53 protein-coding genes and 3 tRNA genes (2 of these 56 running past the window's edge) are annotated in these 56061 nt (G+C 60.2%); 34 read left to right on the forward strand and 22 right to left on the reverse strand.

From position 1 onward, the window contains the following. A protein-coding gene (locus FP2506_RS06255) for a TRAP transporter large permease (protein WP_007066575.1) crosses the window boundary here: on the forward strand, window positions 1–135 show its 3' end. Its footprint begins 1863 nt before the window's first position; 135 of the gene's 1998 nt are visible here — the last part of the coding sequence; its start codon lies beyond the left edge, outside the window; the stop codon is at window positions 133–135. 51 nt (window positions 136–186) lie between these two features. Here the strand turns inward: FP2506_RS06255 and FP2506_RS06260 are convergent, their stop codons facing one another. Beyond that, complete coding sequence (locus FP2506_RS06260) at window positions 187–891, reverse strand: P-loop NTPase family protein (protein ID WP_007066576.1); 705 nt, start codon at window positions 889–891, stop codon at window positions 187–189. Between the two features lie 276 nt (window positions 892–1167). Between FP2506_RS06260 and FP2506_RS06265 the strand changes: the two genes are divergently transcribed. Genes FP2506_RS06265 through modC form a run of 5 tightly spaced genes read left to right on the forward strand, consistent with a single transcriptional unit; the run spans window position 1168 to window position 5094 of the window. Further along, complete coding sequence (locus FP2506_RS06265; protein WP_244404132.1) at window positions 1168–2094, forward strand: ribokinase; 927 nt, start codon at window positions 1168–1170, stop codon at window positions 2092–2094. Continuing rightward, window positions 2091–2471 carry a winged helix-turn-helix domain-containing protein gene (locus FP2506_RS06270; protein ID WP_007066578.1) on the forward strand — a complete coding sequence of 127 codons (381 nt, stop codon included), beginning with the start codon at window positions 2091–2093 and terminating at the stop codon, window positions 2469–2471. Before FP2506_RS06265 ends, FP2506_RS06270 begins: the two co-directional genes overlap by 4 nt. 59 nt (window positions 2472–2530) lie before the next feature. Further along, the gene (gene modA / locus FP2506_RS06275; protein WP_007066579.1) at window positions 2531–3295 is read left to right on the forward strand and encodes a molybdate ABC transporter substrate-binding protein; all 765 of its coding nucleotides are present in this window, start codon (window positions 2531–2533) and stop codon (window positions 3293–3295) included. A gap of 15 nt (window positions 3296–3310) precedes the next feature. Next, a complete protein-coding gene (gene modB / locus FP2506_RS06280) occupies window positions 3311–3982 on the forward strand; it encodes a molybdate ABC transporter permease subunit (protein WP_007066580.1) in 672 nt (223 codons plus the stop codon). Next, a complete protein-coding gene (gene modC, locus FP2506_RS06285; RefSeq protein ID WP_007066581.1) occupies window positions 3979–5094 on the forward strand; it encodes a molybdenum ABC transporter ATP-binding protein in 1116 nt (371 codons plus the stop codon). The genes modB and modC overlap by 4 nt, the downstream gene beginning before the upstream one ends. A 115-nt stretch (window positions 5095–5209) precedes the next feature. Here the strand turns inward: modC and FP2506_RS06290 are convergent, their stop codons facing one another. Next, entirely contained in the window at window positions 5210–6037 is an 828-nt protein-coding gene (locus FP2506_RS06290) for a hypothetical protein (RefSeq protein ID WP_148227483.1), read from the reverse strand. Window positions 6038–6278: 241 nt separating this feature from the next. Between FP2506_RS06290 and FP2506_RS06295 the strand changes: the two genes are divergently transcribed. Then, a complete protein-coding gene (locus FP2506_RS06295) occupies window positions 6279–8180 on the forward strand; it encodes a propionyl-CoA synthetase (RefSeq protein WP_007066583.1) in 1902 nt (633 codons plus the stop codon). A gap of 6 nt (window positions 8181–8186) precedes the next feature. On the opposite strand, the gene FP2506_RS06300 is transcribed toward FP2506_RS06295, so the two are convergent. Continuing rightward, a complete protein-coding gene (locus tag FP2506_RS06300) occupies window positions 8187–8789 on the reverse strand; it encodes a histidine phosphatase family protein (RefSeq protein WP_007066584.1) in 603 nt (200 codons plus the stop codon). A 203-nt stretch (window positions 8790–8992) separates the two neighbouring features. On the opposite strand from FP2506_RS06300, the gene argB reads away from it, so the two are divergent. Beyond that, entirely contained in the window at window positions 8993–9895 is a 903-nt protein-coding gene (gene argB, locus FP2506_RS06305) for an acetylglutamate kinase (protein WP_040488964.1), read from the forward strand. Between the two features lie 23 nt (window positions 9896–9918). Here argB and FP2506_RS06310 read toward each other — a convergent pair whose 3' ends face one another. Continuing rightward, complete coding sequence (locus FP2506_RS06310; RefSeq protein WP_007066586.1) at window positions 9919–10812, reverse strand: EamA family transporter; 894 nt, start codon at window positions 10810–10812, stop codon at window positions 9919–9921. 70 nt (window positions 10813–10882) lie between these two features. On the opposite strand from FP2506_RS06310, the gene FP2506_RS06315 reads away from it, so the two are divergent. Further along, complete coding sequence (locus FP2506_RS06315; RefSeq protein ID WP_007066587.1) at window positions 10883–11602, forward strand: pyrimidine 5'-nucleotidase; 720 nt, start codon at window positions 10883–10885, stop codon at window positions 11600–11602. Between the two features lie 64 nt (window positions 11603–11666). Here FP2506_RS06315 and FP2506_RS06320 read toward each other — a convergent pair whose 3' ends face one another. The 5 genes from FP2506_RS06320 to FP2506_RS06340 form a co-directional block, all read right to left on the reverse strand. Continuing rightward, window positions 11667–11975, reverse strand: a complete 309-nt coding sequence (locus FP2506_RS06320) for a hypothetical protein (RefSeq protein WP_007066588.1) — start codon at window positions 11973–11975, stop codon at window positions 11667–11669. A 170-nt stretch (window positions 11976–12145) separates the two neighbouring features. After that, window positions 12146–13642 carry a serine protease gene (locus FP2506_RS06325; protein ID WP_244404258.1) on the reverse strand — a complete coding sequence of 499 codons (1497 nt, stop codon included), beginning with the start codon at window positions 13640–13642 and terminating at the stop codon, window positions 12146–12148. 228 nt (window positions 13643–13870) lie between these two features. Further along, entirely contained in the window at window positions 13871–15013 is a 1143-nt protein-coding gene (locus FP2506_RS06330; protein ID WP_244404133.1) for a DNA recombination protein RmuC, read from the reverse strand. 60 nt (window positions 15014–15073) lie between these two features. Next, window positions 15074–15451 carry an I78 family peptidase inhibitor gene (locus FP2506_RS17925; protein WP_187289025.1) on the reverse strand — a complete coding sequence of 126 codons (378 nt, stop codon included), beginning with the start codon at window positions 15449–15451 and terminating at the stop codon, window positions 15074–15076. A 95-nt stretch (window positions 15452–15546) separates the two neighbouring features. Continuing rightward, a complete protein-coding gene (locus FP2506_RS06340) occupies window positions 15547–15954 on the reverse strand; it encodes an MAPEG family protein (RefSeq protein ID WP_007066592.1) in 408 nt (135 codons plus the stop codon). 187 nt (window positions 15955–16141) lie between these two features. On the opposite strand from FP2506_RS06340, the gene FP2506_RS06345 reads away from it, so the two are divergent. From FP2506_RS06345 to FP2506_RS06370, 6 genes are all read left to right on the forward strand, one after another. Then, window positions 16142–16717: an NnrU family protein gene (locus FP2506_RS06345; RefSeq protein ID WP_040489472.1), complete on the forward strand. Its 576-nt coding sequence runs from the start codon at window positions 16142–16144 to the stop codon at window positions 16715–16717. A gap of 108 nt (window positions 16718–16825) precedes the next feature. After that, the gene (locus FP2506_RS17930) at window positions 16826–17998 is read left to right on the forward strand and encodes a tetratricopeptide repeat protein (protein WP_007066594.1); all 1173 of its coding nucleotides are present in this window, start codon (window positions 16826–16828) and stop codon (window positions 17996–17998) included. 47 nt (window positions 17999–18045) lie between these two features. Further along, a complete protein-coding gene (gene der / locus FP2506_RS06355; RefSeq protein WP_007066595.1) occupies window positions 18046–19458 on the forward strand; it encodes a ribosome biogenesis GTPase Der in 1413 nt (470 codons plus the stop codon). Window positions 19459–19604: 146 nt separating this feature from the next. Continuing rightward, complete coding sequence (locus tag FP2506_RS06360; RefSeq protein WP_040488966.1) at window positions 19605–20732, forward strand: cell wall hydrolase; 1128 nt, start codon at window positions 19605–19607, stop codon at window positions 20730–20732. A gap of 181 nt (window positions 20733–20913) precedes the next feature. Further along, a complete protein-coding gene (eda, locus tag FP2506_RS06365; RefSeq protein WP_007066597.1) occupies window positions 20914–21552 on the forward strand; it encodes a bifunctional 4-hydroxy-2-oxoglutarate aldolase/2-dehydro-3-deoxy-phosphogluconate aldolase in 639 nt (212 codons plus the stop codon). A gap of 73 nt (window positions 21553–21625) precedes the next feature. Next, window positions 21626–21700, forward strand: a tRNA-Gly gene (locus FP2506_RS06370). A gap of 292 nt (window positions 21701–21992) precedes the next feature. Here the strand turns inward: FP2506_RS06370 and FP2506_RS06375 are convergent. Then, window positions 21993–22068, reverse strand: a tRNA-Phe gene (locus tag FP2506_RS06375). 322 nt (window positions 22069–22390) lie between these two features. Between FP2506_RS06375 and FP2506_RS06380 the strand changes: the two genes are divergently transcribed. Further along, on the forward strand, window positions 22391–22945 hold the full coding sequence (locus FP2506_RS06380) for a fasciclin domain-containing protein (RefSeq protein WP_007066598.1): 555 nt from the start codon (window positions 22391–22393) through the stop codon (window positions 22943–22945). Between the two features lie 91 nt (window positions 22946–23036). Here the strand turns inward: FP2506_RS06380 and gyrB are convergent, their stop codons facing one another. Further along, window positions 23037–25475 carry a DNA topoisomerase (ATP-hydrolyzing) subunit B gene (gyrB, locus tag FP2506_RS06385; RefSeq protein WP_007066599.1) on the reverse strand — a complete coding sequence of 813 codons (2439 nt, stop codon included), beginning with the start codon at window positions 25473–25475 and terminating at the stop codon, window positions 23037–23039. A 553-nt stretch (window positions 25476–26028) separates the two neighbouring features. On the opposite strand from gyrB, the gene FP2506_RS06390 reads away from it, so the two are divergent. From FP2506_RS06390 to rpsU, 4 genes are all read left to right on the forward strand, one after another. Continuing rightward, window positions 26029–27432, forward strand: a complete 1404-nt coding sequence (locus FP2506_RS06390) for a cytochrome P450 (RefSeq protein WP_007066600.1) — start codon at window positions 26029–26031, stop codon at window positions 27430–27432. Window positions 27433–27750: 318 nt separating this feature from the next. Further along, window positions 27751–27963 (forward strand): cold-shock protein, encoded by a 213-nt coding sequence (locus FP2506_RS06395; RefSeq protein ID WP_007066602.1) that lies wholly within the window; start codon window positions 27751–27753, stop codon window positions 27961–27963. 131 nt (window positions 27964–28094) lie between these two features. Continuing rightward, a complete protein-coding gene (locus tag FP2506_RS06400) occupies window positions 28095–28391 on the forward strand; it encodes a hypothetical protein (protein WP_007066603.1) in 297 nt (98 codons plus the stop codon). Between the two features lie 94 nt (window positions 28392–28485). After that, window positions 28486–28713: a 30S ribosomal protein S21 gene (gene rpsU, locus FP2506_RS06405; protein ID WP_040488968.1), complete on the forward strand. Its 228-nt coding sequence runs from the start codon at window positions 28486–28488 to the stop codon at window positions 28711–28713. Window positions 28714–28869: 156 nt separating this feature from the next. Here rpsU and glmS read toward each other — a convergent pair whose 3' ends face one another. The 3 genes from glmS to FP2506_RS06420 form a co-directional block, all read right to left on the reverse strand. Then, on the reverse strand, window positions 28870–30696 hold the full coding sequence (gene glmS, locus FP2506_RS06410) for a glutamine--fructose-6-phosphate transaminase (isomerizing) (RefSeq protein ID WP_007066605.1): 1827 nt from the start codon (window positions 30694–30696) through the stop codon (window positions 28870–28872). 153 nt (window positions 30697–30849) lie between these two features. Beyond that, a complete protein-coding gene (gene glmU / locus FP2506_RS06415) occupies window positions 30850–32211 on the reverse strand; it encodes a bifunctional UDP-N-acetylglucosamine diphosphorylase/glucosamine-1-phosphate N-acetyltransferase GlmU (protein ID WP_007066606.1) in 1362 nt (453 codons plus the stop codon). Between the two features lie 97 nt (window positions 32212–32308). After that, complete coding sequence (locus FP2506_RS06420; protein ID WP_007066607.1) at window positions 32309–33049, reverse strand: cytochrome c biogenesis CcdA family protein; 741 nt, start codon at window positions 33047–33049, stop codon at window positions 32309–32311. Window positions 33050–33308: 259 nt separating this feature from the next. Here FP2506_RS06420 and FP2506_RS06425 point away from each other — a divergent pair. Then, a tRNA-Lys gene (locus FP2506_RS06425) sits at window positions 33309–33384 on the forward strand. Window positions 33385–33642: 258 nt separating this feature from the next. Next, a complete protein-coding gene (locus FP2506_RS06430; protein ID WP_007066608.1) occupies window positions 33643–33900 on the forward strand; it encodes a hypothetical protein in 258 nt (85 codons plus the stop codon). A 284-nt stretch (window positions 33901–34184) separates the two neighbouring features. Here the strand turns inward: FP2506_RS06430 and glgX are convergent, their stop codons facing one another. The 3 genes from glgX to pcsA form a co-directional block, all read right to left on the reverse strand. Then, on the reverse strand, window positions 34185–36440 hold the full coding sequence (gene glgX / locus FP2506_RS06440; RefSeq protein ID WP_244404260.1) for a glycogen debranching protein GlgX: 2256 nt from the start codon (window positions 36438–36440) through the stop codon (window positions 34185–34187). A gap of 143 nt (window positions 36441–36583) precedes the next feature. Next, on the reverse strand, window positions 36584–37561 hold the full coding sequence (locus tag FP2506_RS06445; RefSeq protein WP_007066611.1) for a quinone oxidoreductase family protein: 978 nt from the start codon (window positions 37559–37561) through the stop codon (window positions 36584–36586). 19 nt (window positions 37562–37580) lie between these two features. Then, window positions 37581–38327, reverse strand: coding sequence for a phosphatidylcholine synthase (pcsA, locus tag FP2506_RS06450; RefSeq protein WP_040489476.1), 747 nt, complete (start codon window positions 38325–38327; stop codon window positions 37581–37583). 177 nt (window positions 38328–38504) lie between these two features. Here pcsA and FP2506_RS06455 point away from each other — a divergent pair, with 177 nt between their 5' ends. Then, window positions 38505–39728, forward strand: a complete 1224-nt coding sequence (locus FP2506_RS06455; protein WP_007066613.1) for a UbiH/UbiF family hydroxylase — start codon at window positions 38505–38507, stop codon at window positions 39726–39728. Here FP2506_RS06455 and FP2506_RS06460 read toward each other — a convergent pair. Then, window positions 39681–40643 (reverse strand): AEC family transporter, encoded by a 963-nt coding sequence (locus FP2506_RS06460; RefSeq protein ID WP_007066614.1) that lies wholly within the window; start codon window positions 40641–40643, stop codon window positions 39681–39683. The two genes, FP2506_RS06455 and FP2506_RS06460, sit on opposite strands and share 48 nt — an antisense overlap. A 119-nt stretch (window positions 40644–40762) precedes the next feature. Between FP2506_RS06460 and hspQ the strand changes: the two genes are divergently transcribed. Continuing rightward, entirely contained in the window at window positions 40763–41086 is a 324-nt protein-coding gene (gene hspQ / locus FP2506_RS06465) for a heat shock protein HspQ (protein WP_040489477.1), read from the forward strand. A gap of 154 nt (window positions 41087–41240) precedes the next feature. Next, a complete protein-coding gene (locus tag FP2506_RS06470) occupies window positions 41241–41828 on the forward strand; it encodes a PilZ domain-containing protein (RefSeq protein ID WP_007066616.1) in 588 nt (195 codons plus the stop codon). A 41-nt stretch (window positions 41829–41869) separates the two neighbouring features. On the opposite strand, the gene FP2506_RS06475 is transcribed toward FP2506_RS06470, so the two are convergent. From FP2506_RS06475 to FP2506_RS06490, 4 genes are all read right to left on the reverse strand, one after another. Continuing rightward, window positions 41870–42607, reverse strand: a complete 738-nt coding sequence (locus FP2506_RS06475) for an SDR family oxidoreductase (RefSeq protein WP_007066617.1) — start codon at window positions 42605–42607, stop codon at window positions 41870–41872. Between the two features lie 181 nt (window positions 42608–42788). Continuing rightward, entirely contained in the window at window positions 42789–43322 is a 534-nt protein-coding gene (locus FP2506_RS06480) for a DUF7282 domain-containing protein (RefSeq protein WP_007066618.1), read from the reverse strand. Between the two features lie 184 nt (window positions 43323–43506). Further along, the gene (locus FP2506_RS06485; protein WP_007066619.1) at window positions 43507–44121 is read right to left on the reverse strand and encodes an alpha-ketoglutarate-dependent dioxygenase AlkB family protein; all 615 of its coding nucleotides are present in this window, start codon (window positions 44119–44121) and stop codon (window positions 43507–43509) included. Continuing rightward, window positions 44118–44798: a helix-turn-helix transcriptional regulator gene (locus FP2506_RS06490; RefSeq protein ID WP_007066620.1), complete on the reverse strand. Its 681-nt coding sequence runs from the start codon at window positions 44796–44798 to the stop codon at window positions 44118–44120. Before FP2506_RS06490 ends, FP2506_RS06485 begins: the two co-directional genes overlap by 4 nt. Before the next feature lie 457 nt (window positions 44799–45255). On the opposite strand from FP2506_RS06490, the gene FP2506_RS06495 reads away from it, so the two are divergent. The 9 genes from FP2506_RS06495 to tsaE form a co-directional block, all read left to right on the forward strand. Next, entirely contained in the window at window positions 45256–45636 is a 381-nt protein-coding gene (locus tag FP2506_RS06495) for a septal ring lytic transglycosylase RlpA family protein (protein WP_007066622.1), read from the forward strand. A 469-nt stretch (window positions 45637–46105) separates the two neighbouring features. Next, window positions 46106–46816 carry a response regulator transcription factor gene (locus FP2506_RS06500; RefSeq protein ID WP_007066623.1) on the forward strand — a complete coding sequence of 237 codons (711 nt, stop codon included), beginning with the start codon at window positions 46106–46108 and terminating at the stop codon, window positions 46814–46816. Window positions 46817–46949: 133 nt separating this feature from the next. Next, complete coding sequence (locus FP2506_RS06505) at window positions 46950–48746, forward strand: sensor histidine kinase (protein ID WP_007066624.1); 1797 nt, start codon at window positions 46950–46952, stop codon at window positions 48744–48746. Between the two features lie 11 nt (window positions 48747–48757). Further along, a complete protein-coding gene (locus FP2506_RS17935; RefSeq protein WP_007066625.1) occupies window positions 48758–49213 on the forward strand; it encodes an HPr kinase/phosphorylase in 456 nt (151 codons plus the stop codon). A 169-nt stretch (window positions 49214–49382) separates the two neighbouring features. Beyond that, complete coding sequence (locus tag FP2506_RS06515; RefSeq protein WP_007066626.1) at window positions 49383–49784, forward strand: PTS sugar transporter subunit IIA; 402 nt, start codon at window positions 49383–49385, stop codon at window positions 49782–49784. A gap of 4 nt (window positions 49785–49788) precedes the next feature. Next, window positions 49789–50136, forward strand: coding sequence for an HPr family phosphocarrier protein (locus tag FP2506_RS06520; RefSeq protein WP_007066627.1), 348 nt, complete (start codon window positions 49789–49791; stop codon window positions 50134–50136). Between the two features lie 359 nt (window positions 50137–50495). Continuing rightward, window positions 50496–51896 carry an adenosylhomocysteinase gene (gene ahcY / locus FP2506_RS06525; RefSeq protein WP_007066628.1) on the forward strand — a complete coding sequence of 467 codons (1401 nt, stop codon included), beginning with the start codon at window positions 50496–50498 and terminating at the stop codon, window positions 51894–51896. Window positions 51897–52299: 403 nt separating this feature from the next. Further along, window positions 52300–54768, forward strand: a complete 2469-nt coding sequence (locus FP2506_RS06530; protein WP_007066629.1) for a sensor histidine kinase — start codon at window positions 52300–52302, stop codon at window positions 54766–54768. 80 nt (window positions 54769–54848) lie between these two features. Beyond that, a protein-coding gene (tsaE, locus tag FP2506_RS06535) for a tRNA (adenosine(37)-N6)-threonylcarbamoyltransferase complex ATPase subunit type 1 TsaE (protein ID WP_040489482.1) crosses the window boundary here: on the forward strand, window positions 54849–56061 show its 5' portion. The gene runs 320 nt beyond the window's last position; only the first 1213 of its 1533 coding nucleotides appear in the window; its start codon is at window positions 54849–54851; its stop codon lies beyond the right edge, outside the window.

Consider the following 56061-nt stretch of genomic DNA (forward strand, 5'->3'; position numbering starts at 1 on the left):
CTTCAACTTCAGCCGGATGCCAGTGCCGGGACGGGGCCGGTGAACGACGACGGTCCGGCAAGCCGAGGTCCATCCAGTGGATCGGATAGCGGTTCGACCACGCCCAATCTCTCCCAACCGCCGTCCTTCGATTGAGGCATGGTCAGAGGGGCGGGGTCGATCCGCGGCCGAGCCGCCCGAAGCCCCTCAAGCGGCGATCTTCGTATCCGTGCCGCGCGGCAGGTCGGTCGGCGCGGACGTCATGCGCAGGATGCCGACCTCGTAAGCGAGCATCGCTGCTTCCGCGCGGGCGCGGTCGAGGCTTGGAGCTTCGGCATCTTCCAGCGTGAAAAGCGTACCGCCAGAAAGGAACGGCGCTTCATAGGCTGCTCGCATCGAAAGCCCGACGGGCAGGCGTCGGGTCGTGCTCTTTTCGATCATCGTCTCCACCGCACGGGCAATCCGACTGTGGATCGGTGTGATGGCGCTCGCGACGAAAGCGCGTTCGCGACCCGGCCGTCCAGCCTCCGCCGTCGCATCGAAAAGCCGGTCGGTCGACAGCGCCGCGAATGCCGAGAGTGGCGAGAACCGGACCGGGATGAGGGTTCGGTCGGCCATGCGCTCGGCGAAGCGCAGGATCTTTCGGTCGCTACCGCAATCGATGATTACGCTCTCGCCACGCCGGCGCGCGCCGCGCAGGATTGATTCTATCGCATTCAGGTCGTTCTCGCGGATAACGCGGATCTTGCCCGGGCATCCGGGCTTCGCAGCCCAGTCAGCTAGATCGGCGTCTCTGGCGGCGTCGATCACGGTGACCGGAATATTCGCCGCCGCGGCGACCCCGGCAAGCGTCATCGCCAACGTCGTGGCGCCCGATGACTTCAACGATCCGATTGCGATGACGGGAACCATCTGAGAGCGATATCCTCTGGAATTCAAAGACTTGCTGCCGCCCAGCGGCCGATTTTTCTGAGGTCAGATTTCGTTCGGTAGGGTTAATAAAAGGTTAATTTTGAAGCTAAGCTGCCTGGGGCGATCGGGCCTGTTGCGCATCGGCCATTTCCAAAGGGCAGTTCTGAACCGCTTGACCTAACGACGATTTCGCCCGACCCCATAAGAGCGTGAACGGCGATTAGCGAAGGGGACGTCATGGCGGCGGATGGGAAAGAGACGCCCGGAAAAGTTCTCGTGTTCGGGTCCCTCAACATCGATCTTGTCTGCCGCGTCGAGCGGATCGCGCGTCCCGGCGAGACTGTTCTTGGTCCAAGCTACGAGCAGCTTTTCGGGGGCAAGGGCGCAAACCAGGCCGTAGCAGCTGCACGCTCGGCCGCGAGCGGCATAAGCGTCCGCATGATCGGTGCGGTCGGCCCGGACGATTTCGGCACCGCGATCATCGCGAACCTCGAAGCGAACGGAATCGACGCCGGTTCGATTCTGCGGACCCAGGAGCCGACCGGCGCGGCCTTCATCGCTATCGACAGCGGTGGCGAAAACGCGATCACTGTTGCGAGCGGTGCGAACCGGGTTCTCGGTGCAGACGCGCTTGTTGGCGCGCAATTAAGCGAGCGGACCATCCTCCTTCTGCAGATGGAAAGCCCCCTCGATGAGACCATCGCTGCCGCGCGACGCGCCCAAGAGGTCGGCGGTCGAACAATTCTCAATCTTGCTCCCGTCCCGGCCAATCTGACGGCGGAGAGTCTTCGAAAGCTGACAGAGGCGATCGAATGGCTCATCGTCAACGAACTGGAACTGGACGCTGCAGCAAGAGCTCTCGATCTGAAGGCGGGTTCCATCACCGATCTCGCCAGTACCGTCGGTCAAGCTCTTGATGTCAACGTGATCGCAACGCTGGGCGCCAACGGCGTCGTGACGATAACGAAAGACGGCGAAAGCTTCATCGAACCGGCCATGAGTGTTGCAATCGAGGACACGACCGGCGCGGGAGACACATTCTGCGGCGTATTCGCGGCCAGTCTCGCGGCAAAACTCGAAATCCATCTCGCCGTGCGCCGAGCTACCACTGCCGCTTCCCTCGCCTGCCGTCGCACGGGCGCCCAGACCGCCATGCCAACTTTCGAGGAAATTACCGCAGCTTTGAATGCGCCGCTACCGTGAGCCGGCCCGGTCTCTCCCTTCTTCGGGTTTCGCTTGGGCCCGTCAGCATCGGTCCTGGTAAGGCCGACCTCCTTGCCGCGATCGCCGAGACCGGATCGATCTCCGCTGCCGGTCGTAGCCTTCGCATGAGCTACAAGCGCGCGTGGTCGCTGACCGAGGATCTCAACGCCGCCTTCGCCGAGCCCGTAGTCGACACCGCGCGAGGTGGAGCCTCAGGAGGCGGTGCGCATTTAACAGCGACGGGTCGGCAGCTGCTGGAAGCCTATCGGAGGATGCAACAAGCGACATCGGATGCGATCGGCGCGGATGTCGAAGCCTTGACCGGGTTGTTGCGCGAACAGGACCAGCCTGCCGACGCTGGAAAGAGGAAGCGGTAATGATGGCTGGACGTATGCCTACGACTCGTTATGTTCGTTGAACTATAACGGAGATCTCCATGAGACATTTCTCTCGAGCCATTCTTGCCGCTCTCTCGTTCTTCTTCCCTGTGCTTGCAGACGCAAAAGCGGCCGAGACGATGGTAGCGGTGGCCGCGAACTTCGCTGAGCCGGCCCGCGAGATCGCCGATGACTTCGGGAAGGTGACCGGTCATACCGCTGTTCTCAGCTTCGGATCCACTGGGCAGCTCTTCACGCAGATCGAGCAGGGAGCCCCCTTCGACGTCTTCCTCGCGGCCGACACAGAGCGCCCGGCTCTGGCGGTCGAAGAAGCACTTGGTGTCGCGGGTAGCGTGTTCACCTATGCGATCGGTGCGATTGTGCTCTACAGCCCGGACAGCGATCTGGTTCGAGGGGAAGACACGCTAAGAAACGGCGACTTCGGCAAGCTCGCCATCGCCAATCCCGAAACGGCGCCCTATGGCGCTGCAGCCGTCGAAACGATGCGCAGGCTCGGCGTCTACGATGCCCTCGAAGCAAAACTCGTGCGCGGTAACAACATTGCGCAGGCGTACCAGTTCGTGCAGACGGGGAATGCGGAACTTGGCTTCGTCGCGAGTTCGCAGGTGGTCGACAGCGGCGGTTCGAAATGGTTCGTCCCAGCCAACCTCTACACACCGGTTCGTCAGGACGCCGTCCTTCTCATGCAAGGCGCAGACGACGACGCAGCTCGGGCGTTCGTCGAGTATCTTCAGAGCCCTGCAGCACGTGCGATCATCCGCCGCTACGGCTACGAGATCGACACCCCCGAGCCGCGGACCTGAGCCGATGGCGGCGTGATGGAGACCTCTTCGGCCCTCCTCGACCCGATCTTCCTGACTCTCAGGCTTGCCGGTGTGACGACATTGATCCTTCTCGTCGTCGGAACCCCCCTCGCTTGGTGGCTGGCGCACTCGAAAAGCCACTTCAAGGAGGTGGCCGGAACACTTGTCGCCCTGCCCCTCGTCCTGCCGCCGACCGTGCTTGGCTTTTACCTTCTTATTGCCCTTGGCCCGGACGGCTTGGGCGGTCTCTTCGGCGTCAGAACCTTCGCGTTTTCCTTCGAAGGGCTGGTGTTCGGGTCTGTGATCTACTCCTTGCCCTTTGTCGTCCAGCCGATCCGCAATGCGTTCGAAGCGATCGGCGCCCGACCGTTCGAGGTCGCGGCGACGCTACGGGCTTCCCCCGTTGACCGTTTCGTATCGGTGGCGCTGCCACTTGCAATGCCGGGCTTCCTTACCGGTGCAGTCCTTGGTTTCGCCCATACAGTCGGCGAGTTCGGGGTAGTGCTCATGATTGGTGGCAACATCCCTGGCGAGACGCGGGTCCTATCGGTCGCGATCTACGACTTCGTCGAGACATTAGATTTTGAGGCAGCCCATATTCTCTCAGCAGGCCTTCTAGTCTTCGCTTTCCTCATCCTGCTTTCGGTGACGCTAATCACCCGTTATCTCGGCAACGCGCGTCCATGAGCAAAAAGGCCGATATGGTGGAAGTGGCGTTGAAAGGCCGGTTGGGCGAGTTTTCGCTCGATGTCGCCTTCACGGCCGCTGGGGGCGGCGTTACCGCGATCTTCGGGCGATCGGGCTCTGGCAAGACCAGCGTCCTTCGGGCGATCGCAGGCCTCGAACGGTTCGAAGGTCGAGTCGTCGTAGCTGGCAAAGTCTGGCAAGACGAATCTCAATTCGTGCCACCCCATCGGCGGGCCGTCGGCTATGTCTTCCAGGAAGCGAGCCTCTTCGCGCATCTCTCCGTCCGCAAGAATCTGACCTTCGGTGCCCGGCGAACTCGAGATGGAGTCGATAAGGCCAATCTCGATCGGACGATCGATCTTCTTGGCCTCGGACCCCTTCTGCATCGGGATACCGGGAACCTCTCCGGCGGCGAACGCCAGCGAGTTGCTATGGGGCGAGCCATTCTCTCTCGCCCGAAGATCCTTCTGATGGATGAACCGCTCTCGGGTCTCGATCAGGCAGCGAAGAACGCGATCCTGCCTTTCGTTGAGGCATTGCATGCGAGCCTCGGTATCCCGGTGCTCTTCGTCAGCCACGACATGGGCGAAGTCGAGCGTCTCGCCGACGACATCGTGGTTCTGGAGAATGGCCATGTCGCGAGTGCCGGGCCGCTCAGAAAGGTTCTAGTCGATCGCTCTCTTGGCTTCGCTACAGAACGCGACGCAACGGCGATCCTGAGCGGGAATGTCATCGCCTATGATGAAAGCGACGGCATCGCCGAACTCGATCTTGGCGGACAGCGCATCTACATGGCTATGGACGAGACGCCGGAAATCGGCACGCGCCGCAGGCTTCGGATCGAAGCGAGCGATGTGAGCCTTACCCGCGCAACCGCAGCAGACTCGACCATACTCAACCGTCTAGACGTAACGATTCTTGGCATCGAAACCTCCGGCCGTGCCCATGTCGCCGTTCTCCTTGCACTGGGGACTGGTTCGGAGTCCGCTTTCGTCGCCAGCGTCTCGAAACGCTCGGCCTTGCGGTTGGAGCTTCGGGTGGGAGAACGGCTTACTGCCCAAGTGAAATCAGTCTCGCTCGCGACGAGCTATCGCCGTCCGAACCGCGCTTAGTGCGCTGGGCAAGGAACGTTGGTCCCAGTTTTTGGACCATTTCGCCGAACCGCCGTTGAAGCAAATGCGTCAGGCAATCGAGCTTTGCCGACTGACGCTGTAGCCCGACTCGCCATCAGAACCGATACCAGATGGCGGAAAACGCGCCTCGCTCTTTCAAGGCGTTGTGACCGACGACAGTCGCGAAACCACCTGCCTGCACCGACCATCGCTCTGAAAGATCGTAGACGACGGATCCTTGCGCCTTCTGATGGCCATATGATTCCTCTTCAGGCCGAACCGCAAAAGTCGAAAAGGTCTGCCCCAGAAGCATCGTCTTCTCGAAGACGCGCAGGCCGAGTGTCGTATCGATTACCATCTCGTCCGGTCCGTCACCGAGACGATAGCGGTAGCCGACCGAAACCTCTGAAAATGCCTGTTTGCCGAGAAGCTCGAAATTGGCACCGCCAGACCACCTGGCTTCCAGCAGCGGGGAATCCCACCCGTATGTGTCCACCAAAGCATCGGCTTCGCCGAAGACATCTTCCGTAAGGATGCCGATTTCCGCGCTCATTGCATACGTGTTCGATCGATAGAGTTTTGTGCGGGCGCCGAGGGAGGCGTGGGACAGGCCAGGCCGCTTGAACGGCAGGTCGTCAGAGGTCTCCGAGCCAAATTCGGCCGATCCTGTGATCGTCAGCCAGTCGACGAGGCCATAGTCGATGAGGAGTGAGCCGGTCCCCTTCTGGAAGTCAGCATCCTCTGTTACGTCATAACGCTCGGTGAATGCTTGATCCGCTTGGGAGAAAAGCCCGGTAACAATGGCCTGTCCGTCGCCCTCATCCTGTAGCCAGGCCGCAGACTTCGCAGGCACAACAACAGCGAATGCACCGACAAGTGAGCTCACGACCAGTAGAATGAGCGCACGGCACCTAGCAGCCGTTTGTAGTCCTACTTTGCTCATCCCCCGCCGCCTCAAACATGACGCCCTAATCTTTCCAGGAACAATGCTACCGTGAACATTTAAACGCTTCCTCTACGGATGCGGATCTTGATCTCTCGCGGTAGATCGTTGGGAGCAGCCGGCTCCTGACGCGTTCGCAATGCTTTCCGCGTCCGGCGTCGATACTATTCTTCAGGAATGTTGGCACGTTCGACCGGATGCGCCGCCTGCAGAGAACGGATGGTTTGGGAGGACTAGCTTTATGACCGGACGATACAGGGGTGTCTACGAAAGGTCTCGCAGCGACAGGGAAGGGTTCTGGCTCGAACAGGCCGAGGCGATCGATTGGTTCGAGAAGCCGACGAAAGCTTTTGACGAAACACTCGGCGTTTATGGTCGCTGGTTCCCTGATGCGATCTGCAACACCTGCCACAACGCCATTGATCGTCACGTCGAAGCCGGCCATGGCGAACGGGCCGCGGTCATCTACGACTCACCCGTGACCGGCGCCAAGCGGACGATCAGCTATTCCAACCTCCTGCGAGACGTGAAGGCGTTAGCCGCCGCGATGAGCGACCTCGGCGTCGAAAAGGGTGACCGCGTCATCGTCTATATGCCGATGATCCCTGAAACCCTGACCTCCATGCTGGCCTGCGCGCGCATCGGCGCGATCCATTCGGTCGTGTTCGGCGGCTTTGCGGCGAACGAACTCGCCAAACGGATCGACGATGCCGAGCCCAAGCTCATCCTTTCCGCGTCCTGCGGCATCGAGCCGACGCGGAAGGTCGAATACAAGCCGCTGATGGACAAGGCGATCGAGCTCGCCACGTCGAAACCCGAAGCCACCATCGTGCTTCAGCGTCCCGAACTGCCCTGCGAGCTGATGGACGGCCGCGACTATGACTGGGATTCTCTACGTGAGCGTTATCGCGCAGAGATCGAAGGCGGTCGGGACGTTCCATGCGAGCGCGTGAAAGCGACCGACCCGCTTTATATCCTGTATACGTCTGGGACGACCGGAAAACCGAAGGGTGTCGTCCGCGACAATGGCGGGCACATGGTGGCGCTCCACTGGTCGATGGGAGCGATCTACGGCATCGAAGAGGGCGACGTCTCCTTTACGGCTTCTGACTTCGGCTGGATCGTGGGCCACTCCTACATCTGCTACGGGCCGCTTTTGAAAGGCGCGACGACGATCGTCTTCGAGGGTAAGCCCGTCGGCACGCCCAATGCGGGCACCTTCTGGCGGATCATCGCCGAACACGGCGCGAAGACGCTCTTCACGGCGCCGACTGCTATTCGTGGCGTACGCAAGGAGGATCCGGACGGCGAGTTCATCGGCCAATATGATCTGTCGAAGTTCGAGGCTCTTTATCTCGCCGGCGAACGGGCCGATCCTGAAACCATCAAATGGGCTGAAGCCAAGCTCGACCGTCCCGTGATCGACCACTGGTGGCAGACGGAGACGAGCTGGACCATCGCCGGCAATCCGCGCGGAATAGAACTTTTGCCGATCAAACGCGGCAGCCCAAGTGTCGCCATGCCGGGCTACGAGCTCGCCATTCTCGACGAGGCAGCGAAAGAAGTACCTCCGGGCGAGATGGGGGCTATCGCAATTAAACTGCCGCTGGCACCCGGCAATCTGCCGACTTTATGGAACGCTGACGAGCGTTTCCGGGAGAGCTACCTCGCCGAATTCCCTGGCTACTACTCGACGGCCGATGCCGGCTACATGGACGAGGACGGCTACCTCTTCGTCATGGGCCGGACGGATGACGTGATCAACGTCGCCGGACACCGCCTATCGACCGGCGAGATGGAAGAGGTCGTCGCCAAGCATCCGGCCGTCGTCGAATGCGCCGTCATCGGCATGGAAGACGAGATGAAAGGCCAGATCCCTTGTGGGTTCGTCGTGCTGAAGGAGACAGATCAGGCAACGAAGGACAGCCTGGAGGCTGACGTCATCCGCATGGTTCGCGATGAGATCGGGCCGGTCGCGGCCTTCAAGCAGGTGGTCATCGTCGACAAGCTGCCGAAGACGCGGTCAGGGAAGGTTTTGCGGCGAACCATGAAGGCGATCGTTGACCGCACCGATTTCGATACTCCGGCGACGATTGAGGACGCCTCTGCGATCGAGGGTATCGAGAGGGCGATCCGCCTCTAACTCGGCTTAAGGATCGATCGAGCCGCGCACCTCGATCGATCCGTCCTCGCCAGCGGCAACGAGAACGATCTCTCCCGAAGAGGGAAACACATCTGTCAGCGCAGTGATATTGACCTGATGGGTGACGAGCATTGCCCTGCGTCCCGCTTCAGCGAGTTCGCGAATGCGCTCGCGGGCGGCCTCGGTCTGCGCTTGGCTTGTCGAGCGGTCACCGAAGAACGAGTTGAGGAATGGGGCATCCTCGACTGGACCGATGTCGAGAAGCTCGGCTGTTTCACGGCAGCGGCACCACTGGCTGGTGAGGACAACGTCGATCCCAATGCCGTCCGCCCTGATCCGCTCGCCGATCGCCCGCGCCTGATCGCGGCCTTCTTCGGAGAGGTTTCGCTGGGTGGAACAGTCGCCAATTGCGAAATCGGAGGGATCCCCGGTTCCCGGTGCGATGGCGTGGCGCATGAGAAGTTGAACGCCATCCTCCTTCGCGTTTTCGAGCTCAACGTCCTGCGCCGCCGCCGATTGCGGTGCAAGAGCGAAGACGAGCGTGGCTACAATACCTGCCCAAACGTGTCGGATCATCACCGAGCGATAAGTTCGCTTTTCGTGTCCCATCGCGCACCCTCCTTGAACTATCATCGATAGACATCTGATGCGCCTTGCATACGAAACCAGCGCGACTTTCCGTCTAGCGATACTGTTCTCTCACGACGGGTTCTTTCGGCCGCCGTTTCCCGTTAAAAACGCGGCGAAGCGGGACCGCCCTAGCTAGGCAACTCTAGAGTGCTCAACCCGCCGGTGACGAGCAAGAGACCACGATGAGCGACACCCCTTCCGCTTTGGATAATGCCGAGACCCAGGCCCGCCTTCTCTCGGAGGCCCTGCCCTACATGCAGGCCTACGAGAACAAGAGCGTGGTCGTGAAATATGGCGGGCATGCCATGGGCGATACCGAACTCGGTCGCGCCTTTGCCCGCGACATCGCGCTTCTCAAGCAGTCTGGCGTCAACCCGATCGTCGTCCATGGCGGCGGCCCTCAGATCGGCCGCATGCTCAACCAGATGGGCATCGAGTCGCGTTTCGAGGGCGGCCTGCGTGTGACCGACGCGGAGACGGTGCGGATCGTCGAAATGGTGCTCGCCGGTTCAATCAACAAGGAAATCGTCGCGATGATCAACGCCGAGGGCGAATGGGCCATCGGTCTTTGCGGCAAGGATGGCAACCTGGTCTTCGCTGAAAAAGCGACAAAGACGATGATCGACCCGGATTCCAACATCGAGAAGGTACTCGATCTCGGCTTCGTCGGCGAACCTGTCGAGGTCGACCGCACATTGCTCGATCTTTTAGCGCGATCGGAAATGATCCCGGTAATCGCGCCCGTGGCTCCCGGCCGGGACGGCGCGACCTACAACATCAACGCGGACACCTTCGCCGGCGCCATCGCAGGCTCTCTTAACGCCTCGCGTCTTCTCTTCCTGACAGATGTCCCCGGCGTCCTGAACAAAGATAAAGAACTCATCAAAGAGCTGAGTGTGAGCGAGGCGAAGGGGCTCATCCGCAACGGGACGATCTCCGGCGGTATGATCCCGAAGGTCGAAACCTGCATCGATGCGCTCGAGCGGGGTGTAGAAGGTGTCGTTATTCTCAACGGCAAGACACGGCATGCCGTGCTGCTTGAACTCCTGACGGAGCATGGCGCGGGAACGCTCATCGTTCCCTGAGCGAGGCTCGGCCATTCTGGCCTTCAGCCAGACCGAACGAGGATCAAGACAGACAGGACAACGAGACCGCAACCGGCAAGCTCGGTTCTAGAGATGCGTTCGCGGAACCACCAGAGCGACGCCGCATAGGCAAACAGGAGTTCGCTCTGGCCGACGGTCTTGACCAGAGCGACCGGCTGCATGGCCATCGCGGTGAACCAGCAGATGGACGCGGCGGCACCGCAGAAGCCTGCCAGCAGGGCAGTCGGCCAATTTTTCGCAATCGCGCCTAGGGTGCGCCGCTCGCAAGCCAGCATGTATGCCGCCATCGCGACCGTCTGCAGGGTGATCATCCAGACCAGTGTCAGCGCCGCGGCGAGGATCGGCTCCGCCCCGTCGAGGGACAGCGCCGCGCCGCGGACGCCTATGGCTGCAAAGGCGAAGCCGAAGCCGGAGGCGAGACCAACGAGCGCCGAGGGGATCGCAGAGCGCTTCATGATGCGCCGAATGCTGCCCGTATCTGAGATCGAAAGGACGAGGACACCAAGAAGTCCGATCAGGATCGCAACGAGGCCTATCGGGTTCAAGACATCGCCGATGATGAGGAAACCAAAAACTGCCGCGATGATCGGCTCAGTCTTCGAATAGACCGTCGCCGCCAGGAAGTTGCGATAGGAAAAGGCGAGGATCAGGAGCGCGGTACCTGCAATTTGCGCAATCGCCGCGAAGACGACATATCCGAAGAAGATGAGGTTCGGCGTCGTTGTCGTGAATCCGAAGCTTTGCAGCGTCAGGAAGTAGACAACGGCGAATGGCAACCCGAACCCGAAACGAACGAAGGTCGCGCCGGTGGTGGACAGTTGGGCCTTGAGACGCTTCTGAAGGGCGGATCGGAGGTTCTGCAGAAATGCGGCCGCGACCGTGATTTCAATCCACATCCCTTGTGAACCTTTTTAGGCGACTCTGCCTCGGAAGGGCCGCGCGACATCCGAACCGACGACAGGACGAATGAGCACGACGACACACACGACGCTGACTGCTGAAGCCGACCGGGATGCCTTCGCGCACGTGCGGGACTGGATCTTCGATCTCGACAATACGCTATACCCGCGTCATTCGGACCTCTTTTCGCAGATCGATCAGCGGATGACGAGCTATATCGCCGAACTTATGACCCTGCCGAGGGACGAAGCGCGCGTCGTCCAAAAGGATCTCTATCGCCGTTACGGCACGACCTTGCGCGGTCTGATGGCCGAACGGGAAATCGATCCCGACGCATTCCTGCGCTTCGTGCACGACATCGATTATTCATGGCTCGAGCCGAACCCGCATCTTGGCGAGGCGATTGCCGCCCTGCCCGGCCGGAAGTTCATCTTTACCAATGGCGATCGTGGACACGCCGAGCGGGCGGCAAAGCAACTCGGTGTCCTCGACCATTTCGAGGACATCTTCGACATCGTCGCTTCGGATCTCGTGCCCAAGCCTGCAGCGGAAACATACGACAAGTTCGTAGGCCTGCACGCAATCGAGGTCGAGCATTCGGCGATGTTCGAGGATCTGGCGAAGAACCTTACCGTGCCGAAGATGCTCGGTATGAAAACCATCCTCGTCGTACCGCGCAATTTCGAGACGACGTTCGGCGACTATTGGGAACACGAGGGTCGCGATGGAAATCACATAGACTTCGTCACTGACGACCTGACGACCTTTCTCCGAAAGATCAGCTGAGATGCATCAGTCACGGGGGTAACCGCGGACCGAATTCTTAATGTTTGACTGGCGTTCATGGCGCTCAAAGGCGCGAGCGGCCTTTGCTTGCCATGCCAGTCTTCGGATCCCCCGCGTTCTCTTCAGCGGTCGCTTCTTCACCGTCGCCCAGCACGTCGCCTTCGCCGCGCTTGTTGCCCTCGAAAATCGCGGTCTGTTGCTCGGTCTCGTATCGTGCGATGCCTGCCTTCGACTCCTCGCGATCCTTCCCGCTTTCGCGATCGCTGTCTTTGCGCGCTTCGGTGTTACGCGTTTCGTCTTCAGACAGGTTCTCCGGCGTGTCCTTGTCCTGCTGCGAGCGCATCATTTTCGGTTCGGTGCTGAGGTCCGGCATCACGTACTCCTTCCGTCGTTGCGGTGTTTCAACGAGAACAAGAAGCGAAGCGAAGCTGTTCCATTCTACTCTCAGACACAGATCTAACCGAAGAAAAGCTTCCCATACGAAAAAGCCGCGCGAGAAACCCACGCGGCGCGAATAGGAGACCGGTTTTTTATCGAGCCCGTTTACTCGTCCAGGCAAAGAACCGGAAGAATGGAGTCCTTTACTCCAGCGACCGCATCGGGAACGCTCTGGAACGACGCATCGGCATCGGCGGTCTGGTAATCAACATCGTTCGCATCCAGGAAAGTCGAAACGGCGTTCGGCTGAATCGCGAAGTTGATCGACTGCGGAATGTCGCCGGTTGCGTCGGCCACTGCGACCGCATTGAGCTTGGCAGTGACAACACCGACGACGCGTCCCGCCAAGTCGACGAGCGGGCCACCCGAATTACCAGGCTGAACGGGCGCGGAGATCTGCATGTAGCGCGGATCGTTCATTAGGCCGAGCAGCGAGGAGATGTTGCCCCGAGTCACGTTGAGGGAGTCCGCGAGGATCGAACGCAATGGGAAACCAAGCGCCAGAATGTCCTCGCCGAGGCGCGGCTTGTCCACTGCAATCCTCAGCGGCTCCTCGAACCGACCCTCGACCTTGACGAGCGCGAGATCGTTTTCACTGTCGACAACCCGGTCTATAACCCGGCCATGCCCGCTTACGAGAACTGCGTTACAGGCGTTGACCACATGAGCGTTGGTCAAAACCCAGCCATCCTTCGAAACGGCGAACCCGGAGCCCGCCATGTCGAACGCCACATCGTCCGCGTCTCGCTCGCTGGTGGACATATCTCCATCTGCGGGGGGCATCGCGAACATGTTCGGCTGCGATGGATCTGCATAGGCGAGAGCATAGCGACCGTCGCGCTCCTCGCTCCCGCGCCGGCGTTCCATCATCGCGCTGAACGGACGATCCTCGCGGCTTGCGAGAAGCGGCTGACGAGGCTCGAGCGCGAAGGGTTCGAAGAGTTCCGAAGCAACATACAGGAAGGGCTCGACTTCTTCCTCGATCGCGGGGTCAAACGAGACTGAGAAACCGCGAAGGTCGAACTCGCTCCTATCTCCGACTTCGAAACGCATCAGGTAACTGCGTCCGCCATCGTTCCCCGAAACTCGGAACCAGTTCGGCGTGAATTCAGAGTCCGATACACTGCGTGTGTCGGTTTCAGTGGTCAGAACGTCGTAAAGCCCTTTGAGCGTCTGCCCAGTGTCCGCGACACGGACGGTCTCGACTTCGAGCCGACCATCCTCTGACCGCCAGAGATTGCCGACGTCCGTCTTGCCCGAGTCGACGACCCGGTTGAATGGAATCAGCATGCGTGCGCCGGTGAGTGCGTCGTCGGCGAATGCGATGCCGAGGCTGTCTTGGATCGAGTCGGACTTTGAGACGAGTTGAGCCAGCATATCGTCGGAAATGATGCCGCTTGGCTCCATTCCATGCCGAGCCTGAAAGTCTCGAATAGCGCGGAGAGAGCGTGGCCCGATGATGCCGTCGAACTCGCCCTCATAATCGCCTGTCCATGCGAGACGGATTTGCAGGCCTTGACGAAAATCGACATCGGTTTGGGAATTGTAGGCTTCAGCCAGCCCAATCGCGTGAGCTGGGGCCGTGGACGCGAAGGCCGGCACTAGGGCCAAGCTTACCGCCGTCAACAGTGTCCGCGCCGCGCGTCGCATTTTCATCCCCCTCAGGATCGAATAACTGGCTCCCAAACGACGCGACTCGCCATTTCGATCCCGGAAAAATTAACCTCTAGGTAAGGATAAGCGGGTTTGATCCGCATTGATAGCTGGCAACACCCGCATTATCAGCCTGTTTTCGCAATTAGTTCACTAGATATCACAAAAGTGTGATTTCTACTCGGCCGCTGTTCGACTGCCGCTGAAGTCTTCCTGACACGGCAATTCGCCGATCCTATCGACGCGACGGACGATCTTTTCGGTCGAGATCAGTATCTGGTCGATATCTCGGGCCGAACGTCCGAAATGATTTTTGAGCGCGCTGACCCGGTCGTTCAGTCTCGCGATCTCTTCGCCAAGATGTTGGGTTTCCCTTTGAATACGGCTGGCCTCTTCGCGCACCCGCGCATCCTTGAGAAGATTCTGAATCACCTGAATCGAAAGCATCAGCAACGTTGGGGAAACGATCACCACCCTCGCCCGGAAAGCCTTCTGGATGATGTCCGGAAAGCTCTCGCCAAGAAGTGCAAAAATCGTCTCCGAGGGCACGAACATCAGCGCGGTGTCGAGAGTCTCGTTGGGAATCAGGTATTTTGCGGACACCGCACGAATATGCACATCCATGTCGCGCCGCATCCGGCTCATAGCGAACTGTTTGGCCTCGGGCGTTTCAGCAGCGCTCAGCGCGGCGTAGGCATCAAGCGGGAACTTGGCGTCGACGACAAGGGGCGGCGCGCCGTTGGGCATCTCGATCAGGCAGTCGGGCCTCTTGCCGTTGGAAAGCGTTGCCTGCATCCGGTAGCCGTTCGCCGGCAGCGCATCGGCGACGATCGTCTGCATGCGCAACTCGCCGAAGGCCCCGCGGCTCTGCTTGTCGCCGAGAATGTCCTGCAGCTTGGAGATACCGCTCGCGAGCTGCCCGATCCGGTTCTGGGCGTCGTCGATGATCGCCAGCCGCTCCCCGAGTGCCGAAAGCGTATCCTTGGTTTCAGACCCCGTCGCCATGATCGAGCGACCGACGGAACTGGTCAGCCCGTCGAGCCGCCCCGCGAGCGTCGACGTCAATTCGGCCTGCCGCGATCCGAGCACTTCGGTCATGGTCTGGAGCCGGCCGGCGAGTTCCGACTGGGCACGCAACACGGCGTCGAGCCCCTCCGCACCACCGGCGGAGACGTCGATCCTCGACATCAGCCACCAGATGCGGCGAAGCGCCCTCAGCCAGAGCACGGCGAAGAGCACAGCCGATCCGGCGACGATCAATGCGATCCCGCTGAAGTCGATCGGGCCGATCGCGAGATGATCCGTCGCGAGCCATTCCATGATCTGATTCGCTTCCATACCGGCGATCATAGCCGGAGCCGGTTAAGGAAAAAGATCAAATCAAGAACGCTTTTGCGTCATTTTCGCCCGATGCCGGTTTATCGGAGAGCGACCGGTTTCACCGCAGTCCAGCGAAGTGATCTGGCCGGTCTCGTTGGTTCGAATGGTCAGGCGCATCGGCACGAAATCCTGTGTTAACATCGTATCCGGGCCCGCGACGCGCACGCTCTCCGCGCCGGTCAAATCTCGGGCCCTAGCCTGCGCCTCCGCGTTCATGCCGGTGCCGACGAGGCTCTGGGCGGCGGCCGCATTGCATTCGGTCCCGCCGCCCGCGGGATTGGCACCGGCGACCGGCGGACGGGCGAAATCGGGCTTGGAGGTGCATGCGGCGCCGAGACCGAGGGCGAGCCCGGCGAAAATGGTGGGAAGACGTTTCATCGGTTTGCCTCCTTTCGATGGCGTCCCTTCACCGCCGAACGTCTTGCGCATGACGGCCTGTTTCAACGTCCGACCCGGGAGATTCGGGCGCCATGTCAGAGAGCCGACAGACCCATGAACACGGCGGTCGCCGCGGAAGCGAGCATGGATGCCATCGACAGTCCGAAACCGATCATCCGCTGCCAGAGCGGCGCTTCGGCGCGGGTGAAATGCAGGCCGTGCAGCACCCGCCCGATCGTCAGCGCCAGGCCCAGAGCGTGGATGACCGACGGCCACGCTCCGAGGAGCGCTGCAAGCGCAAGAGCAAGAAGCGTCATCGGCATGATCTCGATGGCGTTCGCATGGCCACGCATTGCCTTGGCGAGATGCGCGTTTCCACCGTCGCCCACCATGATCTGATGGCGGACGCGGATTCGCCCAATCGCGAACGAGATCCAAAACAGGATCGCTATGTTCAGGCCGCAATAGATCGCTACTGCGCCGAGTGCCGCCGTTCCAGCCATGCAGATCCCTCTCTCAAACGACTTGTTCAACAACCAGAAATGGTGCCGTTAGCTTCAAGGGCCAATCAGGTGCCGCTTTCGGAGCGGAAACCCATACCGCGCTTGATGAAACTTGTCGCCGAGGCACCGTGACGCTTTGCGATGCATGCTATTCTGCATCTGCCACTGGTCTGAAGGGGACATTCGCGTGAGTTGGCTGATTGCAGGTCTAATCATCTTTATCGGCATGCATTCCATCCGCATCGTCGGAGAAGCACCGCGGGAGGCGTTGATCGGCCGCATCGGCGAAATGGCCTACAAGGGTACCTACGGCTTGGTTTCCCTTGTCGGCCTGATCCTGATAGGCCAGGGATACCGCGAAGCGCAGGCAACGGCAGGCGCCCTCTACACGCCATCGGAAAGCCTTTCTCACCTAGCGCTCGTCCTTGTCCCGATCGCCTTCGTTCTCGCTGCTGCGGCCTATGTCCCTGCGGGCCATATCAAGCGGCTGGCCCGCCATCCGATGGTCCTGGGCGTCGCCTTTTGGGCCGGAGGTCATCTGATTGCCAACGGTATGCTCGCTGATGTCGTACTCTTCGGTTCATTGCTGGCTTGGGCAGTTCTCGACTACCTGGCCGCGGTCCGTCGCAATGCGCATCCGGTCGCCTCGTCCGAGGTGTCGCTGAAGGGCGACGTCATCGCGGTCGTGGTCGGCTTCGTGGCGACGATCGCCTTCGTCCTCTGGCTCCACCAATGGCTGTTCGGCGTTGCGCCCATCGGCTAGGCCGGCTTTGCCCTTCCTTGCGCCGCAAAACTTGTTAGAAGACCCCTCGAAAAGCTGAACCGCCCATTGGGGCAAAGGATTTCGGCACAACGACAAGAGCGTGAGGCGATGAGCGACGAGGGTTTCTTCCGCGAGGTCAGCGAGGAGTTGCGGCAGGATCGACTGAAGTCGATCTGGACGCGGTTTGGCACGGCGATCGTATCGGTTGTCCTGATCGTTATACTGGCGACTGGTGCCTATGTCGGCTGGCAACGCTATTCGATCGCCCAAGCCAATGCGACCGGCGACCGCTATCTCGCCGCGCAGGACCTCGTCCGCGAAGGTGACATCGACGGCGCGATCGAAGCATTCCGCGCCATCGCGGAAGACGGTTCGGGCGCGTATCCGGAACTCGCCCAGATGTCGATCGCCAATGCCGAGGCCGAGGCCGGACGCAACGAAGATGCCATAGCGTCCTATGAAGCCGTTGCGAACGACAGTTCCGTGCCCGAAAGTCTGCGGGAGATGGCCGATCTACGAGCGGCCTATCTGCTTGTCGACCACGGCAGTCTTGACGATGTGCGTGCCCGCGCCGAAAGGCTGACCGGCGACGACAATCCACTGCGCTATGCCGCTCGCGATGCGATTGGGCTCGCTGCCTGGAAAGCGGGTGATACCGAGACCGCTCGCGATCTATATCAGTCGATCCTCGAGGCGGGGGACGCGCCGAACGGCATCAGTCAACGCGCCGGTCTCATCACCGGGCTTCTTGCGGCCGGCGCATCGGCCGAGGCTGCAACGGCCGGTACGAACGAGCCAGGGGAGGTTTCGGCGACGGACGCGCAGGCATCCGGCGAAGCTTCGACTGCGCCGACCGACCCGGCGTCTCAAACCGGCAACGAGGATCAAGTCGCGACAGAGCCAAGCGAGACCGAAGGCGAAGGCGCTTCCGAGACGGCCCCGGCCAGTGATGTCGCGACGACGGAGGCCGACGCAGCATCCGAGGCTGCTTCGCCAGACCCGGCCGCTGCCGAAAACAGCGCGCCGGCTTCTACTCCAGAGGCCCCGACAGGGGGCGGTGCTTCGACCGCAGAAGATGGTGGAGGCGCGGCGTCGGCACTTCCCGACACGGCCACATCGCCTGCATCGGCGGAATCGGAAGCCGATAGCGGAGCGGCCAGCGAGAACGCCGAGCCCGACGCATCCGGCGAGACTGGCGAGCCAGCGAATGCCGAAGACGACGCGGAGACGGTGATCTTGCCCGAACCTGCGGCCGACGAGGGCTCCGCCCCCAACGAATAGCACGCCACTGCCCGAAGTGAGGCGCGTGGCAATCGGAGACAAATTCCATGGTGTCGATCGCCATCATCGGGCGTCCCAATGTCGGGAAGTCGACGCTCTTCAATCGTCTCGTGGGCAAACGTCTCGCGCTCGTCGACGACCAGCCCGGCGTCACCCGCGACCGGCGACCCGGCGAAGGGCGGCTGATGGATCTTTCCTTCGAGATCGTCGACACGGCCGGCCTCGAAAACGCCCATAGCGAGAGCCTCTCCGGCCGCATGCGTGAGCAGACCGAGGAAGCGATCCGCATCGCCGATCTCTCGCTCTTCATGGTCGACGTGAAGAGCGGGATCACGCCGGAGGATCAGGACTTCGCGGAGGTCGCCCGACGCGCCGGCGGCAAGATTGTGCTCGTCGCCAACAAGGCCGAAGCGCGCGACTCCGATATCGGCTATCTCGATGCCTATGCGCTTGGGCTGGGCGACCCGGTGGCGATCTCGGCGGAGCACGGCGAAGGCATGGGCGATCTACGCGACGCCCTCGTAGAGGCCCTCGGGATCGAGGTCTTCGACCGCGATGCCGTGGCGTCGGACGAGGCGATCGTCGATGTCCCGGTGCCAGAAGATGACGACACGCCCCTCCCCTACGACGAGACCAAGCCGCTGCGCATGGCGATCGTCGGGCGCCCGAACGCCGGCAAGTCGACCCTCGTCAACCGGATGCTCGGCGAGGAGCGAATGCTGACCGGGCCGGAGGCAGGGATCACGCGCGATTCGATCTCTGTCGAGTGGGAATGGCGCGGCCGGCACTTCAAAATCTTCGATACGGCGGGCCTCCGTCGCAAGGCGCGGGTGCAGGAGAAGCTGGAAAAGCTCTCCGTCGCCGATGCGCTGAGGGCCCTCAAATTCGCCGAGGTGGTAGTGATCGTCCTCGACGTCACCATTCCCTTCGAGCGTCAGGACCTGACGATCGTCGACCTCATCGCGCGCGAAGGCCGCGCGCCGGTGATTGCCTTCAACAAGTGGGACATCGCCGAGGATCGGCAGGAACTCGCCAAGGAGTTGCGCGAGAAGACCGAACGTCTGCTGCCGCAGGTTCGCGGCATTCGCACAGTCATGATCTCCGGTGAAACCGGGGAAGGGCTCGACCGTCTGATGAAGGCCGTCGTCGACACCCACCGTACCTGGAACAGCCGCGTGACGACCGCCAAGCTCAACCAGTGGCTCGAAAGGACGATTGCGCATCATCCCCCACCGGCTGTCTCCGGGCGGCGCGTTACGATAAAATTCATGACCCAGGTGAAGACCCGGCCACCAACCTTCATGTTGTCGACGACTCGCCCCGAAGCGATCGGCGCATCCTATTCTCGCTACATAATTAACGGGTTACGGGATTCGTTCGACCTAAAGGGCGTGCCGATCCGACTCGGATTGCGCAAGCCTCGGAATCCCTACGCGGCAAAAAAGAAGCGCTCGTCCTGAAAATCGCCACGTTCTGTTAACCAAAGAACAAGGTCACTGGGGGATGTTGGAAAACATCTGGTAAGGTGTAACCGGGAAGTTACGGGGGCGTAATGAAATTTGGGGGCGTGGAAGGCACGCGCGGTGTTCGGGGGAACGCTTCGCTGATGTCCAAGACCGCGATTTTCGCAGTCGCTTCGGTTGCGGCTATGCTGATTGCGCCGGCGACCGCTGGTCTGCAGGATGTGACCGCGGTCAATGGCGGCACAGTTTCTGGGTCCGGCTGGCAAGCCGTCCTCAACGATATCCCGGTCGACGCAGACACGGCGCGACAGATCGCCGACATTGCATCGTCGGACATCGGATTGTCGGTCACGGACCCACTGCGCGTCGCCAAGGAGGCGATTGCTCAGGAACTTGCTTTGATGAGCGACGCCGATCGGATCGAGTCTTCGGGCAAGACAGGGCGGGTCTTCGAAAAGACCGTTCGCGACAGCTATCTCGCCACCGTTGCCGCTTCTGGCTCCTTCGCCGACGAACCGATCATGGGTTCGCGCGTCGCAGGCGGCAACGCCCGTATCCGCACTGCATTCGCTCAGCCGTCCCAGACCTTGGACGAGGCGAGCCGTATTGCCGCGAACTACCGTCTGAGCGGTCCTCCGAGTATCGAGGCTTCCGAAAATACCAACGACAAACTTCTTCTGGCCGCGCTTCAACCGAGCCAGGGGCTCGCACTCGGATACGCTTCGTCCGGCGAAGGACGCAATTCAGGCCGCGCCGCCTCGCTTTTCGAGAAAGTGCTGAAGGATCAGCCCGAAGCCTTCGTTCCGCCGATCGGCGAGGAGGATCACGCATGGGCAGCGAAGGTGCTACCGAAATCGTCCTTTACGGATAAGGAACAGGAATGCCTCGCCCGTGGTATCTATTTTGAGGCCCGCGGCGAAAGCGAAGAGGGTCAGGCCGCGGTCGCGCAGGTCATGCTGAATCGTGTGCGCAACCCATCCTTTCCGGACACCATTTGCGGTGTCGTCTACCAGAACCAGCATTGGCGTAATCGCTGCCAGTTCTCCTTCGCCTGCGACGGCATCAAGGATCGCATCGCCGACAAGAAGTCCTATACCCGGGCCGAGAAGGTTGCCGAAGCCGTGACCCACGGCGAGACCTGGCTGACCGAGGTTGGCTCCTCGACCCATTACCATGCGAACTATGTTCGTCCGCGCTGGGCGAGCGCGATGGAAAAGGTCGACAAAATCGGCAAGCATATCTTCTATCGCACCTATAACGGCGGCTGGTAAGCCACCACGCCAGATCCTAGTGACCTCATCTCGGGTCGGTAGCGAAGTTCGCTGCCGGCCCGATTGATTTTCGGCTGCCCGCGCTCATGTGGGCGGAGATCCCGGTATCCGACCTTGCCACCATGCCGGCTCGGCGCGCATAAGCGCGGTGAACAGCAATCAACGCATTCGAGAGCCAAACATGCAGAAGACCGATCGCCTGCTGCAAATCCTGACCGGCCAAGCCGTCATTCCGGTTGTCGCCGTCGACAGCATACAGGAGGGCGTAGGCCTAGCCCGCGCCTTGGCAAAGGGTGGCCTCAAAGCGATCGAGGTGACGCTCCGCACACCAGCTGCGCTTGAGGCTATCGAAGCGATCGTGGTCGATGTGCCGGAAGCTATCTGCGGCGCCGGAACGATCCTGAAGCCGGACGACTACACGAATGCGGTGAAGGCCGGCGCAAAATTCATCGTTTCGCCAGGCGCAACCGTCGAACTGCTCGACACGGCAAAGAAAAGCGCAATACCGTTCTTGCCAGGCTCGGCGACGCCCAGCGAGCTTCTCGCAATGCTGCAGGAAGGCTACGAGGTGCTCAAGTTCTTTCCCGCCGAGCAGAGTGGCGGGCTGTCCTATCTCAGATCCCTCGCGCCGGTTTTTCAGGGCGTCAAATTCTGCCCGACAGGCGGCGTTTCACCCGACAATGCGCGCGACTATCTGGCTCTACCGAACGTCGTCTGCGTGGGAGGCTCGTGGGTTGCGCCAAAGGCTCTGATCAAGGACGGGGCGTGGGACGAGATTACCAAACTGGCGGCCGAAGCGGCGGGGCTGTCAGCAGACTGATCTGGCCAACGAGAAGAGTGTTGCGGCCCAACTTGACGAGCGTCAGGCAACCGATCATTGTCCGACACCGCGGGCGGGCGTAGTTCAGCGGTAGAACGCAAGCTTCCCAAGCTTGATGTCGTGGGTTCGATCCCCATCGCCCGCTCCAGTCTCTTATTGGACTCGTCGAGTAGGACGGTCCCAGTTTATCGAATAAACGAAGATCGAACGCGACTTCCATGTCGCTTAGCGACGCTGCCGGCCCAACGGCTTGATCGGCTGCAGGTTGTCCGTCTCTAGCGCACCCCCTCTGTACGCCAAAGCGTCTGCTAGAAGTCGGCGGTACCTTTTCATGCGGACTGCAGGGAGATGCCGACGTTCGGATGGACGGCACGTTCGCGGCACGAAGCGCCGTGGTCCGATCGTTGTGTGCCCCGACAAGGGCTAGACGAGTTGGACAGTGGTGCCCGAGGGCGGATTCGAACCACCGACACAGCGATTTTCAGTCGCTTGCTCTACCAACTGAGCTACTCGGGCATCTCGCGGCGTAGGCTTGGCAGGTCTCGAAAATCTCGACAGAAAGCCTCGCGAATGCCGGCCTTATAGAGAAGCGAAATCGGACTGTCCAGCGTTTGTCCCGGAGCATTTTCGTTTGATGCTAGGAGGCCCGCGCTGGGACTTTCCGGCCTCATTCTGCAGCGTGCAGAGCGACGTTATCCGCCGTGTTTCTGATTGCGCTCGAATACGAGCCTGGAAACCCAAAGCAGATACCACACGCATCCTCGCGCCATGTGCTTCCGTAGCTCAATACGAAACGCTGCGATGAAGCTGCGTTCACGCAAACAGGGAGGACTCACCTATGACGAAATTTCTGAAATCGACGCTGGTCGCCACATCGCTCGCTCTTGCCACCGCCCCGGCAGCGCTCGCTCAGAACCCGACGGTCGGAGGCGCCGCCATGCCGTCGAACCAGACCATTGTTCAAAACGCGTCGAACTCGCCGATTCACACGACGCTGGTCTCTGCCGTCAAGCAGGCAGGGCTCGTCGAGACGCTTGCCTCGCCTGGTCCGTTCACTGTCTTCGCTCCGACCGACGCCGCTTTCGGCAAGGTTCCGTCAAGCACCGTCTCGATGTTGATGGATCCTGCAAACAACGATCAGCTTACTAAGGTTCTGACGGCGCATGTCGTCGCGGGCGACCTCTCGGCTGGTCAGATCCTGGCGCGCGCGAACGCCAACGGCGGGCAGTTCGCCATGAAGACCGTCTCCGGCGATACGATCACCGCCATGCCTGAAGGTCAGGGACTCGCAATCGTCGACGAGAACGGCGGCAAGGCGATCATCACGATCGCGGATGTCGACCAATCGAACGGCGTCATCCATGTTGTGAACAATGTGCTCGTACCGCAATAAGCGCAGCCACGGTCCGAAATGGCCAAATAAAAGGCCCGGAAGCTTCAGCCTTCCGGGCCTATTTCACCTTCGCAACGGCCTCCCGGCGAGATCAAATATCGAGGTTCGCCACCGTCAGCGCGTTGTCCTGAATAAACTCGCGTCGAGGGGCGACCTCGTCGCCCATCAGCTGAGCGAAAAGATTGTCGGCATCTGTCGCGTCCTGCACCTTCACACGCACCAATGTGCGGGCGTCAGGATCGAGCGTCGTCTCCCACAGCTGATCGGAGTTCATCTCGCCGAGGCCTTTGTAGCGTTGGGTGGTGATGCCCTTGCGGCCAACCTCGAAAACGGTAATGAGCAGCTGGAGCGGACCTGCGATGTCCCGCACAGTGTCCTTGCGTGCAAGCGTCGGGACGCCGCCGTCGTAGACCTCTCTGAGACGGGGTGCGTAGCGCATCAGTGCCAAAGCATCGCCCGACTGAAGCAGCGCAGCGTCGATGGTCTGCACTTCAGTCACACCCCGCACAGTGCGCATGAAGCGATAGCCACCAGCGACTGCCTCACCCGTCCAGCCGCGTTCCGTTTCCTCGGCGATCAGATCGAGGCGTGCGGCGATGCGCTTGGCGGTCTCTGGGCCGTCTTGCGGATGGTCGGCGACCTCCGGCGAAAGTGCGCCGAGGATTGTAGCCTGCTCGACAACCGACCGGTCGTAGCGCGAATGGAGGCCACTCAAGACGTTGCGGACGGCAAGCGCGTCGTCGACCGCTGTGCGTAGGTCGCGGCCCGCCCTCACCTCCCCGGACGCGAGAGTCAGCGAGGCGTCGTCTAGGCCACCCTCGATCAGGTAGTTTTCCAGAGCCTTCTCGTCCTTCAGATATTGGCTCTGCTTGCCACGTGTCACTTTGTAGAGCGGCGGCTGGGCAATGAAGACGTGGCCGCGCTCGATCAATTCCGGCATCTGCCGGAAGAAGAAGGTCAGTAGAAGCGTGCGGATGTGAGCGCCATCGACGTCGGCATCCGTCATGATGATGATCTTGTGGTAGCGCAGCTTGTCGGCGTTGAACTCGTCCTTTCCAATGGAGGTACCGAGCGCCGTGATGAGCGTGCCAATCTGATCGGAGCCGAGCATCCGGTCGAACCGCGCACGCTCCACATTCAGGATCTTGCCGCGGAGCGGCAGGATCGCTTGGTTCTGGCGCGAGCGTCCGCCCTTGGCCGAGCCCCCCGCCGAATCGCCCTCGACGATGAAGATTTCGGACTTGGCAGGATCGCGTTCCTGACAGTCGGCGAGCTTGCCGGGGAGTGAAGTGATGTCGAGCGCGCCCTTGCGGCGGGTCAGCTCGCGGGCGCGACGGGCCGCGTCACGCGCGGCCGCGGCCTCGACGACTTTTGAGATGACGATTTTGGCTTCCTGCGGGTTCTCCTCGAACCATTCGGACAGGCCCTGATTGACGAGATTCTCGACGACCGGGCGCACCTCCGAAGAGACGAGCTTGTCCTTGGTCTGGGAAGAGAACTTCGGGTCCGGCACTTTGACCGAAAGAATGCAGGAGAGGCCTTCCCGGCAATCGTCGCCGGTAAGCGTGACCTTCTCTTTCTTCAGAAGCCCGGACGCTTCGGCATAGCCGCCGACCTGCCGTGTCAGCGCGCCCCTGAAACCGGCGAGATGGGTGCCGCCGTCTCGCTGGGGAATGTTGTTGGTGAAGCAGAGGACGTTTTCATTGTAAGCATCGTTCCACCACATGGCGACTTCGACCGTGATGCCGTCCTTCTCGCCGGTGAGCGATATGGGCGTTGAGATCAAAGGTTTCTTGGCGCGGTCGACGTAGCGCACGAAGGCTTCGAGCCCGCCCTCGTAGAAGAGTTCGATCCTCTTCTCGTCTGCTGGCCGCTTGTCGGTGAGGATGATGCGTACGCCGGAATTAAGAAATGCGAGTTCGCGCAAGCGATGCTCGAGCGTCGAGTAGTCGAAGGCCGTCACACCCCGAAAGGTGTCGTGCGACGGCATAAAGGTGATCTCCGTGCCCGTCACCTCGCCGGCATCGCCCACGACGGCCAGCGGACCGTCTGCGACGCCGTGGGTAAAGGCCATCTCGAAGATCTTGCCTTTTTGTCTGATCTTCAGTTTCAGCCAGACCGAAAGGGCGTTGACGACCGAGACGCCAACGCCGTGGAGACCGCCGGAAACCTTGTACGAGTTCTGATCGAACTTCCCGCCAGCATGCAGCTGAGTCATGATGACCTCGGCCGCCGAAACGCCCTCGCCGCTATGAATGCCGGTTGGGATGCCGCGTCCATTGTCGGAGACCGAGCAGGAGCCGTCGGCATTGAGCGTGACCGTTACATGATCCGCATGGCCCGCGAGTGCCTCGTCGATCGCGTTATCGACGACTTCGTAGACCATGTGGTGCAGGCCAGATCCGTCGTCCGTGTCGCCGATGTACATGCCAGGGCGCTTGCGAACCGCATCGAGACCCTTGAGCACCTTAATGGAGTCGGCACCGTATTCGGCCGAGAGACCGGCGGACAGATCATTGGCTGCGGACATGATTTTCCTTGCATGCTTCCGAAGGGCGGACACGTTGCGCCACACCCCCGACGAAGAATCGCCGTGAGAGACCACCAGTATATAAAGACTGTGGGCATGGTATGAAAGCGTTGTGGATCGATCCGCTCGAGCCGTCCACGGATCGATGCGCCTAACGCAACAGGCTCCGAATTCGCAGATATCCCAAGGCGTGATAGCCTAACCGCTAGCGCGGCCCGCAGCAGCTCTTAGGCCGTCGAACTTGGCGATCGGCTCGCTAGGTCCTCTGCGGCCTCCGCGACGTACCACATCGACCATCGGAAATGCTTCGGATCGCCGGGGTCGCCAAAATCGCCATTCGATGCCGAGACGTGAAACACCCCTGTTTCGCAGGCGTTCACAGCATCCTAGACATGTAAAGGTTTCGCGCCGGCAAGGGTCAGTCGAGAACCCAGCTTCGGCACAGCGCGGCGATTTGCGACAGTGCAGTAAGAGGCGGTTGCCGTCGACGGGCTTCGTCCGCATGCCCATGTTGTGACGAAACCAGTCTCGGAACCGATGGGCGAACCGTTCGATGAGCAATGCAACTGCAGCACTCAATGCTCCAATTCTGCCGACGGAACAAACACGTCCGTTCCGAGCGCCGGCCCCTGTTCCTCATTCCGAACCCTTAGGTTTCTTCGGCTTTCTCCAGACCGCTTCGCGCAATCCGATTGAAATCTGGGGAACGCGAGCCTTCAAGGAGCCCTACATTGAGGGACGTTGGCTCGGCGTGCCGAACATCGTCGTCAACGATCCGCAGGCGGTGCGGCATCTCCTAGTCGAAAACGCTAAGAATTACGTGATGCAGCCGCTTCGCCAGCGCATCCTACGTCCACTGCTGCGGGACGGTCTTCTGACAGCGGAGGGACAACTTTGGCGGCGCACGCGGAAGGCGATCGCGCCGGTCTTCACGCCTCGCCACATTGCCGGCTTCACCGAGTCGATGGCGGCCAGATCGGAAAACGCGCGCGAGCGGCTTTCCGGAATGACCGGCAAAACGATCGACATCAGCCATGAGACGACGCTGCTGACGTTCGATATCCTTCAGGCGACTTTGTTTTCAGACGACATCGCCTCCGAACCTGACGAATTCGCCCGCTCGACGAGCGATTTTCTTGGCTCGATGGGCCGTGTCGACCCACTCGATTTGCTCGGTGCACCGCAATTTCTACCGCGCATCAGGCGTCTGCGCGGGCGCAAATCGATGGCGTACTTCCGCCAACTCATCGGCGACACCATCGAGAAGCGCAGAGCTCAACTCGAGCGCGATCCGGAAGGCGTTCCGGCCGATCTTTTGACGCTTCTGCTCAAGGCCGACGGGCTTTCGCGCGACGAAATCGAAGACAACATCATCACTTTTATCGGCGCTGGCCATGAGACTACAGCGCGCTCTTTGGCTTGGACTCTCTACCTTCTCAGCCAGGCCCCCGACGAGCGAGAAAAGGTGGAAACAGAGATAGATGCGGTTGTCCCATCACTCGAGCATCCGAGCCAGTATCTCGACGCTCTACCGCGGACCCGTGCGGCCTTTGAAGAATCCATGCGCCTCTATCCGCCGGCACCATCCTTAAACAGGACCGCATTGCAGCCCGACCAAGTCGGCGATCTCAAAATCCCGGCTGGAGCAACGGTACTCGTCATGCCTTGGCTGATCCACAGGCACGAAATGCTGTGGGATAGGCCGGATCACTTTATCCCGGAGCGGTTCATGCCGGATAGGCGCGAAGCGATCGACCGCTACCAGTATCTCCCCTTTGGCGTCGGACCGCGCGTCTGCATTGGTGCCAGTTTCGCCCTTCAGGAGGCCGTGATCGCACTAGCGATCCTGATGCGCTCGCTTCGCTTCGACTATACGGGCGCGAAACAGCCTTCTGTCGTGCAACGTATCACGGTGCAGCCCGAGAACGGCCTGCCAATGAGTGTGCGACGCCGATAGGTCCGGTTTGAATTGAAATCGGTATTGGACGCGACGCCCTGCAGAACTGCGACCTTGCCTTTAGGGCGCATGATCTCCATATACAGGCCGTCGGGATTTTATGAGCCCGGGGTCTGGCTGCCGTTCATCTCGCTTGCTCCAAGCGAATCTGCCGTGACTTTGTCGTCGCAGCCGTTCGAACCACTCCTTTCGCCCATTCTTGTGAACGTCCGAACCAATGACACTGCGTCCCGCGGCGTCTGACAATCCATTGTATCCTGCGCTGTGCAGCGATGCAGGCCGTATAGACCATCCGGCGAAACATCAGAAAGGGCTCCCATGAGCCAGACTGGCACGATTAAGTTCTTTAACGAGAGCAAGGGTTTCGGCTTCGTAACGCCCGAGGGCGGTTCGAAGGACGTCTTCTTGCACATATCCGCGCTCGAGCGCTCCGGGATCTCTTCGGTTCAGGAAGGTGATAAAATCACCTTCGACACCGAGCCGGATCCGCGCGGTAAAGGCCCGAAGGCTGTGAACATACAACTCGCCTGACGGGCGCTGTGGGTCGCATTCGATGCGGCCCATTTGCCTACGGGCACATTCACAAAGCGTCAAAGCGGCTCTACGTTACTTAGGGCCGAGTTGGACGTGCGTCGCAATTCATGAGATAAGGACCTCAGGCCATGGACAACTCTCGCATTTCACGCGAAAAGGCCGAGGTCGCTCAGACCGATGGGTCCGTGCCGCATCGCTCCGAAAAGGGCACGGCTGGGATCATCATCGCAACGGAGAATGCTGCGAGGCAGGCCAAGACGGAGCGTCTCAGAGCCGCACGGCTCGCTCGCGTTGAAAGCGAAGAGGTCGAAGTCGTCAAACCTGCATCAAAGCGCCCCCGTCGGAGCGCTGAGAGCAAGTCGGTGAAAGCCAAGGCGCCTAAAAAGCCCACCTCTTCCACACGGAAGAAGGCGGTTGCCGTTTGAACCTTTAGCGGTCGCCCGCTGTTTGTCCTTTTTTACGTCGGTCCACGCCAAGAGGACACGGCAGACGACATGCACTTGAGATGAAGGAGACGTTTTGAAAGTCGACGTTAGAGACAACAATGTTGATCAGGCCTTACGCGCGCTTAAAAAGAAGTTGCAGCGCGAAGGTGTTTTTCGGGAAATGAAAGCGCGGCGTTCATACGAAAAGCCCTCGGAAGAGCGCGCCCGCCGCAAGCAGGAAGCGGTTCGCCGTTCACGCAAGCTAGCCCGTAAGCAGGCTCAGCGCGAAGGACTTCTGCCGAAATCCGGACGCAGCCGCTGATCTCGCACCCCAGCGATCCCAACCGAAGATAGTTGCGGGCGGACATGCCGCCCCGTTTGGACGGCGCCCGTTGTGGCGCCGTTATTCGTCTATGAAAGGTGCAAGGACGGTTGCGCCAATGACTTGGCTACAGGCAGTCCACCAGCCACCCTGGCCCTATTCTACCGTCACCGACTTTGCGAGGTTGCGCGGTTGGTCGACATCCGTACCCATTTGCACGGCTGTATGATAAGCTAGAAGTTGCAGCGGAATAGAATAGACGATTGGCGTCAGGATTTCCGGCATCCGCGGCATGACAATCGTATGGGCCTCGTCCACCACCTTGGCTTCAGCGCCCTTGCGGTCCGTCAGGAGAATGATGTCGCCGCCTCGTGCCGCGACCTCCTGGACGTTGGAAGCGGTTTTCTCGAAGCTCCGGTCGTGCGGCGCGATAACGACGACAGGCATGGTATCGTCGATGAGCGCGATCGGCCCGTGCTTCAGTTCGCCCGCCGCGTAGCCTTCTGCGTGGATATAGCTGATCTCTTTGAGCTTCAGGGCGCCCTCGAGAGCAAGCGGATAGGAGAAGCCGCGACCGAGGAAGAGCGCGTGCTTTTTCGTAGCCATCTCTCGCGAAAGCTGGTCGATCTGATCTTCGAGATGGAGTGCTTCGTTAACGAGTCGCGGCGTCTCCTGAAGCGTCTTGGTGAACTCCATCTCCTGGGCCTCAGAAATCCGGCCGCGTGCGACACCCGCGCGGATCGACAATGCGGCGAGAGCCATCAGCTGGCAGGTGAAGGCCTTGGTCGAGGCAACGCCGATCTCAGGGCCGGCGAGGGTTGGCAGGACGTGGTCCGTTTCTCGAGCGATAGTCGATTCATCGACATTGACGATCGCGGCCGTCTGAAGGCCCTCAGCCTTCGCATGGCGTAGCGAAGCCAGCGTATCGGCAGTCTCGCCCGACTGGGAAACAAAGAGCGCAAGGTCCACATCTTCGAGTGGGCTCTCCCGGTAGCGAAATTCCGAGGCGACATCGAGATCGCAAGCTATCCTTGCGTAGCGCTCGAAGTAGTACCGCCCGACAAGTGCGGCGTAGAAGCCGGTCCCGCAGGCCGAAAGAGCCATCCGCTTCACGCTCGAAAAATCGATCGAGGCGCTTGCCGGCAGGCGCGTCTTTCCCGTTGTCAGATCGACGAAGGAACCGAGTGTATGGCCGATGACCTCCGGCTGCTCGTAGATCTCCTTGAGCATGAAATGCCGGTAATTGCCCTTGTCGACGTAGTGGCTCTTACTGGTCGAGCGCTTAACTGCCCGATCGACTGGATTACCGAGTTCGTCGAAGACATCGATGCAATGCCGGGTCAGCACGGCGAGATCGCCCTCTTCAAGGTAGCGGATGCGGTCAGTGAAGGGCGACAAAGCAATAGCGTCCGAGCCAAGGAACGTCTCGCCGTCGCCGTCGCCGACCACTAGGGGCGAGCCGCGCCGTGCGCCAATCAACTGACTCTCGTCGCCATCGAAAAGAAAGGCGAGCGAAAATGCGCCTTCAAGGCGAGCAAGGGCCTGCTGGACAGCCTCTTTGGGTGGTCGGCCACTCGACATCTCGCGAGTGACGAGATGGGCGACGGTCTCGGTGTCCGTCTGGCTTTCGAATACGGTACCGTCGGCTTCGAGCTCGCTGCGAAGCTCGCGATAGTTCTCTATGATTCCATTATGGACGACTGAAAGCAGTTTGGTCTGGTGGGGATGGGCGTTAGGCTCGCTCGGGCCCCCATGGGTCGCCCATCGGGTATGGCCAATGCCGATCGTTCCCAAGCGCGGGTTCTCGGCGAGCTTGTTCGTCAGATTGATCAGTTTGCCTTCGGCGCGGAGCCGCGACAGCGAGCCGTTTTCGATCGTGGCGATGCCGGCCGAGTCATAGCCGCGGTATTCGAGCCGCTTCAGACTGTCGATCAGCCGTTCCGCTACCGGTTCGGAACTGACGATCCCGATAATGCCGCACATGAAGACCAACCCTGGTTCGTGTCGTTGTTAGCGAGAGACCGCGCTGACGGTCTTCTTTTGAACTTCAATAGCGCAACGCCCGAATTCCGCACGTCACAAAGAATGACCTCGGATTACAGGGTTAAGATGACGTTCGGTGAGCCGCATCGCGGTCTAGTTTTCGCCCTTCTTCGCCGCCTTCGCCGCCGCGTTACGTTCGGCGATCTGCTTACCGAGTTCGGGCTTGTTCACCTGTCGGCCGCGGCCGAGCCCGAGCGCGTCGTCCTCGACGTCTTCGGTGATGACGCTACCCGAGCCGATATAGGCCCCGTTTCCGATCCTCACTGGTGCGACAAGGGCCGAGTTGGAACCGATGAAGGCGTTGGCGCCTATCTCGGTCAGGTGTTTCAAGGCACCGTCGTAATTGCAGGTGATCGTGCCGGCGCCGATGTTGGCCGCCGCGCCGACCTTGGCATCGCCGATATAGCTCAGATGATTTACCTTGGCGCCGGCAGCTATGTCAGCCTGCTTGACCTCGCAGAAATTGCCCACCTTGGAATTCTCGCCAAGATTGGCCCCCGGGCGTAGACGCGCGAAGGGGCCGACGGAAGCGCCAGCCCCAATCCGCGCGCCCTTGATATGAGAAAACCCGTGGATCAACGCGTTCGCTTCGATGATCACCCCCGGCCCGAAGATGACGTTCGGCTCGATCGTCACGTCCTCGGCGATTTCGGTGTCATAGGCGAAATAAACGCTCTTGGGGTCTGTCAGCGTCGCGCCTCCGATCATGGCGCGCTCTCGGGCGACATCCTGCCAGAGCGACTCGACCTCGGCGAGTTCGGAGCGGTTGTTGACGCCGATGGTCTCGGCGACAGGAGCTTCGATGGCGGTCACCCGGTGGCCATCCGCACGAGCGATCGCGACGAGATCGGTGAGATAATATTCGCCCTTCGCGTTGTCGTTGCCGATCTTATCGAGCATAGCGAGCGCACCCCAACCGGCGAAGGCCATGATGCCGGCGTTGCAGAACCCAATGGCGCGTTCTAACTCGCTCGCGTCCTTGTGTTCACGAATGGCGACGAGTTCGCCTTCCTCCTCGATCAAGCGCCCGTATCCCGTTGGGTCCGCGGGCCGGAAGCCGATAACGCAGACGCCGGCGCCACCCGCCAGCTCGCCGCGGGCCCTCATCAGCGTATCTTCGGTCAACAGCGGCGTATCGCCGAAGAGGACAACGATATCGTCAAATCCTTGCATAATCGCACTTCGTGCTGCGAGTACAGCATGGCCGGTGCCGAGGCGTTCGTCCTGCCTGAAGGGTTGTACATTGGGCGCATCTTCGCGAACGGCGTCCGCCACTGCCTTTCCGTCCCTTCCAACGACTACCGCGAGCTGCGCAGCCCCGGCCGAAAGTGCCGCGCGGGCAACATGGCGAACAAGCGGCAGATGGCCGACCTCGTGCAGAACCTTTGAGCGAGACGAGCGCATGCGGGTGCCCTCGCCGGCCGCGAGGATGATCGTAAGACAGGTGCGAGACATTCCGGTTCCGGGCCGAGAAGATGGTTTTGCCGACGCTGCGGCGCCGCGCGAGCGCTTCTCTCACAAAGCAGCCGGTCTTGGGAAGATGCCGAGGCCGTCAGCCGATCGTCTGGAGTGTCGGAAAGGTTTCAAGTAGCCAGAATGACATCCATTGAATGCCGCCCGTGAGGAATAGAAAGCCGGTGACAACGAGAAGGCCGCCCATCGTACGCTCCACCGTTTTCAAGTGCCGGCGAAAGCCGCCGAGCCAGGAGAGGAACGCGCCGGAAAACGTGGCTGCCAGAATGAACGGAACGCCAAGACCGGCCGAATACACCGCGAGCATGAACGCGCCTTCGCCTACCGTGTCGCGAGATCCTGCTAGACCGAGGATCGCGCCAAGGACGGGACCAATGCAAGGTGTCCAGCCGAAAGCGAAGGCAAGGCCCATCAGATAGGCGCCAACTACGCCGGCAGGGCTGTCCGGACCCCGGAAGCGCTTCTCGCGAGCGAGGAAACTCAAGCGGAAGACGCCGAGAAAGTTCAGCCCCATGACGATGATGGCGATGCCGGCGACGATGCCGAGCCAACTGAGGTTGTGTCGAAGCAGCCCGCCGATCGTGCTCGCACCCGCGCCCAGCGCCACGAAGACCGTCGAGAAGCCAAGGACGAAGACAACGCTTGCCAGAAGGAGCCGGCCCTGACGAACGGACTCGCTTCTTGCGCCGGCTCTCAGATCGTCCGCCGATACGCCGGCCATATAGCACAGATATGGCGGGACGAGAGGCAGGACGCAGGGCGAGAGGAAAGACAAGGCGCCCGCCAACAGTGCGGTCGGATAGGACAGTTCACTCAGCACGTTACGCAGCTCTCGTTCTTGGCATGCCTGTCGTTTTTACACTTCGAATTGGTTTTCGCGGAAGAACGCTGAACGGTTACGCCCTGTAGGAACCCTCGCAGGAGTAGCCGTAAAGGTCCATTCTGCGCTGGCTGTCATAGACCACCGGCATGTTCCCCACCAAACGGCAAAAGCGTCGCGCCGCGCCGATTGCCGGTTGACCTAATCAAACGGCGTTTTTAAGAAGCGCCACAGAAGGCTGGGTTCTGTCCGGCCCTTCGGGCGCGTAGCTCAGTTGGTAGAGCAACGGACTTTTAATCTGTAGGTCCAGGGTTCGAGTCCCTGCGCGCCCACCAAGTCTCACCACCCCAGCAGCACTTTTTGTGGCCAGCCGTCACGCTTTCGTTCGAAGCGCCAGTGGCATGCCGGCGGCATCTCGCTGCGCGCCATCGCCGAAGAAAGGTCAACGAGGGCATTCGGATGCGTTTGCTTCAGACGTTTTGATTGTCGACACGAAAATTTGCTCGATTACGATGATTGGTTGATCTTGCCGAGACATGGTGACGAGGAGCAGCTATCCTGATCATCAAGTCCCATTGTTCGGAGCCATTCCAATGCGCCTGACCCTCCCTGTCGCTGCTTTCGCGGGCCTTCTCTTCGCGACAGCCGCTTTCGCAGACTCAACCGCCGGTACGGTCGCGGCCTTCGACCGTGTCGACAGCATCATTGTCCTCACGGACAAGTCCATCTGGGATGTGTCCTCGCTTAAGGATCAACTACCGGAAGGGCTCAAGGCTGGCGATAAGATCAATATCGTCTACCAGTCGGCTGGCGATAGTGGTGTCGGCAAGCTTGTGTCGATCAAGCGATAGTACCGCGTCGCCAGCACCTCAGCGCGTAGGAGCCGAGGCATGTATCTCGATGAGAAAAACGAGTGGCGGCCGCCGGAGCGACGGTCGCGCCCCTCCCCTCCACAGATCACCGAGCGCCAGCAAAGGGTGCTCGGATGGCTGATCATGGCAAACGTGGTTGGGTTGTTGGTGGCACCGGTTGGCGGCGCTAGCATCATCCATGCAGTCAGCCTCTGGTTTACGAGCTGACGACTGAGATGCTCCGACTGTCGGACGCGCCGCGAGCGGCGCGTCCCATTCCTTGTTTACCGGAGCGGCAACGGGTCGCCAGCAGCCTTGGCGAGAGCCTCGCGGATGTAGGCGAACGAGCGGATCGCCTCTTCCTGTCCCTCCTCGTTCCTGTCTGGTTCGACGAGGAACATCAGGAAGGATCGGCCGGTGACCATATAGTCATGACCGAAGTCTAGGGGCTCGAACTCGAATTCATCCGGTGTGTTCGTATCGAAAACACGCTGCCAACGCAGGCCCCCGGCGGCCTCGGGAAGCTTGAAGTTCACGACATCATCGTGAGAGTTCATGACAAGAAGCATGGTCGCGTCCGTGCCAAGGCGGCGGATACCGGTGGACTGAGCGCGGCCATCAAGCAGGACGCCGAAGCATTTCGCCGCCGGATCCTCCCAATCGTCGTCTTCGAACTCCTCGCCGTCCGGCCTGATCCACGCGACGTCCTTCACTCCAAGTTCGTCGTCATAGGTGCCATGCAGGAATGTTCCGCGCCTCAGGATCGGCAAGCTTTGCCTCAGTCTGATGAGCTGCTGGACGAAACGAGCAAGCTGGCGCGACTCCTCCGGAGCGTTCCAGTCGATCCAGCCGATCTTGTTGTCTTGGGCGTATGCATTGTTGTTACCGCCCTGCGAGCGGGCAAATTCATCGCCGGCGAGGATCATCGGTGTGCCGCGGGAGAAAAGGAGCGTCGCGAAGAAGTTCCGCATTTGTCGCAGACGAATGTCTTTGATCTCCTCGTCGTCGGTCTCGCCTTCGACCCCGTAATTATAGGAGAGGTTATGGTCGTGCCCGTCCTGATTGTTCTCGCCGTTCGCCTCGTTGTGCTTCTCGTTATAGGTGACAAGATCCTTCAGCGTGAAACCGTCATGCGCGGTGATGAAATTCACGCTCGCCCATGGTTTCCGGCCGCGACTGTCGAAGAGATCGGCTGAAGCGGAAAGTTTTCCGGCGAGCTTTGGAATGAAACCCTCGTCGCCACGCCAATACGCGCGCACGATGTCGCGATAGGTGTCGTTCCATTCGGCCCAACCCGGGGGAAAACGGCCCACCTGATAGCCGCCCGGCCCGCAGTCCCACGGTTCAGCGATGAGCTTGACCTGCGATAGGAGCGGGTCCTGCATGCAGGCATGGAGGAAGCTGGACTCCTGCGAGAAACCACTCGGTTCGCGGGCAAGGATCGTCGCAAGATCGAAGCGGAAGCCGTCGACACGCATTTCCCCGGCCCAGTAGCGCAAAGAATCCGTCACCATCTGCATGACGCGCGGATGGCTGGTGTTGACCGTGTTCCCGGTGCCGGTGTCGTTGATGTAGTAGCGCGGCTGATTCGGCAGCAGGCGGTAATAGGCGGCGTTGTCGATCCCCTTGAAGGAGAGGGTCGGCCCCTTCTCGTTGCCCTCGGCGGTATGGTTGTAGACGACGTCGAGGATCACCTCGAGGCCGGCATTGTGATAGGTCGCGACGAGCTCCTTGAACTCGTTGACGATCGGCGAGGCGAGATAGCGTGGGTCGGGCGCGAAAAAGCCGATCGTGTTGTAGCCCCAGTAGTTCCGGAGCCCCTGATCGACGAGATAGCTGTCGTCGACGAGGGCGTGGATCGGCAGGAATTCGACCGAGGTTACGCCGAGCGAGCGGATGTAGTTGACCACGTCGCGGTTCATGAGACCGGCGAACTTGCCGCGATCGAAATCCGTCACCGAAGGATGGCGCTGGGTGAAGCCTTTGACGTGGGTCTCGTAAAAGATCGTCCGATCCCACGGCACGTTGGGCTTGCGCTCCTCGCCCCAGGTAAAGGCCGGATCGACGACGACGCAACGCGGCATGAAGGGCGCCGAATCGCGCTCGTCGTAGGAGAGGTCCTCGTCCTTGTGGCCGATCGTATAGCCGAACAGCGCGTGGTCCCACTTCACCTCGCCGCGAAGCTGCTTGGCATAGGGGTCGATCAGCAGCTTGTTGGGGTTGAAGCGGTGGCCAACATCGGGCTCGTAGGGGCCGTGGACGCGGTAGCCGTAGATGAGGCCCGGCCGCGCTTCCGGCAGATAGCCATGATAAATTTCGTCCGTGTATTCCGGCAGTTCGATGCGCTCGATCTCGGTTTTGCCGTCGGGTGAGAAAATACAGAGTTCGACCTTGGTGGCGTGCGCGGAGAAGATCGCGAAATTTACGCCCAGCCCGTCCCATGTCGCGCCGAGCGGATAGGGTCGGCCTTCGCGGACTCGCCATGCCGGACGGACCGCGCCCCGCTGATGCGAGGCTTTCGTGTTGGGTGTGATGTGGATGGTCAAACGGGTGCCCCGCAGCGCAAGAGGAGTAACTTCGCTTCAATCGCTCATGCGGCCGGGTGTTCCATTGTGCGACGCAAAAACTTGAGCGTCGGGAGGGCGCCGGGCGCCCTCTCCGATCATTGTCTCGCTAGCGGGCATCAGCCTATTGTGAGAATCGTCGTGCCGGTGGTCTTGCGGCCTTGGAGATCGCGGTGCGCTTGGACAGCCTCCGACAGCGGGTAGGTCTGCCCGATCTCGATCTTTACCGCGCCTGACTTCACCATCGAGAAGAGATTCTTCGCGCAGTCGAGCAGTTCTTCGCGCGTCGCAGTGTAGTTGAACAGGCTCGGGCGCGTGAGGAACAGCGAACCTTTTTTGTTCAGGACACCGGTCGAAACGGGTGGCACGACGCCGGAGGACTGGCCGAAGGTTACGATCATACCGAGCCGCTTCACGCAATCGAGGCTGCCCTCGAAAGTGTCCTTACCAACCGAATCGTAGACGACGTCGCACTTCTTGCCGTCAGTGAGATCGGCAACGCGTTCAACGAAGTCCTCTTCCCGGTAGTTTATGACGTGATCGTAGCCATTTGCTTTGGCAAGTTCGCATTTCTCCGGACTGCCTGCGGTGCCAATTACCGTCGCACCAAGATGTCTCGCCCATTGGCCGGCAATCAGTCCGACTCCGCCCGCTGCGGCATGGAAGAGCAGGGTTGTGTCTCTTGCGACCTTGAAGGTTCGGTTGAGGAGGTATTCGGCTGTCATCCCCTTAAGCATCATACCAGCGGCGGTCTCGTCGGAAACTCCGTCGGGAATGGGCACGACTTTTGCGGCTTCGATGATCAATTCTTCGGCGTATGAACCGTCGGCCGCGGCATAGGCGACCCGGTCGCCCTCTTTAAGATCGCTGACGCCTGCCCCAACAGCATCTACAATGCCCGCGCCCTCTTTGCCTGGCGTGAAGGGGAAGCTCGGTGCGGGATAGGTGCCGTCGCGAAAGTATGTGTCGATGAAATTGACGCCGATGGCTGTCTGACGAACTCTGATCTGGCCCTCGCCTGGTGCAGGGAGGTCGATTTCCTCCCACTTCATCACCTCCGGCGCCCCCGTTTCGTAAATGCGTATCGCCTTCGTCATGGTTTTGCTCCCCGAAATCTTAGTTTTTGCTCGGTGCTTCCTCGTCCGGTGTGACCCCGGTGAACTTGTCGTAAAGCTGGAAGAAGCCGCCGATGGCGAAAAGGTAGAGGCCGGAGGCCACGAGTCCCGCCTTGACGCTGAAAGAAGGCTGGAGTCCCTGGATGAGTGCCACGATACCCAGCACTGACCAGACCGCGAAAACGGTCAGGTTAATTGCACGCCAGCGTCGAACGCGCACCGGATGGAGGAACTTTATCGGCAGGAAGGTCGCTACGGCGCACAGCACCACGAAAAGAAATGCCGTCAGCTCGTTCGGATTGATCGCGAAAAGCGTGAAGACCAACATGTTCCAGCACACTGGAAAGCCGCGAAAGAAGTTGTCCTTCGTCTTCATCCGGAGGTCTGCGTAATAGATCGCACTGGTAATCACGATCAGTGCGGCTGCCACGAATGAAAGCGGCCTCCCGATGATGCCGGAGTGATAGAGTGCGACCGCCGGAATGAGGCTGAAGGTCGAATAGTCGATCACCGAATCGAGCATGTCGCCGGACCAGTTCGGAAGCCGGCGCTTGATCTCAAACTTCCTCGCGATCGGGCCATCGATTCCGTCGACGAACAGACCGACGCCGAGCCATAGGAAGGCATCGACGAATCGTCCCTCACCCGCTGCGATGAGGGACAAGAAGGCGAAAAAAGCGCCTGTCGCAGTGAAGATGTGAACGAGAAAGGCCCGCCATTGCGCAAATCGGCTCAGATTGAAGGACATGAAGTCGAAGGCACCTTTGTCGTGGTCACAAGCGCTGCAATCTGTCGCTGCATGAAGAGTCATCGTGCTTATGGACATAGCAGCATTCGCTTGTAATTCGCGGGGTCTGGGAACGAATTTTCGGTCCTGCCTTTCAACCGAAGCAGCGACTGAAACCTTCAGAGGCGAAAGGAAGTCATGGAAAAGCGCGAAATCGCCGTCGTCGGTGGCGGGTTGGCCGGAAAAGCCATGGCGATCGCCCTCGCCCAGTCCGGCTTTGACACGGTTCTCATCGCCCCTTCCGGGAAGTCCGACACACGCACGACTGCGCTGATTGGCTCGTCGATGGCGTTTCTCGAACGCATCGGTCTGGAGGCAAACGTCAGTGCAAAAGCTGAGCCACTTGCCGTCATGCGTCTGATCGACGACACGGGCCGGCTCCTTCGCGCGCCGAGCATCGAGTTCCGGGCGACGGAGATTGACCTGCCTGCCTTCGGATACAACATCAAAAACCGAGATCTTGCGGAGATCCTGGACGAGGCTGCCGGTAAAGAAGGAAATCTCGAACGGCGTGACGCAAGTGCCACCGCCTTCGAGACAGATCGAGATGGAGCCGTGGTTCGCCTGTCCGACGGCGAAGAAATCGGCGTGAGCCTGGTCATTGCAGCCGATGGGCGGAAATCTGCGATGCGCGAAGCTGCCGGCATCAAAACCCGCACCTGGCGGTATCCGCAAACGGCACTCGTGCTCAACATTTCGCACGCTGTCTCGCACAATTCGGTCTCGACAGAATTTCACACCCGAACCGGACCTTTCACGCAGGTACCGATGCCAGGTCGCAACTCTGCGATCGTTTGGGTCGAGAAGCCCGACCTCGCCGAACTTTATGTCGATCTGAAACACGAGAAGCTCGAACGCATCATCGAAGACAAGATGCATTCGATTCTTGGGAAGGTCACGATCGAAAGCGAAATCAGTGCTTTCCCGCTCTCAAGCGCAACGGTGGAGCGCCTCACGGACGAACGCTTGGCCCTCATTGGCGAAGCAGCCCACGTGTTTCCCCCGATCGGTGCCCAAGGGCTCAACCTCGGCTTGCGCGACTGCAGCGTCCTACTCGACTGCCTGGAAGAAAGCCGCGACGATCCCGGCCGGCGTTCGACCCTCCTACGTTTCGAAGCCAAGCGCCGCGGCGACGTTTCAAGTCGCACAGCCGGCGTGGACGCCCTGAACCGGTCGCTCCTCACTGACTTCCTGCCGATCCAACTCGGCCGGTCCGTCGGACTCACCGCGATGGCGGCATCGTCTCAGCTGCGACGTTTTGCAATGCGCGAAGGCGTGTCGCCGGGAGCCGGGTTCTTCGGTCTGCCGAAGACGCTAAGTGAATGGGCTCGTCGGAAGCAGTCCTTCGGTAATGAGATATAGGAACAGGGCCACGCTCAGCACCGAAAACGCAGTGGAAACGAGGACAGTCGCCGAAGCGCGCTCGATCCAGACATCATATTGCTGGGCGAGCACGAAAACGTTCGTCGCCGCTGGCAATGATGCCATCAGCATGGCCGTGTGCACCCAGACCGGATCGACGTCCGGGACGAAGCCGAGCAAAAGCCAGATGATCATCGGGTGAACGACAAGCTTGATCGGCACCAGCCAGGCGAGCTCCACGGGCACGCGCTTCAGCCGCCGAAGTGCCAGCGTCACGCCCATTGCGAAGAGCGCGCAAGGGGCGGCAGCATCGGCGAGGAGATTGAGGAAGCGCTCGGCGGGTTCAGGTGGCTCGAACCCGATGATCGCGGCGCCGACGCCGAAGATGGTCGCGATGATAAAGGGGTGGGTGAAAATACGCCGTAGCGCCTCGCCCGCGAGGCTTCCGACGGTCGCACCACCGCCGGCGGCAAGCGCCATGAGGAGCGGCGCCATGGTGAAGTGCAGGATGTTGTCGAAGCAGAAGATCAGCGCCACCGGTACCGCCGCGCCGCTGCCGAAGGCCGCCAACGCGAGACCCGGGCCCATATAGCCGATATTGCCGTAGGCGCCCGCAAAGCCCTGGATCGTAGACGCGGCGAGATCGCCACGCGTTTTCCAAAGGCCGAGGGCAACAGTTCCGGCAAAGGCGGCGAAAGTGCCAGTGGTCGTTGCGGCGATGAAGCCGATCCGCGTCAATTCTTCAACAGGCGTTTTCGACAGAAGCTGAAAGAACAACGCCGGCAGCGCGAGATAGATGACGAAGACGTTGAGCCAGGCGAGGCCCGAAACCGGATGATCGACGAGGCGCCCTGTCAGGAAGCCAAGGGCAATGAGACCGAAGAACGGCGCGATGAGGCCGAAGATTTCGAGCATCGGAGGGCGATATGTCCGGTCGGAAGGCCGGAACCGCCAGTGCGCCGAAATGCGTTCGGTTCTTGCGTGCCGGCCCGGAACTTGGCTATTGCGGTCGACGTAACGGAGTTGAGTTCTCGATGCAAACCGCACGCTTCTTCATAGGTCAGATCGTCAAGCACCGGGTCTATCCGTTCCGGGGTGTGATCTTCGATGTGGATCCGGTCTTCGACAACACCGAGGAATGGTACGAGGCGATTCCTGCTGAAGTGCGACCGCGAAAGGATCAGCCCTTCTATCACCTCTTCGCGGAGAACGCCGAAACCGAATACGTCGCTTACTGCTCGGAGCAGAACCTCGTGCCAGACGAAAGCGGCCAGCCGGTACGCCATCCCCAGATCCGCGAGATGTTCGATGGGCCCTTCGAGGGTGCCTACAAGCTGAAAGCGCCGATCCATAACTGAGCGAAGCAATCGCTAACGCTTCCGCAAACGGTGACACCTTTTGCAGAAAAGTGAGCGAAACAGCGCTTTACTCGAACAATTGTTAACCATCCGGTCCCACATTGCTTGCGCAAAGGCTTCGCGACGCGCGTCAGTACCAAGGGAGACAGCCGGGATGGCGTTCGAAATCTCAAGCTCGGAAGGCGAGTACAGCGCAGTCTCCGTCGATATCCTCGGACGGTTCATGCGGTCGGACACCTCCGAGTATCCCTGTCGGATTGAGGAGATGTCGCCCGGGGCGGTGCAGGTCATTGCACCCGTTGCGCCCGACATACGCGAACGAATCATCGTCTACGCCGATCACGTGGGACGCCTCGAGGGAGAAGTCGCGGAGCTGTTCGAAGGTGGCTTTTGCTTGAAGACGCTGGCTTCAGAGCGCCGACGGGAGAAGCTCGCTGCCAAGCTGACGTGGCTGACCAATCGCCAGCTCCTCAACCTTCCGGAAGACCGCCGGCACGAACGTGTCCAGCCTGAAAACCCTTTCCGGGACATCGTGCTCGATGATGGCCGACGCTATAAGGTCAAGATCATCGACCTGTCGCTGTCCGGCGCCGCGCTTCAATCTAAGGTACGGCCGGTCATCGGCACTTCGATTACACTCGGTGCGATGCCCGGTCGGATCATCCGGTATCTAGAGGATGGTTTTGCCGTTGAGTTTTCGAGCGTCCTCAACGAGGATTCTCTACACCGACTCTTCCGCTGACGGGAGTTCGCTGTCCTCTTCGTGGGCGTCTCGTTCGGCAGCTATCCGCGGCCGATGAACGGCATCTTTGTCGCCATGACCGTCATGAATTGAACATTCGTGTCGAGCGGCAGCTTCGCCATGTGGAGGACGGACGTTGCCACATGCTCCACGTCCATCACGGCTTCGGCGGCGATCGATCCGTCGGCCTGGGGAACGCCCTCGGTCATTTTTTGCGCCATCTCGGTGAGAGCGTTGCCAATATCGATCTGACTGCAGGCGATATCGAACTTGCGCCCGTCTAGGCTGAGCGAACGGGTCAGGCCGGTCACAGCGTGCTTCGACATCGTGTAGGGAACCGAGCCCGGACGCGGGGCATGCGCCGAGATCGAGCCGTTATTGATGATCCGTCCGCCCTGAGGCTGCTGCCGTCGCATCAGCGCGAAGGCGGCGCGGGCACAGAGGAACATGCCGGTGATGTTGATCGACGAAACCTTCATCCAGTCGTCGACCGCAATCTCGTCGATCGGCGCACCGGCTACGTTGACGCCGGCATTGTTAAAGAGGACGTCGAGACGGCCGAAGCGATCGGCAATCGCGACGAAAGCTGTTTCCACCGCTCGCGGGTCGGACACATCCGCCGGCAGAACGAGCGAGGTCTCCTCGTAGCCCGTTGCCGTCCCGCGCAGCGGCTCTTCGCGTCGCCCGATCAGCGCGACATTCCACCCCTCTTCGAGGAATGCGCGCGCACATGCTTTGCCAATACCGCTACCGGCGCCCGTCACTAGAATCGTCTGCACTGGAATCCACCTCGCATGAATACCTTCGGCCCGGTCCGGACCGAAGCGGATTCGATTTCGACGACAACGGGTATCCTCTGATTGCGACCAAGGCCAGTGTTCTCTTGGCGATGTTGAGCGTCCACGCATGAAAAAAGCGGCCCCGCAGGACCGCTTTTCGATGCGACGAAGATACCTTGATTTATTGGGCCGTTGCGCCCGATTCGCCCATCGGCGCGTCACCTTCCATCATCTCGCCCTCTGCCGGCTCCATGCCACCTTCGGGCTGCATTTCGCCGGAGTTCATTCCGCCTTCCGACTCCATGCCGGCAGGCGTTCCGACCCGGAAAACCTTAACGACCGGTGCGCCGTTCGCCATGGTTGGGGTATCGACTTCGGTCGAGCCTTCGCCGAAGTCGTACGTATCGTTGCCGTTCGTTTCGTCGTGCAGCATTGCGGCGTAGCTCATGCCGGGCTCAAGTGCCATGTCGGTAGTCACGCTCACATCGGCATTCTCACCCGCCATGACGGCAGTGTGCCCGATCGACTGCGGCACGACGGGCTGACCGTCCTGAACCTGATGAATCACAAGATAGCCCGCACTCGTCGCGGTGACAGACGGCAACGTAACCGAGCTGCCCTGAGCGACCGCGCCGTTGACGTCGATCGACTGCGCGAAGGCTGCAGTCCCGAACGCGACGAGCATTCCTGCGGTCGTCGTCATGAGAGTCTTCATGAAGTTTCTCCCTGCATTGGTTCCGATTGTCCGGGGATCGCAAACGCTCATCAGCGTGATCGGCGAAGGCCCCGATCCGACCTGAGGAAAATCGTTCCGGTTAGCGTTCGTTCCAATCAGATGGAAATCTCTCGGAAGACTCAGCTTTGGTCGCGCATCATTTGCACTAGTCGAGATACGAGCTTCAGGCTGGTTTGGTGACACGCCGAAGCGTTAGGTTGATCCGGCCGCCGTTCTTCAGAAGCGTCGACGTCGACGGATAAATGCGGTCGACACCGTGAAAACTCAGGCGCCCTTCCCCACCAAGGATCACCACATCGCCCGAACGCAGCTTGATCGAAGTCGTCCGCCCGTCGCGGTCCCGTTCGCCGACGCGGAACAGACAGTCGTCGCCGAGCGAAACCGACACGACAGGTGCAGTGAAATCTTCTTCGTCCCGATCCTGGTGGAGACCCATCTTCGCCGTTTCCGAATAGAAGTTGACGAGGCAGGCCTCCGGGGGCGCGTCGTGCCCACTCACCTCCTTCCAGAGCTTGAGGAGCCGTTCAGGTATAGGCGGCCAGACCTCTCCGCTGTCCGGGTGGCGGGCCTGGTACCGATAACCGGACCGGTCGGCTACCCAGCCGAGTTCACCGCAGTTCGTCATCTTCACCGAAAGCGGCTTGCCGGAGCGCGGCATGACCGGCTGGAACAGCGGCGCTGCTCGCACCACAGATCGGACATCCTCGACGAGATCCTCTTGCTCGCGCCGGCCGAGATGGCCCGGAATATGCCGGACCCCTTTCGGCAGCACGTTCACGAGAGATAACCGAGTTGCGCGGCCATCGCGACAGTATGAGTCCGATTGGACGCATCGAGCTTCCGCTGAGCCGCGGTGAGGTATTGGGAAATCGTATACTCAGAAAGGCTCAGCACGATGCCGATTTCTGAGGACGTTTTACCGAGCATCGCGAGCCTGAGGCAGTCGCGCTCACGTGGCGTCAGCGGATTGTTCCTGCGATTCTCGTCGAAGCGCACCGCTGCGAGCATTCCAAAGAACACGAAGGCGAATGACTGCATTTCATAAATCACGGTGCGACTCGGAAGAGCGTTTGGTCCGGCGAAACTGAGTGCGCCGCACATCGCTGTCATGCCATGGACCGGGAGCAAGACACCTTCCGACCATCCTGCCTCGGCAACGAGTCTGGCGCCTTTGGAAGGCTTGGGATCCGAGATGCCGTAAAGCGTGTCGATGTCCCATTCGAAAGGCATAGGATCCGTCGAAAGCGTCGCGACGACGACCTTGTGACGATGGAGCTCAGCGGCCTCGTAAGACCGTTGAAACCCGTGGGACCAATTGCCCATAAGATAGCGCGTCTGCAAACCCTGCTCGTCGGTCGATGGCAGTGCTAGCGCCGCGGCATAGGTGAAGCCGTACGTATTGCCTGCCATAGCCAAGGCCGCCTCGAGATCGGCCTCGTTCCATGGCTGTCGCATGGTCGTCAAATTGATTATTGGCGACGTCACCCAGGCGACCCCGCATCGCTGCGTATGAGCCCGACCGGACGAATCCCCGTTTGCATCGCCGTGCTTTTCATCGCCGCATCGCCTCTCGTTCGGGCCCGCTCATCCTCGTGATCCAGCGCGCCATTCCGTGCCCGACCGATTCAGCAAGAGATCGGTGTGTTTGGCAACCGCTGTTTTCACCGCAAATGTCGAATTGCTCCTAATGCCCGTGCTGCGATCTCGCTCGGTTGGATGAAGTTCCAAAAAGTTCCCGCATTGCACAAAATCACCTCTTCGCAGACGCAAAGAGATCACGTTTCTGTCAAGAAACTCCTCGATAGGAGCTTCGTCAGCGGCAACGAGGGGCCCGGGGGCCAGCCGCCGCGATCGAATGGGGTAGCGCACATGTCCATGATGGGCGGAGCGCTTGGAATGAATGAGAATACGCATGAAGATCACCGCTAAGACCATCCTCGCCGCAGCCGTTCTGGCCTTTGCTTCCGCTGGTTCGACTGTCGTTCTGACCGAGACCGCCGCCGCCGCTTCTGCTGGTGGCCATGCTTCCTACTACGGCAAACGCTTCCATGGCCGCACCACGGCAAATGGCGAAACCTTCAACATGAATGCCATGACCGCTGCGCATAAGACGCTTCCGTTCGGCACTAAGGTGAAGGTCACGAACCGCAACAACGGCAAGTCCGTCGTTGTGCGCATCAATGATCGTGGTCCGTTCGTCGGGGGCCGTGTCATCGATCTTTCCCGCGGCGCCGCTGCGAAGATCGGCATGATTAATTCCGGCACCGCTGACGTCAGCATCGATATTCTCTAAGAACAACGGGAAAAGAGCGAGGCTCGAACGAAAGGCGAGAGATCGCCGGGGCGCAGCTCGATCCAATCAAATAACAGACCGGCGGATGTCGGTCGTACGACGGCAGGCGGCGTTTCCCAGGCGGATGCGCCGCTTTTTCGTTTTGACCGACGACGGTTCTGCGCTGACGCTCAGCCTGTGCCTAAAACATTCCACCTTGATACAAGAGATATGAGCATAGGCTTCGAAGCTTTTCTTCGAAGGGCCTAGGCTCCCAGCGTCATCGGTCAGGCTTGTATTCCGGCCGCTCGATGATACTCCTTCATTGAAAAACATGGCCTACTTCACATCTAGCGGCGTTGTAAGCGGACAGCAGAGACCGCACCTTGATCCGGATCGACAGCAATGGGCTAAGTCGATCATGCTTCGTAGCGCTCCTTCAGGGAATTAAACGAACGATCGGACAGCTAGTGAAAGGAGAGATAACCCAATGCCGACCATCGCCCTCGTCGATGACGACCGCAACATATTGACGTCAGTGTCGATCGCGCTCGAGAACGAGGGATACAAGGTCGAGACCTATACCGATGGTCTCTCCGCGCTCGACGGTCTGCAGGCGAGCCCCCCCAATCTGGCGATCTTCGACATCAAGATGCCGCGTATGGACGGAATGGAGCTCCTGCGCCGGCTGCGCCAAAAATCCGACATTCCAGTGATCTTTCTGACATCCAAGGACGAAGAGATCGACGAGTTGTTCGGTCTGAAGATGGGAGCTGACGACTATATTCGGAAACCCTTCTCCCAGCGACTGCTCGTGGAGCGCGTCAAGGCAATACTGCGGCGCGGCGCAGCCCGGGAGGCGAGTCCGGTAAGGGCCGGCAACGTTACCAATCCGGAAACGTCCTTGGAGCGCGGCCAGCTTGTGATGGACCAGGAGCGCCACACCTGCACGTGGAAGAGCATGCCGGTGACGCTTACGGTGACCGAGTTTTTGATCCTGCAATCGCTGGCGCAACGGCCGGGCGTGGTGAAATCGCGGGATGCGTTGATGGATGCGGCCTATGACGAGCAGGTCTACGTAGACGACCGCACTATCGACAGCCACATCAAGCGGCTACGAAAGAAATTCAAGGCGATCGACGACGATTTCGACATGATCGAAACGCTCTATGGCGTAGGATATCGTTTCCGCGAGATGTAACTGTGGACGACTCGCAATCGGACGTTCAATCTCGTCCTCTATGCCGCCGGGGCAATGACTTGGCGCTTACTTCCGCCCTGAACACGGCCGAAACTACCGGCGGCCATAAGACAATGGAGTTGGCGCGGCACTGATGGCATCGGTCTCCGACGCGAGCGACAACGAGGAAAGGCGGCGACGTGAGTTGTCGCGGCGCAGACGGTTGCGCCGTTTTCCCTTCGTCAGACGCATGCTGTTCCGCTCGCGCTGGCTGTTGTCGCACACGATCTTCTCGTCGCTGACACGGCGCATCGTCTTCCTCAATCTCGTCGCACTCATCGTCCTCGTCTCGGGCATCCTCTATCTCAATCAGTTCAGAGCGGGCCTGATCGATGCGCGAGTGGAAAGCCTTCTGACGCAAGGCGAGATCATGGCCGCGGCAATCGCCTCTTCAGCGACCGTCGACACCAATTCGATCACCCTCGACCCCGAGCGCCTTCTGGAACTCCAGGCCGGTGACACGCTGACGCCCTCATCCAGCGGGACCGAGAGTTTGGATTTCCCGATCGAGCCGGAGCGTGTCGCACCGTTGCTGGGTCGACTGATCTCACCGACGCGGACGCGGGCTAGACTGTACGATCGCGACAGCAATCTCATCCTCGACACACGACATCTCTACGCGCAGGGGCAGGTCCTTCGATACGATCTGCCGCCGATTGAGCCTGAGGAAGAAACGCTTATCGACGACGCGGTCGGCTGGTTCGAACGCCTGTTTTCCGGCAGCGAGCTTCCAACCTATCAGGAAACGCCAGGAGGCTCGGGCACCACCTACCCGGAAGTTGTCAATGCGCTGACGGGCGGACCGGCGACAGTGGTGCGGGCAACAGAAAACGGCGAACTGATCGTTTCGGTGGCGGTGCCGATCCAGCGTTTCCGTGCGGTCCTCGGCGTCCTCCTTCTCTCCACACAGGGCGGTGATATCGACAAGATCGTGCAAGCCGAGCGGACTGCAATTGTGCGGACTTTCGCGGTGGCGGCCCTTGTAACAATCGCCCTGTCGATATTGCTTGCGTCAACGATCGCAACCCCTCTGAGAAAGCTTTCAGCCGCGGCCGTTCGCGTGCGGCGCGGAGTGAACGTTAGGGCTGAAATACCTGATTTCGGCGATCGTGCGGACGAGGTGGGCAATCTCGCCGTGGCGCTCAAGGACATGACGCGGGCGCTCTATGCACGGATCGATGCTATCGAGTCGTTTGCAGCCGATGTCAGCCACGAACTGAAGAACCCCCTTACCTCGCTCAGGAGCGCGGTTGAGACCCTGCCGCTCGCCAAGAGCGAGACGAACCGCGAGCGTCTCCTTGAGATCATTCAACATGACGTGCGGCGGCTCGACCGCTTGATTACCGACATCTCCGACGCTTCCCGTCTCGATGCAGAACTCGCGCGACAAGAGGCCCACACAGTCGATATAGCCAAGCTCCTGGACAATGTGGTCCAAGGCGTGCGCGGGAGGGTCCAGCCGGATCGAAAGACGAAAATCGAACTGAAGGTTCAGCCGATCCCGGCTAACGTCAAAGGCGGAACCGAGGTTGTCGGGCACGATCTCAGACTTGGCCAGGTCTTCACCAATCTCATCGAGAACGCCCGATCCTTCGTCCCCGACGAAGGCGGACGCATCGAAATCAACGTGCGCCGTCGCAGCAATCGTCTGGTGGTGACGGTCGAAGATAACGGGCCGGGTATACAGGCAGAGGACATCGACCGCATCTTTGAGCGCTTCTATACCGATCGGCCTGACGCGGAGGCCTTCGGCCAGAATTCCGGTCTCGGCCTTTCGATCAGCCGTCAGATTGTCGAGGCCCACGGCGGCACGATTCGCGCTGAGAATGTCATCGAGAACCAGACCGTGCGCGGAGCTCGCTTCATCGTCTCCCTGCCGGCCGGCAGCTGACGCCCGCCATCATGCGCGAGAACGTTCACGGAACGGCGCTACTTATCGGGCGGGTCGGCATTCTCATCCGCGGCCCGGCGCAAAGTGGTAAGACAAGTCTTTGCATCTCGCTCCTCAGGCGAGCAGCTTCGATCTCCCAGACCGCCTATCTGATTGCCGACGACCGAGTCGACCTTCGCACCTGCGAAGATCAGATCATCATGAGTTCGCCTGAAGCTCTCACGGGGCTCGTTGAAATTGCCGGCATCGGGATCGTCCGCGAGGAGACCGCAGAGTCCTCCCCGCTTTTACTGCTCGTAGACCTCGTTGCGGCGGAAGAACGCACACGGATGCCCGATGAGGACGCCAGTATCCATATACTGCATGGGCACAGGGTTCGGCGGATTGCGTTGCCGATGCGCGACGCAGCATTTTCTGCCGATGTGATATTAACGCTCCTGAAGAACGATGACTGGCGACTTGGCTAAAAGTCGTCTTGCTTTCTAAATCAGAACGTTGGACCTTATTCAAAACAAGCGACGCTCGCACCAGCAAGACGCGTTAGAGTACGAGACCGGCCAATGGCGAACGGCCAGAATCTCGAGTGAATACCGGGAGGGCGACGATGGGGATACGGCTTAGGGATGTTCGGCCCAGATGATCGGCCTCGTCCTCGTAACCCACGGCCGTTTGGCCGAGGAATTTCGCAACGCGCTCGAACACGTCGTCGGGCCGCAGGAAGCCTTCGAGACGATCTCGATCGGGCCTGAAGACGACATGGAGCAGCGTCGGACCGACATCATCGAAGCTGTCGGTCGGGCCGAGCGCGGTAAGGGCGTGATCATCCTCACGGACATGTTCGGCGGAACGCCGTCGAACCTCGCAATCTCCGTAATGGACGGAAGCCGTGTCGATGTTTTGGCCGGCGTAAACCTTCCTATGCTGATCAAACTGGCCAGCGTTCGGGTAGAAAAGCCGCTCGATCAGGCCTTAATCGAGGCACAGGAAGCGGGTCGCAAGTATATCAACGTGGCGAGCCGTGTGCTGAGCGGGACATAGGGACATGAGACGCATCCCACTCCTTGATGACGAAAGCGGGCAATCGGTCGTCGACCGACACGAACGGCGAACCGCCAACGACAAGGTCGAACGGGTGCTGACGATCTGCAATCGCCGCGGTTTACATGCCCGGGCGTCCGCCCGGTTCGTCCAGACCGTCGATCAGTTCGACGCCGAAGTAACAGTCAAGCGGGATGGCATGTCTGTTGGCGGCCTCTCGATTATGGGCCTGATGATGCTGGCGGCGACAAATGGTTCCGACATTCATGTCTTCGCCACAGGCCCCGATGCTGGCGCCGTCGTCGCTGCTTTAGCCGAACTCGTGAACGACCGGTTTGGCGAGGACTCCTGACGCGTTATCTGCTTCCGAGCCGATCTAGTCCGCCAGAGGCCTGCATATGCGCCTCACGGCATGTCCCCACTTCCCCTGCACTGCGACGAATTGAACGCGCCATCTCCGGCACGTAGCCTTCATTCAGCTCGTAGAATAAGGGGGTTGCAGGCGTGCTCATGCAGCGCTTCGCGCCGACGGACTTTGCGCCGACTTCATCACGCGAAGCAGTTATCCCAAGACATCAACACATAAACATTTCTTTATATCCGCTTGTGATCAATCCCGCTTGCTGTTACACCGACGCTGGACGTGACGCGGTGCGGAATGCATCGCGATCCTAGGCTTTGACAAAACAAGGGATTGATATGGACACCCGTATGGACACCCAGAACGATTATGCGATCGCCGATATTTCGCTCGCCGATTATGGTCGCAAGGAAATTGAGATCGCAGAAACCGAGATGCCCGGCCTCATGGCCTGCCGCGAGGAATTTGGTGCCGAGAAGCCCCTCAAAGGCGCACGCATCACCGGTTCATTGCATATGACGATCCAGACAGCAGTTCTTATCGAGACCCTGAAAGCGCTCGGAGCCGATATCCGGTGGGCGTCCTGCAATATCTTTTCGACCCAGGACCATGCTGCGGCGGCAATTGCCGAAGGCGGAACACCGGTTTTCGCCATCAAGGGCGAGAGTCTCGAAGACTACTGGTCGTATACGGACGCGATTTTCCAGTGGCCGGACGGCGAACCCTCCAACATGATCCTCGACGACGGCGGCGATGCTACGATGTACATCCTTACGGGTGCACGTGCCGAGGCTGGCGAAGACGTACTTTCCAACCCGGAGTCGGAGGAAGAGGAAGTCCTCTTTGCGCAGATCAAGAAGCGGATGGCTGCGACTCCTGGCTTCTTCAAAAAGCAGCGTGATGCCATCAAAGGCGTCAGCGAAGAAACGACGACTGGCGTTAATCGCCTCTATCAGTTGCAGAAGAAGGGGCTGCTCCCGTTCCCGGCGATCAACGTCAACGACTCGGTCACGAAGTCGAAGTTCGACAACAAGTACGGCTGCAAAGAGAGCCTCGTTGACGGCATTCGCCGTGGCACCGACGTGATGATGGCGGGCAAGGTCGCTGTTGTCTGCGGCTATGGCGACGTCGGCAAGGGTGCCGCCTTGTCACTCCACGGAGCCGGGGCACGGGTAAAGGTTACAGAAGTCGATCCGATCTGCGCCCTCCAAGCGGCAATGGACGGTTTCGAAGTCGTCACGCTCGAAGACGCTGGTCCGAACGCCGATATCATCATCACCACGACCGGCAACAAGGACATCGTCACCCTCGACCACATGCGTTCGTTCAAGGACATGGCGATTGTGGGCAATATTGGCCACTTCGACAATGAGATTCAGGTCGGCGCCCTGCGCAACCATCAGTGGACGAAGATCAAGCCACAGGTTGACATGATCTCGTTCCCCGATGGCAAGAGAATGATCCTCCTCTCCGAGGGCCGGCTTCTGAACCTTGGCAACGCGACCGGTCATCCGAGCTTTGTGATGTCCGCCTCGTTCACGAACCAGGTGCTTGCTCAGATCGAGCTCTACAAGAACACCGCGCAGTACGAGAACAAGGTCTATGTTCTGCCGAAGCACCTCGACGAAAAAGTCGCTCGTCTTCACCTCGGCAAGCTTGGCGCAAACTTGACCGAGCTGAGCCAATCGCAGGCCGACTACATCGGCGTTGAGCGGCAAGGTCCTTACAAGCCGGAGCATTACCGCTACTAAGCCGACGCAGTCGATCAACCGAGATCGACCCAAGCCACCGAAGTCAATTGCTTCGGTGGCTTTTCTTTTGTTCTGTTCCTCTTTTGGACTTATTGTGCTGACTCCCACAGTGTTAGATAGTGGCGAGATCATGGCGGCTATGGCTGGCGGGGCCGCCCTGTGTGTATCGCGTTGCTCGGTCAATTCGATTTTGAAGATGCGGCGAATAACGGGGATCTGAAAAATGAACGAGGGGGTGTTCGTATCGCGCGGCGACGCGCGCGAGGCTGATTGGATTCAAACCTCTTCCAGTGGTGAAATCCTACCGAGAATAATGAGCAGTTGGGCATCAGACGCGGCTGTTCGCTCGTCTTGTCGCATTCTGGCCTTCGCGTCTCTAGCAGTTTACACCCCGACATCCGCGATGGCGCAGACAGGCCTTATTAATGGTTCCGCGCCCATCACGGCGCTCGCCCTGATTGCGGTTGCACTCGGTACGATGATGGTCTGCGCCGTCTATCTGATGAAGTACCGAGCGGCGCTCACTCACGAGAACGAGCAATTGCGTGCTGAGCTTGTTGACCGCTCGCAGGAAGCAAACGAATTCAGGGCGCTCCTCGGTGCGAGCGATCAGCGCCTTCTCGTCTACCGCGACTCCGAGATCCCACGCGTTTTTGGCGAACTGCCGAAGGAAGCCGGATCACCGCGCTCGCCACAACGGTTCCTCGAATTTTCCGGCTGGCTACCCATCGAAGTCGCAGGGGACCTCGCGGCGGCGATCGAAAATTTGCGCAACAACGCGGTATCCTTCGCCATTTCGCTCGACACACGGTCGAACGAGCTGATTGAGGTGACGGGTCGTACCCATGGTGGCCTCGCCCTCGTGAGGTTTACGCACACCGCGGGCCTGCGTGCGAAGCTGAAAAGGGCCGGCAGCGAGCTCACTGAAGCCCTCGGCACAATCGATACGATGCAGGCGCTGCTCGACACTGCACCGTTGCCAGCTTGGCTCCGCGACCGAGAGGGCAAGCTCTACTGGGTCAACCAGGCCTTCTCGAAGGCGGTAGATGGCGGATCGCCGGACGAAACGGTCGAGAACGGCACAGAATTTCTAGCCGAGAACGATCGACGTGAGGTGGCAAGCGCCGTCTCCCAATACGGCCTGTACGCCGGCAAGCTCTCGACCGTAGTCGATGCCGACCGGCATATCTTTGACGTAACCGAACTCGCCGGCCAACTCGGAACTGCAGGCCTCGCAATCGACGTCTCAGAGACCGAAAACATCCGGCGCGAGTTGCGCCAGACCATCGACAGCCAGTCCGAAACGCTCGACAAACTCGGCACGGCGGTGGCCCGCTTCGATCCTGAAACGCGGCTTGTTTATTATAACGCGGCGTTCAAGAACCTCTTCGAACTGACCGACACTTTCCTCCAGTCTGACCCCGATCACGTCGCATTTCTTGACCATCTGCGCCATGCCGGAGTCTTGCCGACGGAGACTGCGTTTCCGAGCCAGCGGCGCAAGGAGGACCTTGCCGCATACAGCGCAACCGATCCGACGGAAACGATGTGGCACCTCTCGAGCGGACGTACGCTGCGGGTCGTGGCGACACCCCATCCGCAGGGCGGCGCGACCTTCGTTTTCGAGGATATTACCGAGCGCCTAAAGCTGGAGATGGAGATCAAGACCGTCGCGCGACTTCAGCGCGAGACTCTCGACTATCTCGGAGAAGGCGTTGCCGTTTTCGGCGGCGACGGACGCCTGCAGCTCTCTAACCCTATCTTCGGCGAGATGTTCGAGTTCGACGCTGCATTCCTGAAATCTAAGCCGCGCATCCAGACCTTCGAAGACACCGCTGGTGTTCGGATCGAAGACGGGACATTCGATGGCACGGGCTGGAAAGGCCTTTCGGTTCTCGTCACGTCGATCGACGAGAACGGGCGAAATTCGGAAAACGGAGAAGTACGCCTTTCGAATGGCATGACCCTCGCCTACAAGGCAGTGCCGCTGCCTGCAGCCCAGACGATGCTGACATTTTCCGACGTCTCGGACGCTCGGGCTGCTGAACGCATGCTCCGCGAAAAGAACGATGCGCTGGAAGAGGCCAACCGCATCAAGTACGACTTTGTCTCTTTCATGAGCTACGAATTGCGCTCGCCGCTTACCACCGTCATCGGCTTCTCGCAGCTTCTCGCCGAGCCGGAGCTCGGTACGCTCAACGAGCGTCAGAGCGACTACCTGGATCATATCACGTCGTCGACGCGATCCCTTCTCGCCATGGTCAACGATACGCTCGATCTCGCGACGATCGACGCCGGCATCATGGAACTCGAGGTCTCACACGTCGACATCGCGGCGCGTGTCGAGAATGCCGTTGAGGGCGTGCAAGAGCGTCTGCACGAGAACCAGCTTAGAGTGGAGGTCGATTTGACGAAGAGTGGCGACGTCCTTGAGGCGGACGGTGCGCGGCTGACGCAGATCCTCTACAACCTCCTTTCCAACGCAACGAACTTCGCTCCTCAGGGCTCCGAAATCGAACTGAAGGCCTGGAAGTCCGAAACAGGGTCTGAAGTATGCTTCGCCGTCACTGATCGCGGACCGGGCATTCCGGCCGATCAGGTCGATCGCATCTTCGAACGCTTCGAAACCAACGCCGAGGGAGGACGATCGTCTGGTCCAGGATTGGGCTTGTCGATTGTTAAGAGCCTCGTGGAGCTGCATGGTGGAGAGATCCGTGTCGAGACGCCGAATGGCGGCGGCACACGTGTCATCTGCGCCCTCCCCGCTTCGCAGGACCGGCCCGATCCCGAACATCCGATCGGCAGCGATGCAACAGGGTCGACCAAAGAGGCTGGGACGAAGGCTTCAACCTATCGGGATGCCGCAGAATGAACCATATGCTGTCGCTCAAGGAGACCGGTAAAAGCACAACTGGATCTTTGCTTACGGTGTTTGGGGAACAACTCACGGCGATGACCGCTTTGAAGACGATCAAAATCGTCGAACTGGCCGATGTCGCGGCGACCGAGCGCCTCGGGGAAGACTTGAGTCTCGTCCTCAAGCCGGGCGACGTGATTGCACTCTTCGGTGACCTCGGTGCCGGAAAGACGAGCCTCGTCCGAGCCGCCATTCGCGCCCTTACCGAAGACGACTTTCACGAAGTACCCTCCCCCACCTTCACGCTCGTACAGAGCTACGATGGCCGAATCCGAACCTCGCATTTCGACCTCTACCGGCTCGCCGATGAAGCCGAAGTTGCCGAACTCGGTTTCGAAGAGGCCGCGGCGGCTGGCGCTGTTTTCGTCGAATGGCCGCAGAGGGTGGTGAGCGTCCTCACCCGTGCGAATGTCGCCATTGAGTTTAGGACAAGCGCGAATGGCGGCCGACAAGCGGCGGTCGCAGCGTCTGGTGATGCCATCGAGCGGATCGAACGTACCCTCGAGATCCGCGATTTTCTTGTTTCGAGAGACCTTCCGACGAACCGTCGCCGCCATTACACCGGCGATGCATCCTCGCGCAGGTATGAAAGGGTGGAGGTCGACGACGGCTCGCTGGTACTGATGGACTCGCCCCCTCAGCCGGATGGTCCGCCGATCAGAGGCGGTCTTCCCTATAGCCGGCTCGTGCACCTTGCGGAGGATGTCCGCCCCTTTGTCGCTGTTTCTCGCGCACTTTCCAAAGCTGGCTTCTGCGCGCCGCGCATTCGGGAACAAGACCTCGAACGCGGTCTTCTTCTTGTCAGCGATCTCGGCACGAAGTCGGTGCTGAAAGAAGACGGCTCGCCCGATCCTGAACGCTATCGCGCAGCCGTTGAGTGCCTTGCTCGCATGCACTCCGGCGATTGGCCCCACGACCTTCCGATCGAGGGCGAAGCCATACACCACGTCGCCGCATTCGACATCAACGCAATGATGACCGAGGCCGAACTCCTCCTCGACTGGTACGTGCCGGACGCGCTTGGGAGAGTGGCGACTGCGGACGAGAGGGAACGCTTCTACGAAGCCTGGTCTTTGGTGTTCGACGAGATCGCCGATGCCGAGACCAATCTCGTTCTGCGCGACTTCCATTCGCCCAATATCATTTGGCAGCCGAACGCAATTGGCGTAGCGCGGATCGGGCTCATCGACTTCCAGGACGCGCTGATAGGCCCGACCGCTTACGATGTCGCCTCACTCGCACAGGACG

Origin of the sequence: Fulvimarina pelagi HTCC2506 (assembly GCF_000153705.1) — a bacterium.
GTDB lineage: Bacteria > Pseudomonadota > Alphaproteobacteria > Rhizobiales > Rhizobiaceae > Fulvimarina > Fulvimarina pelagi.

What these genes read in the sequence shown, in the direction of transcription:
- FP2506_RS06530 (WP_007066629.1), top strand. Translation starts at nt 52,300, where the DNA reads ATGGCGCAGACAGGCCTTATTAATGGTTCCGCGCCCATCACGGCGCTC.
- der (WP_007066595.1), top strand. Translation starts at nt 18,046, where the DNA reads ATGGTGTCGATCGCCATCATCGGGCGTCCCAATGTCGGGAAGTCGACG.
- FP2506_RS06505 (WP_007066624.1), top strand. Translation starts at nt 46,950, where the DNA reads ATGGCATCGGTCTCCGACGCGAGCGACAACGAGGAAAGGCGGCGACGT.
- FP2506_RS06515 (WP_007066626.1), top strand. Translation starts at nt 49,383, where the DNA reads ATGATCGGCCTCGTCCTCGTAACCCACGGCCGTTTGGCCGAGGAATTT.
- glmS (WP_007066605.1), bottom strand. Translation starts at nt 30,696, where the DNA reads ATGTGCGGCATTATCGGGATCGTCAGTTCCGAACCGGTAGCGGAACGG.
- gyrB (WP_007066599.1), bottom strand. Translation starts at nt 25,475, where the DNA reads ATGTCCGCAGCCAATGATCTGTCCGCCGGTCTCTCGGCCGAATACGGT.
- FP2506_RS17930 (WP_007066594.1), top strand. Translation starts at nt 16,826, where the DNA reads ATGAGCGACGAGGGTTTCTTCCGCGAGGTCAGCGAGGAGTTGCGGCAG.
- ahcY (WP_007066628.1), top strand. Translation starts at nt 50,496, where the DNA reads ATGGACACCCAGAACGATTATGCGATCGCCGATATTTCGCTCGCCGAT.
- FP2506_RS06395 (WP_007066602.1), top strand. Translation starts at nt 27,751, where the DNA reads ATGAGCCAGACTGGCACGATTAAGTTCTTTAACGAGAGCAAGGGTTTC.
- glmU (WP_007066606.1), bottom strand. Translation starts at nt 32,211, where the DNA reads ATGTCTCGCACCTGTCTTACGATCATCCTCGCGGCCGGCGAGGGCACC.
- FP2506_RS06445 (WP_007066611.1), bottom strand. Translation starts at nt 37,561, where the DNA reads ATGACGAAGGCGATACGCATTTACGAAACGGGGGCGCCGGAGGTGATG.
- eda (WP_007066597.1), top strand. Translation starts at nt 20,914, where the DNA reads ATGCAGAAGACCGATCGCCTGCTGCAAATCCTGACCGGCCAAGCCGTC.
- FP2506_RS06300 (WP_007066584.1), bottom strand. Translation starts at nt 8,789, where the DNA reads ATGGGACACGAAAAGCGAACTTATCGCTCGGTGATGATCCGACACGTT.
- pcsA (WP_040489476.1), bottom strand. Translation starts at nt 38,327, where the DNA reads ATGTCCTTCAATCTGAGCCGATTTGCGCAATGGCGGGCCTTTCTCGTT.
- FP2506_RS06295 (WP_007066583.1), top strand. Translation starts at nt 6,279, where the DNA reads ATGACCGGACGATACAGGGGTGTCTACGAAAGGTCTCGCAGCGACAGG.
- FP2506_RS06340 (WP_007066592.1), bottom strand. Translation starts at nt 15,954, where the DNA reads ATGGCTGGAACGGCGGCACTCGGCGCAGTAGCGATCTATTGCGGCCTG.
- FP2506_RS06320 (WP_007066588.1), bottom strand. Translation starts at nt 11,975, where the DNA reads ATGCCGGACCTCAGCACCGAACCGAAAATGATGCGCTCGCAGCAGGAC.
- argB (WP_040488964.1), top strand. Translation starts at nt 8,993, where the DNA reads ATGAGCGACACCCCTTCCGCTTTGGATAATGCCGAGACCCAGGCCCGC.
- FP2506_RS06400 (WP_007066603.1), top strand. Translation starts at nt 28,095, where the DNA reads ATGGACAACTCTCGCATTTCACGCGAAAAGGCCGAGGTCGCTCAGACC.
- modC (WP_007066581.1), top strand. Translation starts at nt 3,979, where the DNA reads ATGAGCAAAAAGGCCGATATGGTGGAAGTGGCGTTGAAAGGCCGGTTG.
- FP2506_RS06460 (WP_007066614.1), bottom strand. Translation starts at nt 40,643, where the DNA reads ATGCTCGAAATCTTCGGCCTCATCGCGCCGTTCTTCGGTCTCATTGCC.
- FP2506_RS17925 (WP_187289025.1), bottom strand. Translation starts at nt 15,451, where the DNA reads ATGAAACGTCTTCCCACCATTTTCGCCGGGCTCGCCCTCGGTCTCGGC.
- FP2506_RS06500 (WP_007066623.1), top strand. Translation starts at nt 46,106, where the DNA reads ATGCCGACCATCGCCCTCGTCGATGACGACCGCAACATATTGACGTCA.
- FP2506_RS06315 (WP_007066587.1), top strand. Translation starts at nt 10,883, where the DNA reads ATGAGCACGACGACACACACGACGCTGACTGCTGAAGCCGACCGGGAT.
- hspQ (WP_040489477.1), top strand. Translation starts at nt 40,763, where the DNA reads ATGCAAACCGCACGCTTCTTCATAGGTCAGATCGTCAAGCACCGGGTC.
- FP2506_RS06380 (WP_007066598.1), top strand. Translation starts at nt 22,391, where the DNA reads ATGACGAAATTTCTGAAATCGACGCTGGTCGCCACATCGCTCGCTCTT.
- FP2506_RS17935 (WP_007066625.1), top strand. Translation starts at nt 48,758, where the DNA reads ATGCGCGAGAACGTTCACGGAACGGCGCTACTTATCGGGCGGGTCGGC.
- FP2506_RS06495 (WP_007066622.1), top strand. Translation starts at nt 45,256, where the DNA reads ATGAAGATCACCGCTAAGACCATCCTCGCCGCAGCCGTTCTGGCCTTT.
- FP2506_RS06520 (WP_007066627.1), top strand. Translation starts at nt 49,789, where the DNA reads ATGAGACGCATCCCACTCCTTGATGACGAAAGCGGGCAATCGGTCGTC.
- FP2506_RS06360 (WP_040488966.1), top strand. Translation starts at nt 19,605, where the DNA reads ATGTCCAAGACCGCGATTTTCGCAGTCGCTTCGGTTGCGGCTATGCTG.
- FP2506_RS06455 (WP_007066613.1), top strand. Translation starts at nt 38,505, where the DNA reads ATGGAAAAGCGCGAAATCGCCGTCGTCGGTGGCGGGTTGGCCGGAAAA.
- FP2506_RS06430 (WP_007066608.1), top strand. Translation starts at nt 33,643, where the DNA reads ATGCGCCTGACCCTCCCTGTCGCTGCTTTCGCGGGCCTTCTCTTCGCG.
- FP2506_RS06310 (WP_007066586.1), bottom strand. Translation starts at nt 10,812, where the DNA reads ATGTGGATTGAAATCACGGTCGCGGCCGCATTTCTGCAGAACCTCCGA.
- modA (WP_007066579.1), top strand. Translation starts at nt 2,531, where the DNA reads ATGAGACATTTCTCTCGAGCCATTCTTGCCGCTCTCTCGTTCTTCTTC.
- FP2506_RS06290 (WP_148227483.1), bottom strand. Translation starts at nt 6,037, where the DNA reads ATGAGCAAAGTAGGACTACAAACGGCTGCTAGGTGCCGTGCGCTCATT.
- FP2506_RS06490 (WP_007066620.1), bottom strand. Translation starts at nt 44,798, where the DNA reads ATGCGACAGCCATGGAACGAGGCCGATCTCGAGGCGGCCTTGGCTATG.
- FP2506_RS06470 (WP_007066616.1), top strand. Translation starts at nt 41,241, where the DNA reads ATGGCGTTCGAAATCTCAAGCTCGGAAGGCGAGTACAGCGCAGTCTCC.
- FP2506_RS06260 (WP_007066576.1), bottom strand. Translation starts at nt 891, where the DNA reads ATGGTTCCCGTCATCGCAATCGGATCGTTGAAGTCATCGGGCGCCACG.
- FP2506_RS06480 (WP_007066618.1), bottom strand. Translation starts at nt 43,322, where the DNA reads ATGAAGACTCTCATGACGACGACCGCAGGAATGCTCGTCGCGTTCGGG.
- FP2506_RS06390 (WP_007066600.1), top strand. Translation starts at nt 26,029, where the DNA reads ATGAGCAATGCAACTGCAGCACTCAATGCTCCAATTCTGCCGACGGAA.
- modB (WP_007066580.1), top strand. Translation starts at nt 3,311, where the DNA reads ATGGAGACCTCTTCGGCCCTCCTCGACCCGATCTTCCTGACTCTCAGG.
- FP2506_RS06330 (WP_244404133.1), bottom strand. Translation starts at nt 15,013, where the DNA reads ATGGAATGGCTCGCGACGGATCATCTCGCGATCGGCCCGATCGACTTC.